This window comes from Thermoleptolyngbya sp. C42_A2020_037 (assembly GCF_015272455.1).
Taxonomy (GTDB): Bacteria; Cyanobacteriota; Cyanobacteriia; order Elainellales; family Elainellaceae; genus Thermoleptolyngbya.
The window spans coordinates 1-57,671 of the sequence record NZ_JACYLP010000056.1 but is presented as its reverse complement, the minus strand read 5'-3'; the positions used below and the strand labels follow the sequence as shown (position 1 = coordinate 57,671).

Sequence of the window (57,671 nt, the reverse complement as noted above, 5' to 3'; positions counted from 1 at the left end):
CCCGCCGACACCCTCGGCATCGAGCGTGAAATTGTGCTGAATGGCGGCCTGTTTGAAGAACTGACGCTGACCAACTACAGCACAATGCCCGTGCGCTTTGAAATGAGCCTCAGCTTTGATGCCGATTTTCTGGATTTGTTTGAAATTCGAGGCTTTCGGCGGGGCGAGCGGGGGCAACTGCTACGCCAGGTGATGTCGCCGACCGGGTTTGGTGATGCTGACAGCAGCGGCCAACCCCGCTTTGCCCTGAGCTCCATTCCTGACCCAACGGAACTGACACTAGCCTATCAGGGGCGAGACGGCGTGTTGACCGAATCGCACATCCAGTTTTTGCATCAGCGCCCCAGTTTCCTCAAAGGCTACACTGCTGTCTGGTACGTGGAACTGGCCTCTCACCAAACGATGAAGGTGGGCTATCGCCTGGAGATGCGGATGAATGGGCGCTTGGTGTCTACGGTCAGCCCGCCCACAACGCTGGTGCAGGCAAAGGCGGCTGAGCAGATGGAAGAAACCGAATGGCACACCGCCACCACTCGCATCCGCACCGACAACAAAGACATCAACCAGATTTTGGAGCGAGCGGAGCAAGACATTTACTTGCTGCGGCAGACCTTTGAGCAAGGCAAGGCGCTGTCGGCGGGCGTGCCCTGGTTTTCCACGCTATTTGGGCGTGATTCTATCATTGCAGCCATGCAAACGCTCATCCTCGACCCGGCGATCGCCCGCGAAACCCTGACCGTGTTGGCACATTATCAGGGCAAAGCCGATGACGGCTGGCGCGACGAAGCCCCTGGCAAAATTCTCCACGAGCTACGCTTTGGCGAGCTGGCTCGCTGCCAGGAAATTCCCCACACGCCCTACTACGGCACAGTAGACGCGACCCCGCTATGGCTGTTGCTCTACGCCGACTACTACGCCTGGACGCACGACCGCGACACGCTGGATCGCCTCTGGCCCAATGCCCTCGCTGCAATGGAGTGGATCGACCAGTCCTGCCGCGAAACGGGCTATCTCAGCTACAATCGGCGATCGCGCAAAGGCTTGCCCAATCAGGGCTGGAAAGACTCCGACACCTGCATCGTCGATCGGCACGGCCAAATGGCACAAGGGGCGATCGCCCTGTGCGAGGTGCAAGCCTATGTGTATGCTGCCAAGCTCCGCCTTAGCGACATCGCTCGGCTTTACAAACGGTTTGACCTGGCGGACCGCTGGCAGACCGAAGCGCAGAATCTCAAAACCCGGTTTAACCGCGATTTTTGGGTAGAAGATTTGGACTTTTGTGCCCTGGCATTAGACGGCGACGGCAAGCCTGTAGACAGCATCACGTCCAACCCTGGTCACTGCCTGGGGCTGGGGATCTTTGAACCAGACAAAGCCCGCAGCGTGGCGGAACGGCTGCAAGCGCCCGACCTGTTCAACGGTTGGGGCATCCGCACCCTCAGCAGCCTATCGCCCGCCTATAACCCGATGGGTTACCATGTTGGCTCGGTCTGGCCCCACGACAACGGACTGATTGCCCTGGGACTGCGATCGCTAGGATTGACTGACGCTGCCCTGGAAATTGCCCAAGGACTGCTCGACATGACGCTACAACAGCCCTACTGTCGCCCGCCGGAACTGTTCTGCGGCTATGAGCGCACCCCTGGCGCAGCCCCCGTGCAATATCCTGTGGCCTGTTCGCCCCAGGCCTGGGCCACGGGCACCGTGTTTCATCTCGTGCAACTGATGATCAACCCCGTGCCCAATGCCCCCGCCAACCACCTGCGAATTCTCGACCCGGTGCTGCCCGACTCGATCCGCCACCTGTCCCTGCAAAACCTGCGTGTGGGCAGCACCCTGCTCGACCTGGAGTTTGAGCGCGTCGGCAACACAACGGGCTGCCGCGTCGTGAAAAAACGCGGGAATTTGCGCGTAGTGATTGAGGCGTAGGGTTCACGCCTGAACCACTGCCAGATACACGGCTTCCAAAAACTCATCCGAGGTTAGCCCGTCGGGAAGGGTTTCTAGCTGGATGCGCGATCGCACCTGGCGGGCAAGCGTCAGGCTGAGATTATGGCGGGCTTTGCGGGTCAGGTCCTTGCGGCGGTCGAGATATTCACGAATCACGGCGATGTCGTCGGGGCGCAGGTTCCGCAGGTTAGCCAGCGTGGGTAAGGTAGCAACCAACTGCTGGGTGCGGTCAGAAGGGGCCATGCTGGGCTTGGCGCGGCGGCCCGTTTCCTGCACCACGATGGTTCCAGCGACCCAATCGCCGATGCGCTTTTCTCGTTTGCTAAACAGGATGAACAGCGCCCCGATGAAGAAAAAGTCGTCGATGGGGCGCAAGAGCGATCGCAGCGCGGCTTGAGTGATGCCAATCGGGCGGCCGTCGTCGCGGATAACGCGAATTTTGGCGAAGCGCTTACCCGGTGTCTGCCCCTGGCGATAGACCTCGAAGCCGATGAAATAGCCCGCATAAATGACAAAAGTCCCCAGCACAAAGACGGCCAATAGCCACGGCGGCACCGCGCTAAAGTCGCCCTCCCATTGGAGCAAATAGCTCATTAACTGGGTGGATAGGAAAATCCAGATAACGGAAAATCCCAGCAGCGACAGCGCCACGATGTGATAGTCAATCAGCAGCGCCAGCGCCCGGTTGCCGATGCCCGCCAGCGAAAACTCTAGCTCCACGCTTTCGGGCGTATGCAGATTGACCCGGTTAAAAAAGCGCATAGAGCCTCATCGAGGGGGGGCGGAGTCCTGAATATCGGCAGAGCCAAAGTCCCCGTCGTCGAGTTCGGGATTGCTCAGTTGCAGCCCCAGCCCCTCTCGGCGACGGCGCAAATCGTAGTAAATGGTGGCTTTGATCGACTGCCAGAGCGGTAGGGTAAAAATGCCCAGCAGCAGGCTAATCAGGAAACTGCTGCCAAACGTGAGCACGCCATAGAGGGGAGAATTTTCGGGATAGATGCGGACGATCGCCTCTTGGGCAATGCCTAGCACAATCTGAATCACAAATTGCAGCGGGATTGTGGCGATCCACGTCACCAGCAAAATCAGGAAAATTCGCCCGACGTTTTTATGGGTCAATTCCCAACTGCGCCCTAGCGACTGTGTTGCTGTGAGTCCTGGCTCTACTGCCAGCGGCAAATCGGGCACCGAGAAGCGGATGCTAAACCAGGTCAGCATCCAAACCAGCAATCCCACAATTCCCAAAAAGACCAGAAACGCCAGGAGGATCAGTCCTGGGTTAACTAGCGCTGCCGACTGGGGATTTAGCAAAAAGTCTGTGCCGCCGACAAACACAAGCATAATGACCACCACCACGGCTGCCACAATGTAAAACAGCAGCGTTACTGCGACTCCCAGCAAAAACAGCAGCACATAGACCCATACAAATCCCCACTGCCGGGCGCGGGTGTAGCGACAGGCCGATTCAATGCTCTCTGGCTGTTGGGTCAGTTCGCCAAAGCCCAGACGGGCGATCGCCGCCGAGAGCGAGTAGGATCGGGCTGAGCAAAACACCATCAGCACCACCCACGCCGGAATCACCAGCCCCAGCGTGGTGAAGTAACGCTGTGTCGTAGCATAAAAAAAGCCCAGGGCGATCGCCAGCATGATGGGCAGCAAAATCCACAGCGTGGATCGGGTGGCCAGCCATAAATAGGGCTTGAGCTTGGCTCCATACAGCCGAAAGCCAACGTTTACCGCGTTGCCGATGGTAAGCGGCTGGGTTAGGTCAGGAGAGTTTGGGCCGGAGCTAGGGCTGAGGGTCATAAAATCGAACGAGGCTGGCAAGCAGCCCACCAGAGCGCAAAGGACTGATGCTATCGTAGTCTACGCATCGGCAGAGTTTCACCCTTTTGCAATCTCCTGAAATCTAAGATGCGTTCTCCAACGGACGTTTTGCCCGCTCCGGCTCCCTCCACTTGCTGACCCCAACATGGACCTTCGCCGCTGGACTGCCCGCCGAGAATCAAGCTGGAACGACCTCGACCGTCTGCTGCAACAGGCGGAACGGCGCGGGCTAAAGTCGCTGACGGCGGCGGAAATTCATCAGCTTGCCAGCCTTTATCGAGCCGTGTCGGGCGATCTGGCCCGCGCCCAGCAGATCAGCCCGCGCCTGACCCAAGAGCTACAATCGCTGACCACACGCGGCTATGCCCAGGTCTATCAAGGGCTGCGGCGGCAGGAGTGGGAGGCGGTGCGCCAGTTTTACCAATCGGGGTTTCCGGCGGTGGTGCAGCAGTGCGCGGGGTACATCGTGCTGGCAACGGCCTTGTTTGTGCTGGCGGCCCTGGTCGCCTGGTGGTATTCCTGGCGCGATCCGAGCTTTATTGAACTGATGGTGCCTAGCTCCATCATTCGCCAAGTGCGCGATCGCCAGGAGCTTTGGATGGGGTCGATCGTCGGCGTGGAACCCTACGCCGCCAGCAATATCATGGTGAACAATCTGAAGGTATCCTTTGCGGCAGCGGCGGGCGGCATCACGGCAGGATTGGCGACGGTCTACATTCTGCTGCTAAACGGGATCAATATCGGGGCGATCGCCGCGCTGGTGGGGCAAAACAATCTCGCTTTCCCCTTTTGGGCCTTTGTCTTTCCCCACGGAGCGCTAGAACTGCCCGCTATTTTTCTGGCAGGGGGCGCAGGGCTGCTGCTGGCCCGGGCCCTCCTCTTTCCGGGGCCGCTGCGCCGCGTCGATGCGCTCAAGCGCTATGGCACTCAGGCCGCCCAGTTGATGTACGGCGTGGTTCCGCTGCTGGTCATCGCGGGTATTATCGAAGGCTTCTTTTCTCCCAACCCCGCTGTGCCCGACCTGCTCAAGTATGTCGCTGGCATGGGGCTATTTGCCGCACTGGTTGGATATTGCAGCCAAGGGCGTGCGAACGTGATGGGGCGTGGAAGCCAGCGTTCCTAATCCTTCCAGCCTCCCAATCATGCCAGCCTGCCGCCGCGTTTCCCTCTCCTACCAGGCCGCCTCGTCCAGCAGCATCTCCAAAGCCTGTTCCACGTCGCTCCAGGCATCGTCGAGCGAGTCCGACAAGTCTGGATTGAGCGATCGCAGCTCATCCGCTAGCCCCAGCAGGTCTTCGCCAATTTGCGTCAGGCGACCTTCGGCGATCGCCCGGGCCTGCTGCTGGCGTTTCAGACTGCGGACGCGGCGGGCTGACTTAGGCTTCTGCGGCTGCGGGATGTACAGGCTGTCCGATAGCTCCTCCGACTCAGCAGCAATCCCTGCGGCAGACGACGGAGGTGGGCAAGACTGAGGGGCGATCGCCCCGCCAATCTCATTGGGAGAAATGCTGCTTCGATGGGTCGGTTTCATAGGGTGTGATTGTTTAAGCCAAGAGCAAATAAGTCAAGAGCAAACGGTACAAGCGCCAACCGTGAACCAGTCCAGCAGTTAACGAATCCAGTCAGCCGCTAGACAAGAGACACGCAAGAAAGGCAAGCCTAGTGGCGTAAAAAGTATTATTAGATACAGTTTAACCTGCCTAGAGTGCCCCCAGAGGCTCCGGAAAACCGTCATTTGTAGCCAATTCCTAACAATTCTTAGGGATTTTGCAACAATCCAGACTGCTGAAGGAATTCCCCTGGCTGTCCGTGCCTTGCGTCCATGCCATGATGGATTTGGAGCAGCCTAACTGGAGCAGCCTATCTATCGTGTTGCCAGCCATCGTGTTGCCGCTCGTCGCCTGCCCCAGCCTCAAGCCATCCCACTGCCCCAGAACGCTTAAAATGCCGCCCAAATCTCGCGAAACCCTGCCCCAGCCCATTCGCTCCTGCAACTGGGCGATCGCCCAACTCCCCGGCCTCAGCGCCGAAAACCTGGACTTGCTCCATCGGGCAGGCTTCAAAACCACCCTGGATTTTTGGCAACGCACCCAAACCCCCGCCCAGCGGCACAACCTGGCAGCGCACCTCCAGCTTCATCCCAAACACGTCAACAAATGGGCCGCCCTATGCGACCTGGCCCGCATTCCCGCCGTCGGCTGTACCTATTGCGGGCTGCTGCTCCACACAGGAATCATTTCCGTCCAGCAGCTTGCAGACACCCCACTCCCCAAGCTCCACCGCCAGCTCATGCGATTGCAAATTGCCACGATGCAGCGCCAAGATCTCTGCCCACCTCTAGGCGACGTATCACTCTGGGTAGAACAGGCGCGTCAGCTTGTCCCAACCCGCCGCTAGAGTTGCGCCTGCTCCTTAAAGCCATCCCTACAGTGCTAATCTTCCTGTGTCTTTTCTCAAGACATATCAAGGCTTAATTCTTCAAGGCTTAATCAGGATACCAGAACATTCCCTTAATCCCTTCCGGGTCAGACATAAAGCCCAGATGCCGATAAAACTCCACCACATGCGGATCGGCGAACAGGGTGATATTGCTAATGTCTTCGCTGCGGAGTTTTTTGATCACCTGCTTCATTAGCGCCTTACCCAGCCCCTTGCCCTGAAAATCAGGATGCACCACCACGTCCCAGATGGTGGCGTTAAAGGCATGGTCGGACGTAGCGCGAGAAAAGCCAATCAGTCGTCGCTGAGCGCCTCGCTGCTCCCACATTGACACCACCAAAAAGCTGTGCTGAATCGCCTTTTTGACCTTACGCAGCGGTCGCCGCGACCAGCCCACTGCATCGCACAGCTCTTCTAGCTCATAAAGGTCAATCTCGCGATCGGTGCTAAAAAAAATTCGAGACCCGCTCGTAGTCGTCATTACGGGTGCCACCTGTCCCTCAGGTTGGGCCGGTCTGGACGCAGCGGCAGCATCAGAAGCAGTGAATAAGCTTTTCCAGAAGCCCATGCGAGTGCGTAGCCTAGACAAAGATTGGGACAGCAGTATTAGCATAGTATAGCGTTCCTCTCTTGTTCCCAAAAAGGCTGCTGCATTTTGACAACACATTTTGATGCCCCTGGTCGCAAATTCACCGAAAGTAGGGGTGCAATTTGTGAGAGATTGACCTACAGTTAGGGTTTTCTAAGATAGAAGCGCATTACTGCGTCGCCTACTGGCGAAATTGCGATCATCCTGACCCTCAGGCGGCTGAATGCTCCGTCAGCAGTTCTATCGAGCCTCAGGAATCGACTCAAAATCCATCATGTGGGCACACAAGGGCTTTCCCCAGATATGGCTCCGGGCTTAAAACCAACGACGCTGGAACTCTTGAAACGCTTTAACCGGGCGTTTCCACAGTTTTATGAGCAATTTGTCAGCAGCGAGATTCAGCTTCAAAACCTGCGCCTGGCCTATCAGCTCTACAAAAGTCGCCAGGCGGTTATTGAAATCAAGCCAGAAGGCAATAAGAGCGCCTTGCACTTTGCCTACCGCAACCAGTCGTTTTTGCTCAGTGACATTTTCGGCGTGCTGGCAGCCTACGGGCTGACGATTCACGGTCTGAGTCTCTACGGTCAGATCTATCCACCGATGCTGGTTTTTATCAAGCTGGTGGTGGCGCGGAGCGGCAAGGCGCTGAGCGAAAAGACGGCAGAGAATGTCTGTCGGGCCATTCGAGAGGCGCTGGGCGGCCGCTTTGAAGTAGAAGAGATGCTGGCGGTCGAGTTTAACCTGGATGCGGGACTAGAGCAGGTGGAAACCGAATTTTATGTAGACCCAGTGTTTCACCTGCCTGCACTGCTGATCGAGGCAGACAACCAGCCGGGGCTGTTCTATAAGGTGATGTACGCGATCTGGCAGGAAGACCTGCTGGTGGTTAACGCAAACCTGCTGGTGTGGCGCGGACGGACGCGGCTCATCCTGTATCTGCTGGGGCCCAATGAGAACCTGATTCCAGAGTATCTGGGGCAGAAAATTGCGGACGGCGTGCGACAGCGGCTTTTGGGACGAAGGTTCTAGAGTGGATTTTGGATTGGGGATTTTGGATTTTGGGTTGCCAGTCTTGCAGTCTTGTACGGATTCCTGAACGTGTAACGCTCTGGGAGTCACGTCTGGGAAAGCCTGGATTACGAACCGTCTGATCCATCCGGCAGAGTCGCGCCTTTGAGAATTGCACCAGCCAGATCGGTGCTGCTGAGTTCTGCCCGCACCAGGTTTGCATTGCTGAGATTGGCGTTGACCAGGCTGGCTCTGGCCAGGTAGGCATCGGTGAGTTGGGCATGCTGCAAGTCTGCCCCTTGGAGGTTGGCGCGGCTGAGGTCGGCACGGCTGAGTTGGGCAAAGGCGAGAATTGTGTCCTGTAGCTCGGCGCGAGACATTTGGGCATCGGGCAGGATGGCGCTTCGCAAGACCGCATTCTGGAGGTCGGCTTCGGTGAGGATGGCACGTTCTAGCTTGGCATTAGTCAGGTCGGCAGAGCGCAGGTAGGCCTGGGACAGATCCGCCTCGGTGAGGAAGGCTCCGCGCAGGTTCGCGCCGCTGAGGTCGGCCCCGCTGAGGGTGGCGCTGCGGAGGGTGGCTTCGCTGAGGTCGGCTTCGCGCAGGTCTACCCGTGCCAGGTCTGCACCTGTCAGGTTTGCGCCGCGCAGGTCAGCTTTGCGGAGGGTTGCGCCGCGGAGGTTGGCTGTGTAGCGGCGGTTTTCTTCGCGCAGGTTGGCCCCACGCAGGCAAGCACCCGTTAGATTTGCGCCACTCAGGTCGGTATTTCGCAAATCTGCATCGCTGAGGTTGGCATCGAGCAGATCTGCCAAGGTCAGGGCTGCGCTGCGGAGATCGGCCCCGGTCAGGATTGCGCCGTGCAAATCAGCATCATTGAGGCTGGCTCCCGTGAGGGTGGCTTGACTGAGGTTGATGCCACTGAGGGTCGCGTGATCGAGCGTGGCTTTGCTGAGGTTTGCCCGGTTGAGGTAGGCGAGGGCGAGGTTGGCGTGGCGCAAATCGGCGCGGCTGAGGTCGATCCCGATCAGATCGGCATGGCTAAGACAGGCTCCGGCCAGGTTCTCGCCGCTAAAGTGGATTTCGCGTTGAGCATAGCGCTGGAGCAGTTCTTGGGGGGTCATGAAGGGAGGATGAAGGTTAAAACGTGATGGGATGTAGGCTGTTTTAGCCAAGTTCGGGATGGCCGATAATGCCCGTGGGGTCGTCGCTGGAGGGAGCAGGGCAGGCGGAGCGATCGCCCGCTCCATTCTCCGGCAAGGCGGCTGGTAAATCGGTTTGGGTGAAATCTGAACTGGGATAAAACGGCTGAAACGCCCGCAGGAGGGCACTGGCAACGGGCTGGTAGGGGTTGGCACGGGACTCGCCAGGGCGATCGCCACTAGGCTCCAGATCGGCCAGCAAATCAGCGGCTTTTCCCAACTCCGCGCTGAGCGCGTCAAACGAGGAATACTGTTGCCATACCTGCTTGAGCAGCGTGTCCAGATCGTAGCCTTTCAGGTGCGTCCAGGCTTGCAGACCCGGCGGCAGGGGTTCGTATAGCACCGTGTATAGCAGCAGCTTTGCCCGCAGGGGATTGCTGAATTTCATTAGCGTTAGCCGCAGATCGACCCACGGGGCCGGGTCGTCCAGTGTGAGTCGTGGCTGAGAGGAGGTTATAGACGGGCAGACTTCAACCGGTGGAAACGAGAGATTTGCAGCAGGAGATTCGCGAGGCTGCTCAGCAGGAGCGTCTAAAGGAATAGAATATGCAGCACTGGAAGACAGCGCAACCGAGTTGTGAATGCGCGTTTCATCGGCAGTCGAGGAGGGAGGGACTGCCAGATTGGCCTGGGTGACCTCTAGCATGTCGCCATAGAGCGGCGCAAAGGCGTGGATAATCGTCTGGGCAACGCGAGTGTATTCGGCTTGGCGATTGAGCGTGCGGACGATGCTGGTGAGGATGGCATCGAGGGTTTGAGGCGTAGCGGTCAATCGGTGGAGCCGCTGCACCAATTCGACCAGGGAGTGCTGGCTCAACACCTGGGGGTCATTTTCCCAGGTCTGAGTGCAGGCGGCAAAGAGCAGCTTTTTAATGCGGGAACTGTTGGTATCTTGCTGAAACTGGGCAGCGACCTGCTGATAGTCTTGGGGACTAGCGGCGATCGCCAAAGACTCATTTGCTGGATAGAGCGGCTCCAGATGACTCAGCGCTGCATTGGCCACCAGGGTATACTCTGTCACTTTGCTGAGCGTATTGACGAGAGCAGTCAGGTGCGCTTCTAGAATTTGGCGCGTGGGATATTGAGCCCGCAGGTCTTGCACCAGCGGATACAGGTCTGCCTGCTGAATTTTGATCGGATCTCGCTCCCAAGTCTGCTGGCTGGCGTATATCAGCAACTTCTTGATGCGAAGCAGGTTGGGATCTTGCGAGAGGTTTTGTACTACCTCATCCAAGGGCGATCGCACCGTTTATCATCCTCATGCGCGGCTCACTTCCTATTAAATAACGACTTTGCAAAACTGTCACAGTCAACCTGCACAGTAAGTCAGGCAATGCCCAAATTTAATAAGACTTACGCTGCTGGCCGAGGATTGCTCAGCCCTTCCTGGACTCGCCACAGGCTGGCGTAGATGCCGTTTTGAGCCAGCAGCGCTTCGTGGGTTCCCTGCTCCACAAGTTTGCCGTATTCCATCACGTAGATGCGGTCGGCGTTGCGGATGGTGGAGAGGCGATGGGCGATCGCCACAGTGGTTCGATTTTGGGTAATCTTTTCGAGCGATCGCTGGATGGCGGCTTCGGTTTCGTTATCGACCGCCGAGGTGGCTTCGTCCAGGATCAGAATGGGCGGATTTTTTAGCACGGCGCGGGCGATCGCCAATCGCTGGCGCTGCCCGCCAGAGAGCTTCTGTCCGCGTTCACCCACAATCGTCTCGTAGCCCTGCGGCAACTGCTCAATAAACTCGTGGGCTTCGGCAATTTTGGCGGCAGCAATTACCTCGGCGGGCGCGGCGTGGGGCGTGCCGTAGGTGATGTTATCCCAGACGCTGCCATGAAACAGAAACACGTCCTGGCTCACCAGCCCGATGGATTGCCGCAAGTCTTGAAGCCGGATCTCGCGCAGGTCGATGCCATCGAGGGTGATGCTGCCCGCCTGAATTTCATAGAGCCGCAGCAGCAGTTTGACCAGCGTGCTTTTGCCGGAACCCGTGGAACCTACAATCGCAATCGTTTTGCCAGCGGGAATTTCCAGCGACAGATGCTCGACCACGGGTGGGCGATCGCGATAGGCAAAGGTCACATCCCGCAGCACAATCTCGCCGCGCACCCGGCTCGTAGGTAGGGCCCGATAGCCAGGGGGACTGGCCACAGGCGTATCCAGCAGATCCATCACGCGATTTGTCGAAGCCATCGCCCGCTGATATTGATCCAGCGTTTCGCCCAGGCGCGTCAGCGGCCACAGCAATCGCTGAATCAGGTAGACCAGCACGCTGTAGCTGCCCACCGACAGCGTGCCCCCCGCCACCGCCAGTCCACCAAAAAACAGCGTCGCGCTAAACCCAATCAAGATCAAAATCCGAATCAGCGGCACAAAGGCAGAACTGAGGGCGATCGCCCGCTCATTGCTCTGGCGATAGGCTTCGCTTTCTTGGCAAATACGATCCAGTTCGTAATCTTCGGTGGTAAAGCTTTTGATGGTCAAAATGCCGCTGAAGTTATTCGACAAGAGGCTATTCAGCAAACTGGCCTTTTCGCGCACTTCGGCGTAGCGCGGAGCCAGCAATTTTTGAAACGCGATCGACCCCCAGAGAATAAACGGCATCGGCAGCATTGCCAGCCACGCCACCCCCGGAGCCAGGATAAAATACGCCCCGCCAATCAGCACGACGGTCGCCGCTACTTGCAACACCTCGTTCGCACCATAGTCCAAAAACCGCTCTAGCTGATTGATGTCGTCGTTCACAATCGACATCAGCCGCCCGGTGCTGTTGCTTTCAAAATATTCCATCTCTAGTGATTGCAAATGACCGTAGACATCCAGCCGCAGGTCGTGCTGAATCTTTTGCGCCAGGTTGCGCCAGAGCCGTGCATAGGCGTATTCAAAAATCGACTCAAACGCCCAGATTACGGCGCTAATCGCAGTCAGCAGCCCCAACTGTCCGGCCACGCTGGTCACGCCAAACCGCGCCAACACCGAGTCTTGCTGCTGCACCACTACATCTACCGCGATGCCAATCAGAGCGGGTGGGGCCAGGTCACAAAGCTTGTTCAACAGTGAACACAGCGTCGCCGCCCAAATCTGTCGGCGATAGCCCCTGGCATAGTCCAAGAGTCGCTGGAGCGGGTGACGCGGAGGAACAGAGCCGGAAGAGGCTGGGACAGTTCGACGGAGGGCAGAGCGGCGATGAGGAGGCACAATGCAAACCTGAAGAAAGATCAAACGAGCTTCCATCGTGACGACTTCGCCAAATTTCCACATCCTCCGACCGGATGTAGTTTGTAGAGTTTTGTTTATTAAAGAGATTGGGAACTCTATGGGGAAATTGTTCTGGCTAGAAATCCTGGCCAGAACTTCTGACAAAAACTCTGACGAAAAATTGGGGCTGAGTCACTCCATTTGGATGCTTCAGCGTGCCTGGACTCAATCAATGGTTGAAACTCCCAGCGATTGGGCGATGTGTCTGTTTCGTGTCTATACAGCGTTTTCGATGCTAATGAGTGTTCTGGTGGGTGCGCCGTCTCTGTCTTTTCAGAGCAGCCTGTTCAGGGCAGCGCGACTTCATCCCACCCAAAAATGCTGTAGCGTTCACCGAGTCAGTTTATTGAACCTTCATTGAACCCATGTCTCCAGACGAGGCTCTCTCTTCCCAAGTGCTGTCTGATCCATCGTCAGATAAATCATCCGCTCAACCATCGTTGTCTGACCGGCCCTCCACGGGCGATCGCCCTGCTAACCCGGCTGACTCGATCGATCCGCTCACCGTAGCAGCAGCCCTGGGCAGCGCCCAGGGATTTTTGAGCGCGGTGCTGGAGGGCATCACCGACCCCATTTTTGTCAAAGACGATCGGCATCGCTACTTATACTTCAACGACGCATTTTGCCAGCTTACGGGGCTAACGCGAGAGCAAATGCTGGGCAAATCCGATCAGGATCTGTTCTTGCCCCATGAGGCAGCGGAGTTCCAAGCCGCCGATCGGCTGGTACTGCAAAGCGGGGAGGCGCAGATTCATGAAGAGTCGATGACCGATGCCTCCGGCGCAAACAAAATCGTGCTGGCCAAGAAAACGCGAATTCAGGACGCGCTGGGCAACTGCTATTTGGTTTGCACGATTCAAGACATTACTGCGCTGAAGTGGCGAGAGGCCGAGCTAGAAGCGGCGATCGCCCGGTTTGACCTGGCCAACCAGGCCACCAACGAAGGGCTGTGGGAAGTTGGGCTGATCAACGGCGACTTGAACCATCCCGACAACCCCGTCTGGTGGTCGCCCAAGTTTCGAGAGTTGTTGGGCTTTCGGACGGTCGCAGAGTTTCCTAACCGGGTAGACAGTTGGAGCGATCGCATCCATCCCGACGATGCCGAGTGGGTCACCGCTGCCCTGCTGGCCCATATTCAAGACGCGACGGGGCAAACGCCCTACGACGTGGAATATCGCATGTTTACTCGCACCGGCGAATGCCGCTGGTATCGCGATATCGGGGTCACCATCCACGACGAAAACGGCATCCCGCTCAAAGCCGTCGGCACCTTCCGCGATATCACCGATCGCAGGCAGGCCGAAGAAGAACTGCGCCGCCAAAAACACCTGTTCAAATCGGTACTGGACAACATTCCCCACCGCATCTGGCTAAAGGATCGCCAGGGACGGCATGTGGTGGTGAACCAGGCCTTTGCCGAGTCGGTAGGGATTGCCCCGGAAGCCCTGATTGGCAAAACCGATTTTGATCTCTGGCCGACCGACAAGGCCCAAATGTTCCAGGATGAAGACCAGGCTGTGATGAACACGGGTCAGGCTTTCTCGCTAGAAGAGCAGCTTCCCATGCCAGACGGCACAATCCGCTGGTTCAACACGACCAAAACGCCGATGTATGACGAGGCAGGGCAGGTCATCGGCACGACGGGCATCTCGATGGAGGTGAGCGATCGCCGCCACGCCGAAGAAGCCCTGCGCCAGGCCAAGGAAGAGTTGGAGTTTCGCGTGGAGGAGCGCACCGCCGAACTCCAGGAAACCGTCGATGAACTGCAACGGGCCGTGTTTGTTCGCGAGCGGGCCGAGCATTCCCTGCTGAAAACGCTGAAGGAACTTCAGTTTCGCCAGTTCGCAATGGATCAGGCTGCCATTCTTGCAGTTACCGATCCCCAAGGCATAATCACCTATGTCAATGATAAGTTTTGTGAGCTTTCAGGCTATGGTGAGGCAGAACTCATCGGCAAAACCCACCGGATTGTTAACTCTGGCTATCATCCACCAGAGTTTTTCCGGGACATGTGGGCGACGATTCGTAGCGGCAAGGTGTGGCGCGGCGAGGTGAAAAATCGCGCCAAGGCGGGTCATTTTTATTGGGTATCTACCACCATCGTGCCTGCGCTCGACCAGAACGGGCGCGTGCAAAAGTATCTGGCCATTCGCTTTGACATCAGCGATCGCAAATTTGCCGAAGAAGCCCTCCAACAGTCCGAAGCCCAACTCCGTCAGCAGACCCACGAATTGCAAACCGCCCTCTGGGAACTCCAGCGCACCCAGTCGCAGCTTATCCAAAGCGAAAAGATGTCGTCGCTGGGGCAACTGGTGGCTGGCGTAGCGCACGAAATCAACAATCCGGTGAACTTTATCTACGGCAACCTCAGCTACGCCAACGAATATGCCGAAAACTTGCTGCAAATTGTGCGCCTCTATCAGCAGCACTATCCCCAACCCCTACCAGAAATTCAGGACGTGTTGGGCGATGTGGATCTGGACTTCTTGCTAGACGATATGCCCAAGCTGCTGAAGTCGATGCGCGTTGGGGCAGAGCGCATTCAGAAAATCGTTGTGTCGCTCCGCAACTTCTCGCGCATGGATGAGGCGGAATTCAAAGCCGTCGATTTGCATGAGGGCATCGACAACACGCTGATGATTTTGCAGAACCGGCTCAAGGGCAAGCCAGGTCAGCCCGCCATCGAAGTGGTGCGGGAGTATGGCTCGCTGCCCAAAGTGGAGTGCTACGCCAGCTCGCTGAATCAGGTTTTTATGAACATCCTCAGCAACGCCATCGACGCGCTTGACGAGGCGCTGGAAAAAGGGGATTGGGACAATTCGCAGAGCAATTCCTGCGGAAATCACTCCAATTCCCCCCGCATCACCATCCGCACGGAATACATCGTGCCCGATCGCGTTGCCATTCACCTGATCGACAACGGCCCTGGCATCCCCGAATCGGTTCAGAAGCGCCTATTCGACCCCTTCTTTACCACCAAGCCCGTCGGCAAAGGCACGGGACTGGGCATGTCCATCAGCTACCAGATCGTCACCGAGCGTCACGGCGGCACGCTAGAGTGCATTTCCGAACCCGGCCAGGGCGCGATGTTTCGGATTGAAATCCCGGTTCGGCAGGGAGTGGGGGGAGATTGAGGGGGAAGGGGGAAGAGGGAAGAGGGAAGAGGGAAGAAGGAAGAAGGAAGAGGGAAGAACGAAGAGGGAAGAACGAAGAGGGAAGAAGGAAGAGGGAAGAACGAAGAGGGAAGAACGAAGAGGGAAGAGGGTGGTGGACACAGTGTTTTTGGAGCGTCATCAGTAGAAATCCTGAATTTTGAGAAAAGCAGGCCCGATTCTGGGATTCTGAGCTATAAGTTTCGTGAAAAGATTGCGCTCTCAGCATCTCCAGAGTTTTGTTATGCGATCGCCCTCCTCTCGCTCTGCTGGTAAACGTCCGCCCGCCCGCCCCGGAAAATCGCCCGTCCCCAAACCACCTCAGCCGCCTCACTCGTCGCCGGGTCGTCGTTCTGCCCCCCGCCCGGTGGCAAGTTCCCCGCCAAAGCGGTTACCATCGCTCAAGACTCCGCTAAACAAGACAGCGCGGAAACAGCCCCCTGCCAACACCCCTAAAGCGATTCTCCGCAAGATGAAACGGAAGCGAACTGCAAACGTCCTATGGCTATCCATCGGAACGGGATTGACCGTGCTGCTGCTGGGTGCTGCCGCGACGCGACTTTGGCCCCAGGCATCCTCCAATTCGGCCCAGAATCCGACTGGGGAAGAAACGCTGGTAGTTCCTGAAACGCCGCAATCGGCTGTGTTTTCCCTGGCGACGCAGCCGCCCCAGCAGCGAGCCGCCCAACTGCAACTGCTGGCACAGGGCAAGCGATCTGACGATCAAAAGCGGGCGCGATTTCTGCTGGCCAGCGACCTGATTCAGCAGGGACAGGCCGCTGCTGCGGTTCCCTTTTTAGAAAGGCTGGATAAGGATTACTCGACGCTGGCGGCCTACGCCCTCAAGCGGCAGGCCCAAGCCCATGCTGCCGCTGGGGAAACCGACCAGGCGACGGAAGCCTGGCGCGCGCTGGCAGACCGCTTTGCCAAGAAGCCTGCCTCGGTGGAGGCACTGTATGAACTGGGCAAAGCTGACCCGCAATATTGGCAAAGGGCGATCGCCCGCTTTCCGGCACATCCGCGATCGCTCGAAATTGCCCAAACGCTGCTCAAGCAAGACCCCAAGCAGCCCGAGTTGCTGCTACAAATTGCCCGGTATGGCCACTATTTGCCAGAGGTCGGTGAATATCTCGACCGTCTGACCAAAGACCATGCCGACACGCTAAAGCCAGAAGACTGGGAGGCGATCGCCTTTCTGAACTGGGAAAAGCAGCGCTATGGCGAAGCGGGCAAAGCCTATGCCAAAGCACCCCGCACGCCGCTCAACGCCTACCGAGAAGGACGGGGCGCACAGCTAGCGGGCCGCCGCGACACCGCAATCACCGCCTACAACAAAGTCGTTGCCGAGTTTCCCGACTCGCCCGAAGCCCCCACCTCGCTACTGCGTCTGGCCCAGTTGGGGCGCGATCGCGCAGCAAAGCTCACCTATCTCGACCAGGTGATCAGCCAGTATCCCGACCGGGCAGGCGACGCGCTGCTAGAGAAATACAAACTGGTCAAGCCCGACGCAGCCCAGGCAACGCTGACGGCCCAGGTTGCCCAAATGCTCCTGGAAAGCCACAGCCAGACCGATGCCGCCGCCGAACTGCGCTGGATGCTGGCCGAAGAGAAGGCTGCCCAAGGCGATATCCAGGGCGCGTGGACTCTGGCGCGACAGGTGGCTCAGGAAAATCCCGACAGCCCTCTCGCCGCCGAAGCCGCCTTCTGGGTAGGCAAGTGGGCGCAACGGCTAGGACAGACCCAGGAAGCCTCCCAGGCCTACGAATATGTCCTCAGCCGCTATCCAGAGTCTTATTACGCCTGGCGATCGGCGACGATGCTGGGTTGGGACGTGGGCGACTTTACCACCGTGCGACAAAAGCTGCCGCCTGTCGCACTGCCCGCGACGCATCCGATGCCGCTGGCTGGCTCTGACACCCTAAAGGAACTGTACCAACTGGGACAATTTCAAGATGCCTGGGCGCTGTGGCAAACGGAATTTACCAATCGCCAGTCCCCGACGGTGGAAGAACAGTTTACCGACGGGCTGATCCGGCTGGGGGTAGGCGACAACCTGGAGGGCATTTTCCAGATCTCCAGCTTGGTGCGCCGCACCGAGCCAGAGGTGCAGCCCCAGATCCAGGCGCTACGGCAGCAGGGCGACTATTGGCGATCGCTCTTCCCGTTCCAGTTTGCCGAGCCGATTCAGCAGTGGTCGCAAACCATGCGGCTGAATCCGCTCTTGGTGACGGCGCTGATCCGCCAAGAGTCCCGCTTTGAGCGCAAGATCGTGTCCTCCGCCGGAGCCAAGGGGCTGATGCAACTGATGCCAGGAACCGCAAGCTGGGTGGCCAGCAAGCTGAACCAGCCGCAATATGACCTGGAAAACCCCGACGACAATATCAAGCTGGGCACCTGGTATCTCAACTACACCCACGAAACCTACAGCGACAACTCGCTGTTTGCTGTGGCCAGCTATAACGCCGGGCCAGGGGCGATCGCCCAGTGGATTGAGCGGTTTGGCTACAGCGACCCCGACCTATTCGTTGAGCAAATTCCCTACCCCGAAACCAAGGGCTACGTCGAAGCCGTCTTTTCCAACTACTGGAACTATCTGCGGCTCTACAATCCCGACGTATCCGCAAAGCTGGCCCGGCTTTCTAGCAGCCACCGCGCCGTCGCCGAGTCGCTGCCGTAGATCCCAAATTCTAGCAAACGGCTCTCCTGCCGCCATCCTGCTAATGCCCCTGGCGATCGCACCATCGCAGGGGCATTCCGCATTTTGGCGGATGCTGTTTTGGGCGATCGCCGATAGCAATACAGCCAAGTTTATGCATGTGGGTAAAAATGAGAGCAATCCAATCAGACGTTAGAGATGTTTTCAAGCCTTTACGCCTTGTCCGGTGTATTTAAAGTGCCTTTACCTGTTTTAGCGTTTGTGCCGCACGGTCACTGCTATCTGTGGGACCCGCGTCTGGTATGGCTGCATAGTCTGTCGGATGGACTGACGGCGCTGGCCTATTTCTCGATTCCAGTCGCGCTGGTCTACTTTGTGCAGCAGCGGCGAGATTTGCCCTATCCCTGGATGTTTCAGCTTTTTGGCGCGTTTATCGTGTTTTGCGGGCTGACGCATGTCATGGAGATCTGGACGCTCTGGCATCCCGACTATTGGGTATCGGGCGGGGTCAAGTCAGCAACAGCGATTGTTTCGCTGACCACTGCTGCCACCCTGATTCCCGTGATTCCCAGGGCGATCGCCCTGCCCAGCGCAGATGAGCTAAAACTCGCCAAGGCTAACCTGGAAGACCTGGTGCGCGATCGCACCCAATTACTTGAAGAATCACGCCAGCAATTCCAAAACCTGGTTGAAAACTCCCCCGATATCATCGAACGATTTGACCTAAACCTACGGCATCTCTACGTCAGCCCCTCTTTAACCCGCCTCACTGGCCTTTCCGCTGAGGCGTTTCTAGGCAAAAGCTGCCGCGATCTGGGGCTGGATGAAACCATGGTGAACACCTGGGAAGCCGCCACAAATCGCCTGCTGGCAACCGGAGAAAAGCAGATTATCGAGTTCTCGACTCCAACGCTAAAAGGAATCCGCACCTTTGAAATGGTCATTGCGCCAGAATGGGCCGAGTCGCGGGTGGGAGAACCGGGGGCAAAGATCGCCTCCGTCCTTTGCATCTCCAGAGACATCACCGAACGCAAACAAACCGAGCAGCAGCTACGCGACCTGTCCGATCGGCTCAGCCTCGCGTTGCAATCGGCCAAACTGGGCGTATGGGAATGGGACCCAACGAGTAATCAGGTCGTCTGGGATGATTGGATTTGCGAGCTTTACGGCGTTTCACCATCTAACCACCCCCGCCCCTTTTCCGAATGGGAACCCCTGGTGCATCCTGATGATTTTCCCCACTGCCAAGCCGAAGCGTGGCAGGCCCTACAAGATCCTACAGTGAACACTGGCGGGATCGAATTTCGCATTGTGCGACCCGACGGGTCTGTATGCTACATCGAGTCGTACTTCCTGGTGCAGCGGGAGGAAACGGGGCAGCCCAAACGCCTGGTCGGTGTCAACCTCGATATTACCGAGCGCAAGCGGGCCGAGGAAGCCCTCGCCGCCAGCGAACAGCAACTTTCGACGCTGATTAGCAATCTGCCGGGCTATGTCTACCGCGTGCAAAATGACCCCGACTATACGCCCCTCTTCATCAGCGCTGGTGTAGAAGCGGTGACGGGCTATCGCCAAGACGAGTATCTGGTTGAGCGCTCGATTTCCTGCGGTCAAGAGGTTCATCCCGACGACGCGGAATGGGTGTGGGCGCTGGTGCAACAAGCGGTGGGCGATCGCACGCCCTACGAATGCGAATATCGTATCCGGACTAAAACCGGTGAGGAACGCTGGGTCTGGGAGCGCGGCCGGGGAATTTATAACGACGCTGGAAACCTGGAATGGCTAGAAGGGTTTGTAACCAATATCAGCGATCGCAAAATCGCTGAAGCCGAGCTACGGGCCCAGAAAGAACTGTTGCAAATTACCCTCGACCATCTCCCGGTTATGGTCAGCGTGCATTCAGACACGGGCAACATTTTGCTGGTCAACCAGACTATTGAGCAGACCGTCGGCTGGACCCAAGCAGAACACTGGACCCGCGACGTACTGCGAGAGTGCTACCCCGATCCCGCAGACTATGACCGGGTGACTCGCCACATTGCAGCCGCCGACTCCACCTGGCAAGAGTTTCGGCTCCGAACCCGCGACGGCCGCATGATCGACACCGCCTGGACTCAAATTCCCCTGCCGGACGGTTGCAGCATCGGCATTGGGCAAGACATCACCGAACGCAAGCAAGCCGAAGCAGCCCGACTGCAAGCCGAAACCCTCCAGACCGAGCTAAAGCTACTGGAAACCGTCCTCGACTCCGTGCTAGCGGGCTATTGGGACTATAACCTCCGCAAGGGCACAAACTACTGGAGTCCAGGCCTAAAGCGGATGCTGGGCTACGCCGAAGACGAAATCCCTCACACGCTCGACAACTGGGAGCGGCAGATTTTGCCAGAAGACTTGCAAAAGGCAAAGGACTGCCTGGAGCGGCATGTCCGAAGTCGTGGGGCAGAGCCGTATTACAACGAAGTCCGCTATCGCCATAAGGATGGGTCAAGCGTCTGGGTCATCTGCGCGGGACAGGGCATCGAGTGGAGCGAGTCGGGCGAGTTGCTGCGGATGGTGGGCTGCCATGTCGATATCACCCAGCTCAAACACATCGAGGCCCAATTGCGAATCAGCGAGGGGCATTTGCAAGAAGCCCAGCGCATTGGCAACATCGGCAGTTGGGAGTTTGACGTTCAAACGGAACAAATCACCTGGTCAGAGCAGATATTTCACATCTTTCGGCGTGATCTGGCACTGGGAACGCCTGAGGATTTTGCAGCGTTCCAGCAGTTGGTTTACCCCAGCGACCGCGAGTTTTATGCCCAGACCGTGCAAACGCTAATCGCAACACACCAGCCCTATGACATTGAGCTTCGCATCTGCCGGGGGGACGGCTCGATTGGGTACGTTCAGGCGAGGGGCGAAGCGATGCTGAATGCGGCTGGCTGCTTGCGAAAGCTGAGGGGCACAGTGCTTGATATTACTGAGCGCAAGCTCGCTGAGGAAGAGCGTCGTCTATTGACCGATCGTCTGACGCTGGCGCTGAAAGCAGGGGAAATCGGCACTTGGGACTGGAATACGAACCATGAAATCACCTGGGATGACCGGATGTATGAAATCTATGGACTGCAACGGTTGCAGGCGTTGGGGCGGCCAGTGCAGTATCGAGAGTGGTGCGATCGCCTCCATCTTGACGATTTGGTTTCTACCGAAACTGCTTTGCAAGCCGCCCTGCTTGGCGAAGGCGACTATGACGTGGAGTTTCGCATTTGGCGCACTGACGGCGAATTGCGCTGGATCAAGGCCAACGGGATAGTGCAGCGCGATGCTCATGGAAACCCCATCAGCATGACAGGCATTAACTACGACATCACCAAACGCAAACGAGCCGAAGCTGAGATTTTGCAAAAGTCGATACAGCTTGAAGCCTCCAACCGAGAGCTAGAAGCCTTTGCCTATTCGGTGTCGCATGATCTGCGATCGCCCCTCCGCGCGATTGACGGCTTTAGCAGGGCGCTGCTGGAGGATTACGGTCATCAGTTTGACGACGAGGGCAGGGATTATTTCAACCGGATTCGGCACAATGTGCAGCGCATGGGAATGCTGATCGACGACCTGCTCAGCCTGTCGCGGGTGTCTCGCGCCGAGATGCGCCATGTCGCGGTCAACCTGAGTGCGATCGCCCAAGAGCTTCTGCAAGAGCTACAAACCGCCGAACCCGAACGTCAGATCGAGTGCATCATTGCCCCTGATGTCATCGTCTGGGCCGACCCCAGCCTGATGCGCGTCGTCCTCAGCAACCTGCTGCAAAATGCCTGGAAATTCACCAGCCACCATCCAACCGCGCGGATTGAATTTGGGATAATTAAACAAGACGAGCAGCCGACCTATTTCGTGCAAGACGATGGGGCTGGCTTTGACATGGCCTACTCATCCATGCTGTTTGGCGTGTTTCAGCGTCTTCACAACATGACTGAGTTTCCTGGCACGGGCATTGGACTGGCGACTGTCCAGCGCATTATCCATCGCCACGGTGGTCAGGTCTGGGCAGAGGCCGCAGTTGAGCAAGGAGCCACCTTTTATTTCACGCTTCCCACTCCCGTGCTTGAGGCGAGATTTGACCCATGACTTCTTTGCGCCCTATCCTCCTCGTCGAAGACAATCCAGATGACGAACGCCTGACGCTCCGAGCGTTGCGACGGGGCAATCTAGGCAATGAAATCTTGATTGCTCGGAACGGGGAAGAGGCCTTGAACCTGCTGTTTGGACTGGAAGTGCTGCCTTGTGTAGTGCTGCTCGACCTAAAGCTGCCCAAAATTGACGGCTTGGAGGTGCTGCGCCGCATTCGGACTGACGAGCGCACTCGCCTTCTGCCGGTCGTGATCTTGACCTCTTCTAGCGAAGATCGCGACATTATTGAAAGCTACAGCCTGGGAGCCAATAGCTACGTGCGAAAGCCCGTTGAGTTTGAGCAATTTACAGAAGCGGTACGCCAGTTGGGTTTATATTGGGCGCTCATTAATGAGCCACCCCCAGAAAGTTTGCCTGGGAGTTTGCCTGGGAGTTCGCGGGCATGAGTGAGCCACTGATTGTGCTGATGGTCGAAGATTCTGAAGACGATGCGCTGTTGGTGCTGCGGGCGCTGCGGCAAGACGGCTTTAGTGTGGTCTGGGAGCGCGTGCAAACGGCCGATCAGTTTCGGGCAGCGCTAGAGTCTCGCAGTTGGGACGTAGTAATTTCAGACTATCGGTTGCCAGGGTTTGACGCACCCGCAGCGCTGAGTATTCTTCAGCAAAGCGGGATGGATTTGCCGTTTATCGTGGTATCGGGCACTGTTGGTGAACTGACGGCAGTGGCCATGATGAAAGCCGGGGCGCACGACTATCTCATGAAAGAGAACCTGACCCGATTGCCAGAGGCCGTGCGGCGCGAGGTACGAGAAGCACAAATTCGGGCGGAGCGGCGGCAGGCAGAAATTCAACTGCGACAAACGGCAGAGCGAGAACAGGTGATACGGACGGTGACGGAGCGCATTCGGCGATCGCTCGATTTGGACGAAATTTTGTCTGCGACTGTTACCGAGGTGCGCCAACTGCTACAAACCGATCGCGTGGTTTTGTTTCAAATAGATGCTGACAAACAGGGTCATGTGGTGCAGGAGTCAGTCGCTCCTGGCTGGCAAGCACTTTTGGGGCAAGATATCCACGACCCCTGCTTTTATGAAAACTACATCCAGCGCTATTCTCAGGGACGCACTTGGGCGATCGCCGATATAGACGACGGCACGATTCAGCCTTGCCATGCTGAGTTTTTGCGCCAGTTTCAAGTGCAAGCCAGTTTGATTGTGCCGATTCTCCAGCCAGACGATCTTTGGGGTCTGCTGATCGCGCATCACTGCGCCAAGCCTAGACACTGGAAACCGGACGAAATTCAGCTTTTGAAGCATCTTGCCGACCAAGTGGCGATCGCCATCCAGCAGGCCGACCTCTATCGCCAGACCCAGCTAGAACTGGCAGAACGGCAGCGAGCCGAAGCCGCCCTGCAACAGCTAAATCAAGAGCTAGAGCAGCGCGTGCAAGAGCGCACCCAGGCCTTGCAACAGCAGGCTGAGCAAGAGCGGTTGCTGCGGCTGATTGTGCAAAATATTCACCGATCGCTCAACTTGGACGAGATTTTGGCAACCGTGCTAGACGAAACCCGACACACGCTTCAGGTCGATCGAGTAACGGTTTACCAGTTTGCACCCGACTGGAGCGGTCGGTTTGTGGCAGAGGCGGTGGGGGAGGAATGGTCACCCCTAGTCGCAGAGGGCGTGCAGACTGTATGGGAAGATACCCACTTGCAGGAAACCGAGGGCGGACGCTACCGCAACGGCGAAACCTTTGCTGTCAGCGATATTTATCAGGCTGGGCACACGGATTGTCATGTCGAGATCCTGGCCCAGTTTCAGGTGCGGGCCTATGCGATCGCCCCCATTTTCCTGGACGAACAGCTTTGGGGACTGCTGGCGATTTATCAGAACACGGGGCCCCGCGACTGGCAAGCCTGGGAACTGCGGCTGCTGCAACAAATTAGCCTACAAACGGCGATCGCCCTGCGTCAATCCAACCTGTACCAAACCGCCCAAGCCCAGGTCGCCGAACTCGAAAAGCTACATCAAATCAAAGACGACTTTCTCAGCACCGTGTCTCACGAACTGCGATCGCCCATGACCAATATCAAAATGGCGATCCAAATGGTCGAAGTGCTGTTAGAACAACACCAAATTCACGACGAACGCCTGACACGCTATCTCCAAATCCTGGAAGAGGAATGCTCCCAGGAACTAAACCTGATTAACGATTTACTCGATTTGCAGCGCCTAGAAGCAGGCGTGCAATCCATCGAGATGGAAAGCGTCGATCTCAACTATTGGCTGCCGTCGATCATTGAACCCTTCGAGGCGCGAATTCAAGAGCAGCACCAAAGCTTGAAAATCAACCTACCGCAAAATCTACCGTCTATCACTACCGATCTAAACGGGTTTAAGCGCATTGTGATGGAACTGTTGCACAACGCCTGCAAGTACACACCACCGAATGAACAAATCACGCTAACGGCCCACATTTTGGATGGAATGTTGAGTATCCAGGTGAGCAATTCAGGAATTGATTTGCCCGCCGAAGAACTACCGCGCCTGTTTGAAAAGTTCTATCGTGTGTCCAGAGTCGATCGCTGGAATCGCGGCGGCACTGGGCTAGGACTGGCACTGGTCAAGCGCTTGGTAGAGTATCTGCAGGGTTCGATTCAGGTAGAAAGCGCCAACGCCCTCACCAGCTTCACGATTCGGCTACCGATCCAGCCTAAATCTGAAATTGCTGATTTCCCCAATCCTTGACTAGCAAGTCAAAATCCAAAATCGATATCACAGCAGATGCAGGATATAGGCCTGTCGCAGCCGCCGCACGATTTCTCGCCGCACTTCATTCGTCACTCGGTTGCCGCGAAACCAGTGTTCTAGCTTGATATTATCCACGTAGAATCGAATAGTAAACTGCATCGCATTGCCCTGAATATCCGTCATGCGAACCTGGGGTTCTTTCCAGATGGTTTGCGATTCCTTAAAGTTGTCTCGTAGCCAGGTCAAAAAGCTATAGGTATAGTTGTCTAATCGAGTTTCGTCCTGACCAGAAGACATTAGCTTTTGATGCAATCGCCCCAGTTTCAGCTTCAGGACTTCAATTTTTTGCTCCCATTCTTGCGGCAAGAGTTGTTCATCCTCCGGTGTAAGATCGGGATCTTTTAGCCACGCTTGATACAGCGCTCGAATCAGTCCAATCGTGGTATTCGTGAGCAGGGTTTCGGGTTCTTCTTGGAGATGCGATCGCCCTTTTTTCTCAGGGCGATCGCCCACCAACCGCAGACCAAACAGACTTAAAATCGTCTGAAAATCGCCCGCCAAATTTCTCAACTCCTCTTTCCGCAGTCCCCCTTTTTCTAAGAGGCGGATGTTGGCAACCAGTGCTTCCAGCTTTGATTCCACAAGCTGAAGCTGATCATTCAGCTTTTTATAGGCCAGCAAGCGCAACCGACCTGCCTCTACTTTAGAAATTTCACCGTCTTCTGCCTGCTTTAACCCAAAAAAGGAATCCAGACACCGCAGTTTCTCATCTAAATCTCCCAGAATATCGGGATGTCCATTCACAATTTCTGACAGGATGTTGGTTGTTGCTACGGGGTCAGCATCGACCCGCACAGACACGTTCAGCGAATAGGCATAGTGCGGCGTAGGGCGGCTCAGGTTAACAATGTCTCGCTTTTCTAGCTCAGCGTTTGGAATATACACTTCGCAGTAATTATCAATCACATAGAGATGCGTCACGCGCAGCCCTACTTTCTTGATTACAGCCGTAGAACCATCCGGCAAGCGCACCATGTCGCCAAATTGAAACGGCGTATCGATGAGCAGCACCAGTCCGCTAAAAAAGTTAGCCAGAATATCTTTGAGCGCAAAGCCCAGGACAAAGGTAATACCGCCAAAGGCAACCCAAAGCCCCGTTAAATCAATCCCCAAACTTTGCAGGAAAAAGAACGCCCCAAACACATAAATTAGGGGCGGAATGATGGTTTCTAAAATTGGAATAAGGACATCATCCCAGGCGGCTTCGGTTTTTTCGGCAAAGCCTTTCAGGTAATAGACCGCTGCCTGAGTGAACAACTGCCCCACCAAAAAGGTGAAGGCGGCGACCAGCAGGGCCGCGCAGAATCTCCCCAGCCACAGCAGCGCCGTGCTGGGTGCCAGAAAATTCAGCGCCAGCCGCAGACTGCCAAAGACCAGAATGATCAGGGTCGGAACTCGTGCCAAGTTGAGAATGGCAATGCCCAGTTCAAATTCGAGGCGGCGAAAAAACGACCGCAGCACGACAAACACTAGCCCATAGAGAGCCGCAGCCAGTCCCGCCAGCAGTGCCAGCGTCCCCAGGAAGGCGATCGCCTGTTCGGGGGTGGGCGGCACAAACGGCGGCAAAACTGGCGTAGGGCTGGGGACGGATGGCGCAGACGCTTGGGCAAAAAGTGGGGCAGATAGCCAGGGCACGGCGCAAAACACAGGGGGCGATCGCAATAGCGTCTCTGAGACGGCTCGAAGGATTATTCCTCAGGGTACAGCCTTTTTGAAGCGAGTGAGCAGCGCAGTTGGTCAAGAAACCCTGGTCGCTTCGGGGCAGCGCACCTCAACCCCACACGGAGATGTCGCAACTCGGGAGCGCACGAGTTCAAACCCCATGTCTGCCAGTCATGCGGCCGTCAGCATAGACTGCGACAAAATTTCTTGATAGAAACCCTGTAACTGTCGCGTGGCTGCGGCCCAACCCCAGCGCTCGGCCTCCTGACGAGCGTTTTGACGGAGCTGATCCCGCTCGGCGGCGTTGCTCAAAAGGCGTTCTGTAGCGGCGATCGCCCCCCGGTCATCCGCCGGGTCAAACAGATAGCCGTTCACGCCATCGGTCACGATATCGGGAATGCCGCCCGCATTCGCCGCAATCACCGGGCAGCCCGCCGCCATCGCCTCCAGCAGCACCAGACCCAGCGTCTCCGTCCGCGACGGGAAAATAAACGCATCCGCAGAGGCAAATGCAGCTCCCAGCGTTTTGCCCGTCATATAGCCTGCAAAGAAAGTCGGCGTACCTTCAAAAATTTTCTCCAGGTCGGCGCGATAGGGCCCGTCGCCCACGAGCGCCAGCCGCGCATTGGGAATTGCCTCCAGCACGGGTTTAATGCGGTCGATTTCCTTCTCCGCCGAAAGGCGACCCACATACAGCAGCAGCGGCGCGTCGGGGTGGTCCTGGGTCAAGTGCGATCGCATTTCGGCACTGGCCAGCGACGGGTCAAATAGCTCCACATCTACGCCCTTTTGCCAGACGTGAACCCGCTCTACACCGTGGCTCTCCAGCGCCTCCTGCATGGCCGTCGAAGTCACCAGGTTAATCACCGCCTGATTGTGCATCAGCTTCAGCAGCTCCCACAGCACGCCCTCAAGCATCCCCAGCCCATAATGCTCCAGATACTTCGGCAAGTGCGTATGATACGACGCTACCAGCGGAATCCCCAGCGACTTGGCGTAATACAGCCCGCCCACGCCCAGCACTGCCGGATTCACAATGTGGATCAGATCTGGCTTGAATAGCTCCAGCTCTCGCCGAATTGACGGGCGGGGCAGCGCCAGCTTTAGCTCCGGATACAGCGGCAGCGGAAACCCCGGAATCCCGTTAATTCGTGCCCCCTTATACTCACTCAGCCCGCCCTCCGGCGAAAACACCAGCACCTGATCGCCCATCCGCTGGAGATGATCCACCGTGTGGCTCAGGCGCGTCACAATGCCATCAACTTTGGGCAAAAACGTTTCGGTAAAGAGGGCAATACGCATAGGGTGGGGGACGTAGAGAGCAATGGAAAGTACTGACTTGAGGAGGTTTCAGAAGCCAGGAATCAGGGGTTACTGAATAGCTAACGCCTGATTCCTGATCCTCAAACCTATCCTTTCCACTTCACCTTTGGCAGGATCTCCTTCTCATCGACGCGGTGCTTATACTTCATGGCAAAGTTCAGCAGCGAGTCGAGCAGCGAGTCAGACAGATAGTGCGGTTGCAGACCCAAATCCAGCAGCTTGGTGTTCTTGGCGTTGAAGTAGTGTTCTTCCTTTTCAACGCGAGGATTTTCCAAGTGGTCTACCTGAACCTTCAACCCCAGTGCTGTGCCCGCCTTTTGCACCATGTTGGCCAAGTCGCCGACGCTAAATAGCTCGGTGAACTGGTTGAACACGCGAAACTCGCCCGGTTCTGCCGGATTGTTGCAGGCGATCTCGATACAGCGCACCGTATCGCGAATGTCGAGCAGCCCGCGGGTTTGTCCACCCTTGCCATAGACCGTCAGCGGATGCCCGATTGCCGCCTGGATGCAGAAGCGGTTGAGCGCGGTGCCAAACACGCCGTCATAGTCGAGGCGGTTAATCAGCAGTTCGTCCATGCCCGTTTCTTCGGTTAGCACGCCATAAACGATGCCCTGGTTCAGGTCGGTGGCGCGTAGTCCCCAAATCTTGCAGGCAAAGTGGATGTTGTGCGAATCATGCACTTTGCTGAGGTGATAGAAGGAACCGGGCTGCTTGGGATAGGGCAGCGTGTCTTTGCGGCCGTTGTGTTCGATGGTGATGTAGCCCTCTTCGATGTCGATGTTGGGCGTGCCATATTCACCCATCGTGCCCAGCTTGACGAGATGGGCATCGGGGAAATGCTCGCGCATCACGTAGAGCAGATTGAGCGTGCCCACGACGTTGTTCACCTGGGTCAGCACGGCGTGTTCCCGGTCGATCATCGAGAAGGGAGCCGATCGCTGTTCGCCAAAGTGAACAATCGAGTCGGGCTGGAACTGGAGCATCGAATTTTTCAGAAATTCGTAGTTGCACAGGTCGCCCACAAACAGGTCGATTGCTTTGCCTGTCAGGTCTTTCCAGCGCTTCAGCCGGGTTTGGATGGGCGCGATCGGGGTGAGGGTGTCGATGCAAAGCTCGTTGTCCCAATGCCGCCGAACGAGGCTGTCCAGAATGGCCACCTCATGTCCCCGATTCGAGAGGTGGAGCGCTGTTGCCCACCCACAATATCCATCGCCACCAATGACTAAAACTCTCATTGCTCAAATTCCGCTTGCCGATACTCCGGTAATTTACCAGTTTTGGGGGCACACTAAAACATTTAGCCGCATTTCAGTTTTCAGAAGCCGCTGTTTACATTCAATCTACTCATGGTTAAGATGAGCCTCCTTTTTTGTATCTCTCAATACCATTCATTACACTGGATCTATAGACCAGTGAATCGAGTGAATCACTCAGGAGGGCTGAGACGATGAGAAAGCTAAACGGCTCGTCTTGGACAACCCAGCGGTTTGTGCAGTTGAGTCAAGACCTTGGTAAAGCCTTTGGGCTGGGTCTGGACTCCGCAGAAGTGAATAGCCACAACGATGAATGGACCCCAGAGAAGCTGACTGAGTTCAGCAAGAGCCTGTCTCGCGCTTTCTTGCCTTAGCAGCCTGCTGAAAAAGCGCTGCTAGAGAAGCGAGGGTGGGCTTTGCAAGAGCGAAAGCTGGCTTTCGGGCGGCGTATAGCCCAGGTGCCGCCAGGCCGTAGGGGTAGCAACGCGGCCGCGGGGGGTGCGATTGAGGTAGCCGATCTGCATCAGGTAGGGTTCGTAAACTTCTTCAATGGTCTGGGCATCTTCGCCTGTGGCGGCGGCCAGTGTTTCGAGTCCGACAGGGCCGCCGCCATAGTTTTCGATGATCACCGTCAGCATCCGGCGATCGGTCCAGTCCAGTCCGCAAGGGTCTACGTTGAAGAGTTCCAGCGCTTCGGCGGCGATCGCCCCATGCACGGCCGCGCCGCCGGCCTTCACCTCAACGTAATCGCGCACTCGGCGCAGCAGGCGATTGGCAATGCGGGGTGTACCGCGCGATCGCCGGGCAATTTCCGCTGCGCCATCGGGCGTAATCGGCGTGTTGAGAATCTCCGCCGCCCGCAGAACGATTTGCTGAAGCTCGTCCACTTCGTAAAATCGCAAGCGCTGCACCAGCCCAAAGCGATCGCGCAGCGGTGAGGTCAGCGCTCCGACTCGCGTCGTCGCGCCGACCAGCGTAAATTTTTGCAACGGCAGGCTGCGGGTGCGGGCGCTCTGTCCCTTGCCGATGGTGATGTCGATGCGGGCATCTTCCATCGCCGGATAGAGGATTTCCTCGGTAACGCGGGGCAAGCGGTGAATTTCGTCGATAAACAGAATGTCCCCTGGCTTCAGGTTTATCAATAGCCCCACGATGTCTCGCGGCCGCTCTAGCGCGGGGGCAGTGGTAATTTTGCAGTCTACGCCCATTTCTGCCGCCAAAATCAGCGACATCGTGGTTTTGCCCAGCCCCGGCGGCCCATAGAGCAACAGGTGATCGAGCGACTCGTTTCGCGCCTTGGCGGCCTGAATGGCGATCGCCAGCACTTCCTTCAAATCTTTTTGCCCAATGTATTCTGCCAATCGCTGGGGGCGAATCCGCTCCTCTGGCTTGCCTGTGTCTTCTGGCTGGCGATCGGGCGTGAGCAGCTTTTCGTCCGCAGCAGGCGATTTGGGCGATCGCCCTACCAAAGGCAGCCCATCCCGACCCGATTCAGAATCCTCAGGCTCCAGAGGGGGCTGTTTTGAGGAAATAATCGCCATTGCCCAACCTGCTCCTAACCTGTTTACAGCGGCTACAATCGTTTGATCTGATGCCTCTGTACTAGATGCTTCTGTACTATAGTTAAACTTTAGTTGAACTTTGCGCGAGTCGTGCAACTTTTGCAAAACCTCAAGGTGATTTCCGGCGGGCAAACAGGGGTCGATCGGGCGGCCCTGGATGGGGCGATCGCCCACGGGTTAGCCTACGGCGGCTGGTGTCCCCAGGGCGGCTGGGCCGAAGATTTTCCCACACCGCCGGGACTGCTGGCCCACTATCCCCACCTGCAAGAAACACCCAGCCCCGACCCCGCCCAGCGCACCAAATGGAACGTGCGAGACAGCACTGCAACGCTGATTTTGGTGCGTGGCGAAGACGGGCAACGCTCCGCCGGAACCCAACTGACGCAGGCGATCGCCACCCACCTGGGAAAGCCCCTGCGAATCATCCAGTTAAACGAGGCGATCGCCCTCGCCTCTCTCCGCGCATGGCTGCAAACCCTGACCCAAAACGCCATCCTAAACATCGCCGGCCCCAGAGAAAGCGAATCCCCCGGCATCTACGCGATCGCCCACAAAACCCTGACCCAGGCATGGAGCAGAAGCCTAACAAAATAAAAAGCCCCTCTTCGTTCTTCTTTTTTCCCTCTTCGTTCTTCTTTTTTCCCCCTCACTCCTCCACCCGATACCCCAACTCCGACAACCGACTACGCGACTGTCGCCACTTGGGCTGCACTTTCACAAACAGTTCCAGGTACACCTTGCCCAGGATCAGTTTTTGGATTTGTTCGCGGGCCGCAGTGCCGATCGCCCGAATCATGCTGCCGTCCTTGCCAATCAGAATGCCTTTTTGCGAGTTGCGCTCAACGTGAATCGTGGCAAGAATGCGGGTGATGTCGGGGTCTTCGTCTACGCGGTCAATGGCGATCGCCACCGAATGGGGCACTTCATCGCGGGTCAGCGCCAAAACCTGCTCGCGAATTAGCTCGCCCATGATGAAGCGTTCGGGCTGGTCGGTCACTAAATCCGGCGGATAGTAGTAGGGGCCGGGGTCGAGCCGCTGGATTAGCTGGGCTTGCAGCGCCTCCAATCCCTCGCCTGTCAGGGCGGAAAACTTGGCCAGTTCCCAGTTTTGAGATTCGGCCAGGGCGCGATAGCTGTCGTCAATGTCGGGGCGATCGCTCGGCTGGCGGTCTGCCTTGTTGATGCCCAGCAGCACGGGCGTTTCGGCGCGTTCCAGCAGCTCAGCAATAAAGCGATCGCCCCCGCCCAGTTCCGCCGAGGCATCCACCACAAACAGCACCAAATCGACCGAGCTAATAGCCATCCGCGCATTCTGCACCAGCACGCGGCCCAGTTCGTGATGCGGCTTGTGGATACCGGGCGTGTCTACAAAAATGATTTGCGCGTCGGGCGTGGTGAGGATACCCCGCAGCCGATTGCGCGTGGTCTGAGCAACCGGTGAGGTGATGGCAATTTTTTGCCCCACCAGCTGATTCATCAGGGTCGATTTGCCTACGTTGGGGCGGCCCACAATGCCCACAAAGCCGGATCGGAAGCCGTCGGGCGCAGCCGGAATCAGAGACTCGCTGCGACTATCGGGTAAGAAATCGTCGGATGAGGAATCGTCAGACCGGTCGGACATTTCTCTCTCTGGGTGCAGTAAACAGGTTGCTCGTGGTCACCCCTGCATTATCTTGCACGATGGCGATCAAATCACTGCCCAGGAAGATCGCCGTATCTCGACTGGAGCCGCCGATCAGGTTGCGGCTATTGTCCAGCCGGTAGCTGGCGGGGTTGCCCCGCACCTGGATTTTGTCGCCCTGTGCCTGCGAAAAGTCGCCAATAATCGCGTAGCCAGAACCCAGGTAAAACACCCCTTCTCGGCGTGTACCTAGCACGAAGGTATCGGCTCCTGCCCCACCAAACAGGCGATCGCGCTCGGTACTCACGCCGCCATAGCCAATCAGCACATCGTTGCCGTCTTCGCCAGAGAGCAAGTCATTGCCGCGATCGCCCCACAGCCGATCGTTGCCCTGCTGCCCATATAGCTCGTCGTCACCGTCGCCGCCCGATAGTTGGTCGTTGCCCGTGGCTCCAAACAGGCGATCGTTGCCGCCTCTGCCCAGCAGTGTGTCATTGCCCGCCAGCCCCGACAGCACGTTGCCGCGCCCGTTGCCCTCGATCCGGTTATTCAGCCGATTGCCCGTGCCAAACTGGGCGCTGCCGTACAGCGTCAGGTTTTCAAACAGCAGCGACTTTAGCTCATAATCGAGCGGAATAACAATCGTGTCGATGCCACCGCCTCTGGGTGGTTCGACAATTTTGAAGCGGTAGCTGCTGACTAAATAGGTATCGTTACCGCGCCCGCCATATAGCTGGTCATAGCCTGGGCCGCCCACCAGCAGGTCGTTTCCGTCTGCGCCAAAGAGGCGATCGTTGCCGCTGCCGCCATATAGCTTGTCGTCGCCTCCAAACCCTTCTAAAACGTCGTTTCCTTCGTACCCAAAGAGTTCATTGGCCAGTGCATTGCCCTGGATCAAGTTGTTTTCGCTGTTCCCTTCACCGCGTATCCCTGCAATCAGTTGCAGGTTCTCAACGTAATCCGTCAGGCGGTAATCTACGTATGCAAAAACAATATCAGTGCCTTCGTTTGGCAATTCAAAAACGATATCACCGTCGCGGATGATATAGGTGTCGTTTCCCTGTCCTCCAACGAGGGTGTCAAAGCCCGCGCCCCCGTCTATCAAGTCGTTTCCAGGAGTGCCGATGAGCAGGTCATCGGTATCAGTGCCAAGGATAGGGATGATCATTATTTACGGAGTCCCAATAGCAATCTCTCCCAAATTTATCAACCGGTTTTGGGCGAATGTGTTAGGAAACCGTAAATTCTCGGAGGATTCGTGTTTGTTTTGTCCTAATTTTTCCTTTTTCAATCGGGATGAGACGGGGCGGAGCCGTCCTGCATTGCTCCCAGCGCCTTGCTAAGAGTCAAGCCTCTATGGTGAAATCAAGCCTCTGTGGTGGTCTGCGCCCGCTGTTGCCCGTGCAGATGAGCTTCCAGCTTGCCGCCTGCCAGATAGATGGCACGGATGTCGTCTGGTAGTGCGGTTTCCAGGCGTTCGTACCCGGCTTGCAGTTGCGCCTTTACGCCCGCAGCGGTGATGTGTTCGCCTTCTGCCTGGAGGTAGGCGGCGATGCGTGGTTCGCTCCAGCGGAAGGTCTGCGCCATCACGATCATCAGCCGTTGGGATGGAGAAACCTGGTCGAGCGATCGCTCGACATAGCATTGCAGCGGCGGCGGCGATGCTTCCAGCGAATAGTGAATGTCTTCGGCAGGGGGCAGTTCTGCCTGATTAATGCACAGAGCCGTGACGTTGATAATCCAGGATTGCAGCGTTACACCGGGGGTGCTGAGATCCAACCCCAGCAGTTCGTGAAACAGGTGTCGCCAGGTGATGGAGAAGAGATAGTCGGCTTGCACGGGCGATCGTGCAGAGTGGCGAATCAGTGTGTACACCAGCGGGCTATAGCGACAATAAAGCGCAGTAAAGTATTGCCCAGCATCGGGATGCCGCTGGAGCAGCGTCAACAACTCCTGATCGCTATAGTGCGAAAGGGACTTAACTAAAGGATGATTGGCTTCCGGCAGAGAAGGCGTTTGCATAGGCGTTTCTTTTCGGCTTTCTGGTGGTTGTCTTTGGAGGCTTGTTTAGTAGCTCCCAATCATAACCACTGCACCCTGGGATGGAAGCCCCTGACAACAAAAATCTAAGAAAAACTTCAAAAATCTGGCGCAATAATTTGGCTTCCCTATCACCACACCAGAAATTTGTCATAGCTTGTCATGGGCTAGAGGGGGCTTGGAAATGAACCTGTACCGTATACTAAACGCAGGTGTTAAGGATCATTACCTTGGTACTGTTGTTTGAAAGACCAATCGCCCTTTAGTGAAGTCGCAGGACGTATGAGTTCGGGAATTGACCTGCAAGGCAGCTTTATTCAAGCGTTGATGGACTTGGGCTTGTCGCCCGGTGTCGCCAAGACCATTTGGATTCCCTTGCCAATGGTGCTGATTGTCGGCGCAGTGACGGTGTTGGCGCTCGTGGCTACTTGGCTGGAGCGGAAGGTGTCGGCGGCAGCTCAGCAGCGGATTGGCCCAGAGTATGCTGGCCCGCTGGGGATGCTGATTCCGGCGGCAGACGTAGTTAAGCTGCTCTTTAAAGAAGACATTCTGCCTGCCAAGACTGACCCCTGGCTGTTTGCGATCGCCCCGCTGCTGGTCTTTATCCCGGTGTTCCTGTCCTACCTGATCGTCCCCTTTGGTCAAAACCTGCTGATCAGTGACTTGGGTATTGGTATCTTTTTGTGGATTGCGCTGTCGAGCATTGCCCCCATTGGGCTGCTGATGGCGGGCTATGCGTCTAACAATAAGTATTCGCTGATTGGCGGGTTGCGGGCTGCGGCACAGTCGATTAGCTATGAGTTGCCGCTGGCGCTGTCGGTATTGGCGATCGCCATGATGTCCAACTCCCTCAGCACGGTAGATATCGTGCAGGGGCAGTCCGATTACGGCATTCTTGGCTGGAACCTCTGGCGGCAGCCCGTGGGCTTCGTCATCTTCTGGATTGCGGCGCTGGCCGAGTGTGAACGGATGCCCTTCGACCTGCCAGAAGCCGAAGAAGAAATCGTCGCAGGTTATCAGACTGAATACAGCGCCGTAAAGTTCATGCTGTTCTACGCGGGTTCCTATGCCAACTTGGTGCTGTCGGCGCTACTGGCTTCGGTGCTGTATCTAGGTGGCTGGGAGTCCCCCGTATCCGTAAGTTGGCTAGCCGGTTTGATCGGGGTCAGCGAGTCTACGCCCTGGCTCCAAGTCATCACCGCCAGTCTCGGCATTGTGATGACGCTGTTCAAGGCTTACCTGTTTATCTTCCTAGCAATCCTCCTGCGCTGGACGGTGCCCCGCGTCCGCATCGACCAACTGCTCGACCTGGGCTGGAAGTTTCTGCTGCCCGTATCGCTGGTTAACCTGCTGCTGACGGCTGGGCTAAAACTGGTGTTTCCAGTGGCCTTCGGCGGCTAAGGTTTAACTCCAAAGACCATTCGTTCTTCAACCTCCCTCCCCCTCCTTCCTATGCTGAAATTTCTCAAGCAAGTCTCTGACTACACCAAGGAAGCAGTTCAGGCAGCCAAATACATCGGCCAGGGCTTGTCGGTCACCTTTGACCACATGCATCGTCGCCCGATTACGGTGCAATATCCCTATGAGAAACTGATTCCTTCGGAGCGCTTCCGCGGCCGCATCCACTTCGAGTTTGACAAGTGCATCGCCTGCGAAGTCTGTGTGCGGGTGTGCCCCATCAACCTGCCCGTGGTGGACTGGGAATTTAACAAGGAAACCAAGAAGAAAAAGCTGAACCACTACAGCATCGACTTCGGTGTGTGTATCTTCTGCGGCAACTGCGTGGAATATTGCCCCACCAACTGTCTGTCGATGACCGAAGAATACGAGCTTGCGACCTACGATCGCCACGAATTGAACTACGACAACGTGGCCCTGGGTCGCCTGCCCTACAAGGTGACGCAAGACCCAATGGTGACCCCGCTGCGGGAGTTGGGCTACCTGCCCAAGGGTGTGATGGAGCCGCACGACCTGCCCGCCGGGTCGCGCCGTGCTGGCAAGCTGCCCGAAGAAATTCTCGACGAAGCCCAGCCTGCGGAAGCTGCACCCGAAGCCTAGTGGATGGTTCCACGGGTGTTCCTAGGCAACCCGCTTGATCCGTACCCTCGACCTTTCCTCTTCTCGTTCAGGAGACCGACTGTGAATCTGGCAGATGGCGTTCAACTGGTTTCTTTGATTGTGCTGGCGGCAATGATGATAGCGGCGGCACTGGGCGTAGTGCTGCTAGACAACATTGTGTACTCAGCCTTTTTGCTGGGTCTGGTGTTTATCAGCATTTCCGGGCTATACATTCTGCTGAATGCCGGATTCGTGGCGGCGGCACAAATCTTGATTTACGTCGGTGCGGTAAACGTGCTGATTCTGTTCGGCATCATGCTCGTGAACAAGCGCCAGGATTTTGCACCCGTGCAGAAGGCGTGGCTAGGGAAAGCGGCGACGGGTGCAGTATGCGCCGGGCTGTTTGGGCTGCTGGCAACGATGATTGTGGCAACGCCCTGGGGACTTTCGGACGCGCCGATTGCCGGAGACGAAGCGCTGGTGACCATCGGGCTGCATTTCTTCAGCGATTTCCTGCTGCCGTTTGAACTGGCATCGGTGCTGCTGCTGATGGCGCTGATTGGGGCGATCGTGATTGCCCGCCGCGAGTTCCTGCCCGAAGAAGCGACAACCGAAGACGGCCCGCGAACCTCGCTGACCCTCCCCGAACGCCCCCGTGAACTCACTGGAACCAGTTCTAGAGAATAGGTCTTCCCCATTTCTACCCGACATCCTAACCCTTGACCTCTGACCCTTGATCCCCGACCTATGCAGCTTCAGTATTTTCTCCTACTCGCCGCCGCTCTGTTTTGCATTGGCATCTATGGCCTGGTCACCAGCCGCAACGCCATTCGTGTGCTGATGTCGATTGAACTGCTGCTCAACTCCGTCAACCTCAACCTGATGGCGTTTTCCAACTCTCTCGACCCCAGCGCGGTCAAGGGGCAAGTGTTTACAGTATTTGTGATTGCGATCGCCGCTGCGGAGGCGGCCGTGGGTCTTGCCATCGTGCTGTCCATTTACCGAAATCGCGATACGGTGGATATGGAGCAATTTAATCTGCTGAAGTGGTAGCAGATTGAGACGGCGATCGGGTGGAGCTAAAGCAAGTCATCATTATTCACAAATCGGGAAATGCCCTGAGCCAAAAGTGGGCTGAGCGCTGTGCAAAGGAACTAGAGGCGCGGGGCTGTCGCGTGTTGATGGGGCCGAGCGGCCCAAGGGACAATCCCTATCCAGTATTTTTGGCTTCTGTTTCTCAGCCGATTGATCTGGCGCTGGTGCTGGGAGGTGACGGCACGGCGCTGGGTGCAGCGCGGCATCTAGCAGACGAAGGCATTCCCATCCTGGCGGTGAACGTGGGTGGACACCTGGGCTTTTTGACTGAGCCGCTGGATTTTTTGAGTGAAGATTCGCAGCAGGTGTGGGAGCGGCTGACGAGCGATCGCTTTGCGGTACAGCGGCGGATGATGCTGCAAGCGACGACCTACGAAGGCAACCGCACCAACCTGGAGCCAATGAGCGATCGCTTCTTTGCGCTCAACGAAATGTGTGTCAAGCCTGCCTCGGCCGACCGCATGGTGACCTCAATCCTGGAAATGGAGATCGATGGCGAGGTGGTGGATCAGTACCAGGGTGACGGGCTGATTGTGGCTACACCGACGGGTTCCACCTGCTACACCCTAGCGGCAAACGGGTCAATTATTCATCCTGGTATGGAGGCGATCGCCGTCACGCCCATCTGCCCCCTCAGCCTCTCCAGTCGCTCCATTGTGCTGCCCGCTGGGTCAGTCGTTAGCATCTGGCCCCTATCTGACCCTGACATGACAACCAAACTCTGGATGGACGGCGTGCTGGCCACTTCCATCTGGCCGGGTCAGCGTGTCGATATTCGCATGGCAGAACGCCCCGCCCAGTTTATTATCCTGCAAGAAAATTATTCCTATTACCAAACCCTGCGCGAAAAGCTCCAGTGGGCCGGAACGCTCGTCCGCTACAGTAATAACCACCGAAATTAGGAGTCAGGAATCAGCCTCAAATCAAAAGGCTTTAATCTTTTAGACATTTGGATTGGCAATCCAAAATCGCCCATCCGAAATCCAAAACTAACTTGCCGCTAAGCAATCAGGGCTTCCAGAAGGCTTGTGCCGACATAGATATAGAAACCAACAAGCACGGCCGCAGCAGGAACCAGCGCCAGGAAAAAGTGGAAGTAGTCGATCTTGGTGAGTCCAATGGCGTAGCTCACGACATCCTGACCCAGCAGCATGATCAGCGCCATATAGAGGACGCTGTGATGTCCTTTTAGGCGGGCCACAAACGCATCCAGTTCGTCAATTTCATCTTTGCCTACCAGACGCACTGCAACCCGGCGACCGTAGCGACGGGAAATCCAGTAGTTGATACTGCATCCAATGAGAGATGCGATAAAGCTCAGCACAAAGGCGCTTTCTTTGCCAAACAGCGCTCCGCCTGCGATAAAGATGGAACTGCCGCTGAGCGGGGCAGCAATCAAGCTCGCCGCACAGACGACCGTGAACAGGAGCGGTGCCCAGGGGCCGGCGCGTTCAACCCAAAGGTGCGCGTTTTCCAACCCGATGAGCTTGAAGGCAAACGCCATGACGGCATAGGCGATCGCCAGCGAAAGCAGCGCCAACAGTAGCTTTTTCAGCCTGGGCGAAAGTTTCATGGATAGAACGGCTCCAGAGGCATAGCGTCTTGAACCTCTTCACCGTACTTAACAATTTCCGCCAGCGTCAACAGGCTTGAGGGAGAACCAGCAATAACGCTGAGTCAGCCCCACTAGTCTCTGGCTCCTTCCAGACGCGATCGCCGATGCGCTGCAATTTTTTCATTCACCGCCTCGATCTCAGCTTCAATCTCGGCCTCCAGTTCCGCCGCCAGCGAGGTCGCGGCCTTTTCCACCGCCGCGGGCTGAAACTTCGCCGCCAGCACCTCACGCTGGTTGATCAGGTAAATACTCACCAGCGTCAGCCCTACACCGACCCACTGCACCGGATTCAGCACTTCGGACAGGAACAGATTGCCAAATAGCAGCGCGAAGACAGGCGTGAGAAACGTCAGGGAACTGAGGCTCGTCAGGTTGCCGCTGGCTGCGAAGTAGAAGAACAGTCCGTAGGCGATCGCACTGCCAAAAATCGTGGAATAGCTCATCGCCATCCAGTCCGTCCAGCCAAGCTGCTGCCACTGGTTCGTTTCCCCCAGTGCCGACAGCGCAAACAGCGGAATGCCACCCAGCACCATGTGCCAGCCCGTCGCCGCCACCGGGTCGGCATAGCGCGACACGTAGCCCATCATCACCGTGCCCACCGCCATCGACAGCGCCGCCATCAGCATTAGCCATTGCCCGTTTTGAAACAGGTCGTGCAGCAGGGTTGCGCCCAGATCTGGCGAAAAATTGCCGTGCAGCGCCGATTGGAGCACGCCTTCTGGCAGCCCCAGCAGGCTAATCCCCACCACGCCAAACAGCAGCCCCAGCCAGCCAAAGCCCCCCACCCGCTCACCAAACAGGAACCGTGCCATCAGCGCTACCGCCAGCGGCTGTGAGTCGATCATCACAGACCCCAGCCCCGCGCCCGTCCGCACCAGTCCTTCTGCCAAAAATCCTTGAAACAGCGCTGCATCCACCAGTCCAAACAGCGCAACCCAGCCCCAGGCCTTCCAGCCCTTCGGCTGCGATCGCCCCATCGCCACTGCCGCCAGCAAAATCAGCAGCCCCGCCGGTAGCACCCGAACTCCCGCCATAAACAGCGGCGTAGTTTGCGGAATCACGCCCTTCATCGCCACCATCGCCGTTCCCCACAGGAAAAACGGCGCAATCAGCAGCAGCGGCGACACAGACGCTCTCGACGGAGTAGAAGCTTGAGTCATGAGGGGCGATCGCAAGAGTTACATTAAATCACATTGGGCTAAACCAATTGTAACCATTATGTACTTCTGTAACGAAACTGAACTGTATCGCGAGAGGCGGTTTTGAAGGGAGCATCTCCTCAACCCCCGTCCACCGCTTCACCCTCTTATTCCTTCAGCCCTCCAACCTACCTTCTCCCTGCCGGACTAGAGCACTGGGCAGATCCCTATGCCTCAAGACTCCCGCCCTGTGAGGGATGGAAGCTTTGGGATAAGCGCCTATTGTGAAAGTGTTCGATTGATTCATGCACTGATTCGCCAAATGAATTGCTTGCTAAACAGCACTGTGATTCGCGGTCAGATGCAGGGTCAAGACGTTAAATCGCACAACGAGGTACGAAAACTATGAGTATCGAAGATCGCGTGAAGGCAACTGCGAAAAACATCGAGGGTAAAGTACAAGAAGCCGTCGGTGAAGTGACGGGCGATCCCAAGGATAAAGTGGAAGGTCGCGCCAAGCAGGCCGAAGCCAAGGCTCGCCACACCACCGAAGACATCAAGGATGAAGTGAAGAAGGCGATTGACTAATAGCGTCCTGTTCCGTGCCCTCTGAAATACCTGGATGCCCAGTCCTAACTCAAGGGCTGGGCGTTCCTTTTGTAAGCGCTGGAGCAGACCATAAAGAACTGGCGATTGGATTTTACCAAGCTGCTACAGCGTTTTCGAAGCTAGTGAGGCACACGGATGGTCAATAAGCCCTTGCCTCGTGAGGGCAGCATGTGCCTCACGAGGCAAGAAAATGCTGTAGCAGTATCGATTCTCGGCTTTGGACTTGCGACCTATTGTGAGCCAGTTGTTTGCAAAGCCTCTATCAACTTCGTTCGTAGCACCACTTAGGAAGACAAAAAGGCCGCGTACTATTCACCAGATTTTTCCGTCAACTGCTTCCACGCAGAATCAATCGCCTGCTTAGTGCGATAACTAGCCCGATACAGGCTCTTTTGCAGGTCTTCCCATTTGTCTTGCAAAAAATCGACTGCCTCTTGCAGGGCGTTCTTGTCGTGTCGCCCTGAGCCAGCAAACTCATCATGGACTTCTCGGATTTTAACCCGTACCACATCGGGGTGATCGTCAGCAGAAACTAAAGACTTTAGGCGATCGCCCAGATGCTTCACCAAATTTTTCACCTGCTGAGACTTTTCGCTCAAAAATCCCTTTAGCCCTTCCAATTCACCTTGTAGGCGACTTTTTGCATCCTCCTTAATGACGACATAATCAGCATCAATGAACTCCACATCCTCTGGGAACAGAACCGCTCGGCCGCCGAAGGGAGCAGCGATCTGTCCACCTAAGATATAGGCTGCAATATCCCCTGTTTCCCAGTCAAATAAAAAATCCTCTATCCAACCCAATACTTCGACTCTAGACGGAATTCGCACACCCATTCCGCACAAGCGGCGGAGGCTCACAGATGGCTCGACAACGAAGTCAGAGTAGGTCAGCACTGCATCCGGCCCGATCAGAGAAATTTGCTCCAACGGCGTGTAACCAGCACTGCTGGCAAGATAGACTACACGCCCCCGGTTGTCCACCCAAACTTCGTCAACACCACCTAGCCGAGTTGCAGTACTACCGTCCATTGCAACCAAGCCAACAATCTGGCTACGACGAACAACGTTAAACATCGCCAGTACCTCCAAAATCTCATCAAGCTGACAATCAATTTAGAGGAATCAATCCTAAGGGGGGCTAATATCGATCAATATCAAATGCTAAGGGATGAATCTAGAGATTTCAGGTAGAGATTTCAGGTAAGTAACAGGGCAAATAACCCACATAGGGCGATCCCATCAAACACACCTGCTCCACCAATACTTAAGACTCCTGCTGTCATTTTTTCTATCTCTCTCAAATGTAGTAAATCGGCACCGATTAATGTTCCTAAAACTCCTCCCGCAAACGCAATGGGCTGAGGAGCAGGAGAAAGCACCGTTGCAGCCAGGGAGGCAGTCAACGGAGCAACTAGAGCATTCATTTGGATGCCAATTCCAGGAACTATCTGAGCCGAGAAGTAGCTAACAGTTGTCACAATTGCCGTAACTAGCATAATCAGAAGCGGATCAGAGCGCGTGAATTCATAAATCGCTAATAGAGATGGAATCAAGCCACCTCCAACATTGAGTGCAACAATTGTCTTTTGCTCAATTCTTCTGAGTGGAATACCCCAAAACCGCGCCGTCCAAAGATCGGCAAAATCTGAAATAACAGGGACGGTTGTGACTCGCTCATATAAGGGAATATTGATTGTGCTACCCACTAGCACAGACATGAATAGCAGGAATGCGACGTTAGGAGAGAAGCCTAACTTTGCTACTGCTAGCTCTACTACGTCGAGGGCGATCGCAAACCAAATGAACGGAAACAGCAATAAGAAGAGCAAGAATAGAGTAAAGGTGACAGGAAGATAAATCATATTTAGTAATGCTTTAGGGCTGCTTGGTTATGGCTCAAGCTTGTTTGCTCAACGAACAGACACTCAACTTATTGACGCAGGGCACGCAGTTGCGCCTTGAGTTGAGCAATTTCAGTTGCCATATCCAACACCATTGCTGCACCCGCTAGATTCAGTCCTAAATCACGGCGCAGTCGCAAGACTCTTACAATTCGCACTAGATCTTGTCGATGCAACATATCGCCTTCAGGCTCGATAATTCCAAGCGCCACGCACTTCTCAATCAGCGGGATTGAAGTTTGTGTAAAGTACGCAGCCTGCTCAAAACTATACAGGCGATCGCCCGTTTCTGACCAAACTAGACGAGATAGACCAAAACTCTGGGTCATAGGCGCACCTCCGCAAGTGCTTTTCGAGGATTAAAGTGGCTCACCTGCCGCAACTTTTCATAGCATTCTTTTTCCTGAGAGCTGAGATCCTTGGGTGAAACGGTCTTCAAGCGAACCAGCAAATCCGTTCGATTGCCTTGCGGATCACGCCACCCTTTGCCCCGCAGCCTGAGTGTTTGACCCGAATCTACACTAGGAGGAATCGTCATCGTCACAGAACCATCTGGAGTAGGCACCTCGACTTGAGCGCCCAACACTGCCTCATCTGGACGAATCGGAATTTCACAGACCAAGTTATTGCCGTCAAACTTGTAGAAAGCATGAGGCAGCAGCTCAATGGTTAGGTACAAGTCCCCCCGCTGTTGACTAAAGGGACTAATTTGCCCCTTCCCTTTAATCCGAATGCGACTGCCAGACTTGGCACCCGGCGGAATTCGCACTGTAACCGTCTCATCTCCAATTTGTAAGCGCTTTTGCGTGCCGTGAAACGCTTCAGACAAAGTGAGGGCGATCGCCGCTTCGGTATCCTGAGCAGGCATCTCAGTAAAGCGGCTAAAGGGATCGTCTCCAAACTCGACATACTCTCGAAATCCCTCAGGCCCCGTTGTGGTGCGGTAAGTATAAACCCGCCGCCCAGTTCCACCGCTTCGCCCAAACCGACCTAGCAATTCATCAATAAAATCATCAAAGCTGCCGTATTGACCAAAGTCCGTTTCTTCAAAACCTGACCCACCCGGCGGCGCACCTGCCATCGCCTGCTTCCAGTACTGTCCAAACTGGTCGTATTTTTGGCGGTTCTCTGGATCAGACAGCACCTCATGAGCTTCATTAATTTCCTTAAAGCGAGCCTCTGCCTCTGGATCGTCTGGATTTAAGTCAGGATGGTACTTACGCGCCAGTTTTCGGTAAGCCTTTTTGATTTCCTCTGGAGTAGCAGTTTTGCTAACTCCGAGAATTTCGTAGTAGTCCTTGAAATCGGCTGTAGCCATTGGCACCTCTGATGAAGGGGATACGATGAGGGGATACAGGTAACAAAATCAACCTAATTTTCTCTGTAACTTAAATTAGGTAATGGTGTCTCAGCCTCATCCCGCTTAATCCCTAGCTCGTTCCTGAGTCTTTCTGATTATTATCGGCTTTGCGCTTTGAAAAAATGCCCTTATCATCCCGCTCGAACAACTGTTTAATCCGCTCCCAAGCTTTCATCAAGGCGTTACTTTTCTCGGAGGACTCGCTAAGCGTTTGATTATAGGTTTCTAAAAAAGTCTGCTGAGCTTCCGTTGACAAATCTGCCCGTATTTCTGGCGAAATTTGGTCTCTTCCCGTCATTTCTCCGTCCGATTCCTGTGGAATTTGCATCTCCGTGATGGCCACTTCTTCACCTCCCGCACTTTGCAAGAGCAAAAAAGTCTCACCAGACTTTTCATCAGGAACTTCTACGACGAGCAAAAATTCGCCCGCTTGCACCCGCGTTTGATAAATTGCAGCTTTATCTTGGGGCATCCCTAGCGACATTAAGGCGGACCCCAAACCGGCTCCCAAGGCTCCATACAACGCGCCACTCGTTGCACCTAGCAGTGCAGCAGCGAGTGGCCCAGCCGCCACCACTGCTCCTAGAAAGGGAATGAACAACACCCCTACACCTGTGAGCAAACTCAAGACAGAACCAAACAGCGAACCGTAGAAGGCTCCACTGGCTAATCCATCCAGAATCACGTCCTTTTTGGTCAGGAATCCAGTAATTCGAGCTTCGGATTGAAAATTACGCCCTACAATTGAAATACGCTCTTTGGGTACACCCCGATTCAGCAAGCGCTGGACAGCATCTTGCAGCTTTACCTGATCTTTAAACGCAGCAGATACACATTTCGCCGGAGGCTTGGCAAAGGCAGATGTCATAAACTTTGTCCTCAAGTACCTCAAGTATGTATTGAGCAGTAGCTAACGCTCTTAGCTTATGTTTGCTCGCCCTTTAGCTGGCTGCTAATTCATATATGCAGTGCTAAATGCAGTGCTAAATAGTTTCAAAAGTTCACATCACTTGTATGGCGGATGCAATCCATATTGATAATATCTCTCACCTGCCTGTCTTGGCTATTAGGTGGTTATCCAGAAAACCAAACCTATAGGGCTTACGCAGTTGGACGACTCCTCGGGAATACCGCCAGAGGAAAAGCATCCAAAATCTAGCAAGTTCATCGCAAGTGCGTAAATCTGGTGCTTTGCTGCCATGTGCAGGCGTACAGCGTCATGCTCGTTCAACTCTATGCTTTCGAGTCAAGCTCGAAAGTGACGCTTAAGCACCTGCTACACGCCACACAATCCGACGCTCAGAAATTTCCTGCTGGAGGCGGGCGTGCTGCTGCTGGCTCTCTTGCAAGATTCGCCGCTGCACCGCCAGTTGGGTTTCCAGTTTAGACTGATATTGCAGTAGCTCTGCTAGCCTCAGCTTGTCGGCCTGCATGGCTTGGTGGATGGGGGCGATCGCCCGCTGTCGAGCGCTGAGCAGGTTCACCTGATGCGCCAGCCCAAAGGCTTGTTCGATCTGCGAGAGCGCGGGTGGCAGTGTTTCCGGGCTTGCAGCTAGTTCTGGAAATTGCGTCAGGAGGAACTGGTTGAGGGCGATCGCCACTTGCTGAGTCATCTGCCCGCTGAGGAGTTGGTGACGCTGATAGAGCGCCTGCAAAGTTTGAGCGTCGGGCTGCGCCTGGGTAAGCGTTGTTGCAATTTGCCCCTCGGTCTGGTGCAGGGCTTGTAGCAAGGCTGGATAGTCTGCCTGCTGCTGCAAAATGCTACGGGCGTTGGCAATAGGAAGCTGAGCCTGAAGCACCTGATATCGCTGCTGCGCCAGCTTTAGCTCTTGCTCGGTCTGCGTCAGGTAGCGGGTAAATTCAGCGGTGCGGCGGGTCAGGGTGTCGGCGCGGTGGCTAAGGTTTTGGGCCTCGGGGCGGGTCTGGAACTGGGCGATCGCCTGCTCCAGCCGCGCCACCTGACCCGTCGCCGCGGTCAGATCTGCCTTTGCCTGCTCCAGCGCGTAGCACGCATCCAGCCGACAGCGATCGCCATAGTCCACATAGGTTTGGGCAAGCTGCCGCGATACCATCTGCGCCACACGCTCACTGCGATGGCGGTATCGCACTTCCAGTCGCCCATCCGCCAGCGGCACAATTTCCAGATTTTGCGCCAGCGCTGCCGGACTCAGATTGATGTTATACGCCCGCAAATCGCGCACCGCAGGCAGCAACACCTGATGACTCCGCAACACCTGAATCAGCGTCGCCTGATCCACCTCCGGCCGAATGTCAGTCGTCGCTGTGGCCGTGCCGCTGGTCTGCGATCGCTGCGCCACGGGAACCAGCTCAAACGTGCTTTTGTATAGCGGCGGCGTATAGCTGTGGTAGAGCGTGGTGCCCACAGCAGCGGCGATCGCCACACCCACTGCCACACCGACTCGATGCGGAACGACAGTGGGAACTGGGGGAGAAAGGAGGGGGCGATCGCCCTCTCTATTGCCATCTACACGCCGCCGCTCCAGAACCTCACTCTCCGGCTGCACCGCACGCCGCAACTGAAGCGCAGGCTCCGGTGGAACAAACACATGCCGACCCGCAACGGGCTGGAGCGTAAGTGTGAGGATAGCTGCTTGGGTCATAGCGTGTTGGTTACAAAGCTGAACAGACGCAGAGGGACGGGGGCGATCGCCGTACTCAATTAATCCGCCCAAAGCTCAACGAATCAGGAAATCTCCGTTTTGAAGATTCAGCTAGGCAGTCGCGTCGTTCTTCCACAATCTCAGCGTTCAGAAGCCCCCACCATTGCATAGATTTCCATCAATTGTCGATAGTTTGCGTCGGCGGTGTACTTCGCCTCAAATTCAGCACGAGCTTCCTGGCGCATCCTTGCTAGCTCGTTAGGATGGGCGATCGCCCATCTCACCTGATTTGCCAAGTCTTCTACATTTCCCGGTTCAAACAGCAAGCCAGTGCGTCCGTGATCGACCAACTCGGCGATCGCCCCAATCTTAGACGCAATCACAGGCGTTCCCTTGGCAAAGGCCTCCACAATCGTTCGCGGCAATCCCTCATACCACTCAGAAGGAAATACCAGAAACGCCGCCTTTCCCATCAATTCATAAACCTCATCCATCGGTATCTTCCCGAGCTGCTCCGCACCTTCAGTCTGTTGGGCAGCCGCCGCAACTTGCGGGGCCAGTGGTCCATCTCCAGCAATTTTCAAAGGAATGTCTGCCCCAAGGTGCTGCCAAGCCGCGAGCAGTGTACCGATCCCCTTTTCGGGTGCCAGACGACCAACAAACAAAGCGTATCCTCCGTCTCCTGCTCCAAAACCTGGATCGGGGTCTACAAAATTAGGCTTTACCACCAGTTTCTCGGGAGCAAAGCCGCCCTCGACAAATTTCTTCTGGGCAAATGAGTTCAGAACAATGTAGCGATCCACCATCCGATTCCAGGTATTTAGGCCTCGATGAATGGCAAGCATAGACGCCACAGCGGCAGAGGCTAATCGATCATGCCGATAGCACCCATACTGCACGCTAGGCAGTGGAATTGCCTTCCCTAAGCAGCGTTCGCAGACCTCCCCCGCGCGAAAAAACTCAGCATTGGGACAGAGTAAGCGATAGTTGTGCAGGGTTTGGATTACTGATAAGCCTTCAGCTTTAGCTGCATAATAGGCAGCTGGTGATATCAGAGGGAATGTGTTGTGAAAGTGAACAACTTGAAAGTTTCTATTACGAATTAAATTTCGCAGGTCTTGATATGATTTTGAATTCCATATCGTTGCTCGCGCCGCGTCGATAGAGCGCATCCCTTCAATGCAATCATTGTGCACTGTGTATTGATACACATCATGCCCCTTAGACTCTAACAGCTTGGCCTCTGCAAGAAAAACACTATCCTCTCCGCCCTTTTGCTGATAATAATTATGAGCGAGTAAGATTTTCATGAGTTACTGGATACTCTCCTGGTGCCCAATGACCTGGTATCAAATTATCTAACCTTAAGGAAATTCAAAAATCATGAACATATAGCAGATTCAACTATGCAAAGTCTTTCGACCCAGAGTGCCTAGGGCTTAAACTCAATTCTGGATGCAGCAAAATCAATCGCCTTGAGATAGACATCAGCCGCGCTTGCCGGATTGTAGCGGGATACAATCTCCGCGCTTCTTTTTCCATGTTTCTCAATCAGAGAAACATCTTCAATATATAGAGCCATAAGATCCGCTAGCCTTGCATGATCCGTCGGCTCAAAAATAAATCCATTTTCACCTTCTCGCACGAGATCGTAAGAATTTCCTGCATACCGAGACAGCAGCACTGGCAATTTCATAGACATCGCTTCGGGCACTACAAGGGGCCAATTATCATGCAGGGTCGGCAAGACAAATACATCACTCTCTGCGTAATACGGCCATACGCAGTCAGGCTGGATGAAGCCTCTGAAGGCTACCTTATTCGCAATTCCAAGCTCCTCTGCTCGATGCTTCAGCGCATCTCGGTCAGATCCATCCCCTAAAATCAGGATAGAAAAATCGCGGGGTAGGTTCTCGCGCTTGTTGAGTAAAGCAACTGCTTGTAGAAGATGCTCTGGCCCTTTACGCTGAACTAGCTGCCCACAGAAGATAAACTTGACGGGTTCCGCAAAGCTTTGGGCATTTCTGCCTCTATTTACGCTAGTGATGACCTGACTTGGTGGAGGTTCAGAGCATAAACCACCCTCAAAGATACACTCTTCTTGAACTCCAAACTTCTCCATTAAATATTTTTTCGATAGATAACCGTTAACTAGAAATGCTTTAGTCTGCTTCGTGATGAGATGTCTAATGAAACTCTTCCACGGCTTAATATTTCTTTCTGTATAGTGGGTTCCTTCCCAATAAATTACTAAAGGATAATTCAATAGAGCTGCTGTAATCGTCCAAGTGCTAAAAGCTTCACTAATTACAAGCCGAGGCCTCAGAGAATTAAGTATAAAAGGCATCTCAGGTGTCAGAAGCACCCTAGCCGAATTTCCCTTTCCAGCCTTAAACTCTTTATCAAAAACAAGTGGTCTTCCGCGAACAATTCTGCGGGGAAAGCTTCCCATGTACAGCGCAACCTGCTCTGGTATGAGCGATCGCTCTCTTAGGGTTATCACTGTAAATCCATCGCCAATTCTCTTGTATATCTCGTCTAAAACAGCCACGCGATACCTAGTGTAGGTAGGCAGCAAATAGGTAACTCTATCTAATTCCATGTCCTTGCTTCCATAAACTCCATCCTTCACCGCCAAAAAGGGATTTTAGGAGATTATAACGATGAGCAAACTTAGAGAGAATATAATGCTGAATGAACTCACATATTAAACCTCGCTAATACTCTAGAAGCCATATAAATTATATCCCCTTGGAGAAGGAGTAATAAAAACTGACGCAGTCTGTAGGGCAACCTTCTGATGGAGTACCCAGGTGCTGCTCGAAGCGCAGCTAATTCTGGAATTTTTAAGGTTTCTGTCCGAGACTGTTCGTAGCTACCGAAAGTTTTACTGAGTTCGTGACAACGGTAGGTTCCAAATATATGCCTTTGAAAACGAAACTTTGCTCTGGCTCGGATGAATTTAATAATCAGTTCAGCATCCATGCCGTAGCGCATATTTTCATTAACCATTCCTACTTCAAAGAAAATATCTCTCCTCCAAAACACGGCACTCTGAGCAGGGATAGGAAGCGTTGCGTAAAGGTATGCAGTTGGATCAAAGGGAACAGAACATATTTGACCGATCTGATTTCCGTTAATATCTGTAATTTTTGCATTACCGTATAGCACGTCCGTATCAGCATGATTTAGGAATAAACTTGCTGCCTTTAAAAGTGCTCCAGGCTCATAAGTATCGTCGCTATTTAGCCAGGCTAGGATATCACCTGTAGATTTTTGAAATCCTTTATTCACCGCATGAGATTGTCCGCGATCAGGCTCACTAACCCAGTACGATATCCAGGGTGCATACTTTTGAATAATCTCTACGCTTCCGTCTGTGCTGCCACCGTCGATGATGATGTATTCTAAGTTAGGGTAGCCTTGGAGCAAAACTGAGCGAATAGTGTCCTCAATGAATTGAGCTTGATTATAAGACGGGGTAACAATGCTTATCTTGGGCCAATCAGCCTTCTCTGAAAAATTAGATGCAGCTATCTGCTTTTCTTCGATCCATGGCCACCCAACTTTTCCTAGAGGAGGAGAAGGTAATTGAGACGCTGTTGCAATCTTCATTATTGGCATTACTCACTCCGTGATCTTCTGTTGCTTCCAGGTCAATTTGGGAATCTTGAATAAATTCACGAGAAGAACCAAGTTTAAGGGGTTAGGTTCTTGTTTTATGGCACATAACCTGTCTATATAAGCTGCAAGACAAGACTGTATTATCCCAAACAAAAATAATTACGTGTATATCTCTTGAGCGCGAGTCTTAACTAACTTTGCCCTCTTAGCTTTATGCTTCCTTACACCCAGTGAAAGCCCGACAAGCACCCCAAGAGGAGTCATGGAAAATACATAAACGATGACATTGTCTGTAAGCATTGCCAGGGCAATTGCTAATAAAGCTAAAAAAGCTGCAAGGTGAACTTGGGCGGCTCTTTCTCCCTTTTCATCAGCTCTCAGCCAGTTCCGGAGAGTTTTAAGCACTAGTCCGAAATATCCAAAGATCCATAGCATAAAGCCAAGAATTCCAAAATCATGAAAAATCCTTAAATAATCATTGTGAGGATGCCCACCTGTAGTTCTATTAACTGACAACACCACTTCAGCAACCGAGCCTGCACCTTTGCCAAAAAGAGGTGACTCCATTGCCGACGTGTAAATAGGCTCCCAAAACTCGGCACGCCCAGACGTGTTTACTTTGATGCCAGCGATTTGGGCACTGTCTCCTTGGCTAGTAAAGCGGTTTCGTATAGGTTCAATATAGGTAAAGGCACCCCAAGCGATAATGCTTATTAGGGCTACCATCCCAAAGATTCGTGCGATATCTTTGGGACTTTTGAAGGAAGCTTGAGAAATAGGAAAAAGCAAGATAGATATTACTGTAGCCATACGAGAAAAACTGAGGGCTAAGACGAGTTCTATGTAGAAAAACCAAAATAGACCACCAGTCATGCGACATCGCCATAAGCTGAGGAACCAGGCAGAACCTAGGATAATAAATAAAGCAAAAGATCTAGGCCCCATAATAAGGGCACTTTGGGGTCCGCCTACCAATATACTGAATCCATACAGTACAGCAGACATCTTAAAGGTAAAACTTAGAGCACCTCCTATCTGCCGAACAGCATCTAAATTTTTGCTACTTTCAGAGGTTGCCAAAATCAAGAAACCTACAAAGGCCATATATACAGAGAGATTTTGAAAGCCAGCAATGAAATTAGCTGTGGTAGATGAACTGAACACTAAATTGATTAGCCCGATCACAATAAATGCAATCAACAATGGTGCAGTAGAGACCAACTTTGAAATACGTCCTTGAGCAAGGATTAAGAACCAGCTTGAAATCGCTGCCAGGATTGTGAGCAATCCCTGAAGACTGATCATTATCGATGGGAATCTTCGAAATGCATCTGCAAATCCGCTCAAGAATATTGCAAGGATAATCAAATTTGTAAATACATTTGTCCTTCTCATGAGTTTTACACGTGAGCAAGATTAACAGAACGAAATCTAAGAAAATAATGTCAGTCGAATAGGTGGTATCTTGATGAGGGAAGACTGGCTAATTCATATGATTCTCATAAATAGAGAGCAGTTTCTTTGCTTGATACAGTTCGGAGAACCTGCTGATTACGCTTTCGCGCGCATTTTTTGATAGAGAACAATATCTTTCCAAGTCTTCCAAAATCCACTCCATTCCGACCGCCAAGTCTCTAACATTAAATGGTTCTGCAAGATAACCATTATGGCGAGAACTGATCATATCTGGCATACCGCCGATTTCAAATGCAACGCAGGGCGTACCGCAAGCGAGGGACTCCAGCACTGTGTTTGGCAGGTTATCTTGCATAGAGGGAGCGACAAAGACATCTGCGGCCGCATAGGCTGTTGCTAAGGAAACGTCGTCATTGAGTCGTCCAACATAATGGGTCTCAAATTCCACGGGCAGAGCTGTAGATTGGGACTCACCGAAGATGACCAGCCCTAGCTCATCTCGCCAGCGCTCTAGGTCGAGCTGTTGCAGTGCTTCAATCAAAAACTGAAATCCCTTGCGAGGGTCACTACTGGTGCTGCCTGCGCCAAATAAAACGAGTTTCTTGTGTGGCGGCAAATTAAATATCTGTCGAGCAATTAGTTTATCAATGGGTTTGTATATAGTGGTATCTAATCCATTGGGAATGACCTTTACCTGACAATGTTCAAACAGAGGACTGCGGCTAACGCACTTTGCCATCCACTGGCTCGGCGTTACGAGCATAATATTCAGTTCTCGCCAAGACTTCAGCTTTCTCTGCCAAACTTTGCTCGATAAATCCTTAGGTTTTTCGCTGTTGATCTGAGGGCAGGTGCCACATCCCGTCGTGTAGCGATCGCACTCCTGAGTATAGTGACATCCCCCGGTAAAGGCCCACATATCATGCAGCGTCCACACTAAAGGCTTTTGAAATTTAGCTAGGGACTCAATTTGTAAAAAGCCATTGTGGGTCCAGTGCAGATGAATAATATCAGGATTAATCTGCTTAACTTTAGATACAATCGTGTCGGGAAACCACTGTACTGAGAACAAACTGCGATCGCGCTTTGGGTAGTGCCGCAGCGGTAATCCATCCACCTTAGAGGCCACTTGGGCCATCAGCGGCTTGTGGGCGATGACCGTTCTGTCGTGGCTCAGTTTTGCCCGCACTAACATTTGAGACTCCACACCAATTTTCAGCAGCCCTTTATGAAGGCGATAGGCAGCTCGGGCGGCGCCGCCATCTAGGTCGGACGTACTAATGTGAAGAACTTTCATGCTAGCTATAAATTAGGGGTATTCGACTCTAGCCAATCTTTGTAAGGGAGCGCCTCAAATCGTCTTCAAGCTGCAAACGCCCTGCGACGAATTCTGGATCAAAGTAGGTATGCACAATCTCTTCACCAAACCCAATATGGCTATCCAAATCGAGCAAGACTTTAATAGATAGGCAGGCGGAGCTAAGAGCAAAAACTCTCAAATCATTGCCCGCGAACCGACAAGGCTCAAGAACTTTAATAAAGAAAATCTCAAAGGGTAGATAAAAGAACTCGGGTTGATTGAGAATGATAACCTGGCGAAAAATATCTGACAGAGCAGCCTCTAACTTTTCCAGCTTTTGGTGGTCATCCCTAGGGTGGGGCTTTACTAAAATCACCGACTTTTCCTCAATGCCTCCTTGACGAAGAAATGCTTTATAAGCCGCAATCTCGCTGTCTTGCGACATCCGCTTGGATTCAGAGAAATTTGATCCGAGGAGAACTGTAACAGAGGAATCTGCAATAGATTTGCGTAGAGACTCTGCATAATCCTGCTCAACCAGTGTGGTCAACTGATTGAGAATGCTCAAAAAATATCGCCTCTCGGATGGAGCAAATCTCATTGAGGGCGTACTGTCTGTGATATGAGGCAATAGGAAGTATCCATAATCAAACGGATCTCTAAATAGGGGTGTTCCTAGTCCTATAAATCTCCTGATGAGGTTAACTGCCAGCCTACCATTTTGACCTAGGCTTTGAGTAATGGTATTTCCTATCGACGATTGGGTATTAAAGTCCTTGGGCTTATCTGCATAGTAAATACCTAAACCATCGCCGTAGCAAATCTTGCAGGAGTGACGATAGGCATTCATGAGTAACTGATTATTGGGCTGCCAGTTTGTGCCCAGATAAAGCTCATCTACAGTATCTACGCCAACAAGCTGATAAATTTTTTGGTAAACCTTGCGAGATGACGACACCCGACGCATTTGGGTAATCTCGTCAATCACCGATACTGGAAGATAGACAATCTTTTTCCAGGTATAGATGGTCTCTGCCATTCGTTGAATGACTTGGGCAAATTCTTCAGCCTGATGACCAGGTGCATAGAGGCTGTAGATTGCTAAATAGTTCTCGTAGCTTAGGTTGTGAGACTTTTGCTCTTCTTCTCGCTGGGCCATGACTGATAAGGCAGTCACCAGTTGGATGCTGCCCTGACAGCCGATTAGTCGTCTAAGAACTTGACCCATGGGTTACCCAATTCCAATTCTAGATCTTAGGATGAACGAAATTAAGACTTGGTTTATCACTTTAACTTCCATAAATTGCCTCGTGGGCTATGTTGATAAACTCTTCTCCAAAAGCTTGAACCCTCTGAGCACTTTTCTCCCTTGCTATAGCCTCTCTCTCTGGGTTAAAACCTGCTTCAAGGTTGGCATCTGCCTTCAGCATTAGCTCTGCAAGCTGTGTATAACTACTCAATTCAAAGAAGTAAGAGTCAGGTGGTGCCTGTTCTACATGTACTGACAGCTTAGTAAGCAGTAAAGACTTACCTAAAGCTTTAGCATCTTCAACAACTGTACTCCAACCCTCAAAACGAGAGGGTTGAATGACTGCTAGGCATTGCCGCATTAGCTGAATCTGGTCTAAGCGAGGAATCAAGCCTAGAATACGGAACTGCTCCTTCAAGTCTAACCGCTCAACTTTTTGCACAAGTTTAGAAAAATACTCGGGATTTCTTGCATCTTGAGTATTACCTGTGCAAGCAACAGTAAAATCTTTTCCTTGCTGCTTTAGTAGATAGAGAGCATCTAAAATGATACCATGGTCTTTATGTTTCCAGAACTGATTGCTGACCAGGAAAAAACGGTTAGGCAAGTTATATTTTTTTTGTATTTCTAAGGGATTAGGTTCAAACCATTCTACAGGGACAGTAGTAGCAAATTGAAGAACTCTAGTTCTTGCCTTTGATGCAGGATAAAAACGCTTGAAATCTTCCTCTGCAGCTTTGCTACTTAAAATCAAAATAGGCGCATTCTTAGCAATCTTCTTATGGCACCTTTTACAGTTTTCGATTTCATTGAGGGAGAAAAACTCTGGAAGGTAATAGGCCTGGAAGTCGGGTATCCATGCACCCCATTTGAAGGAGGCTCTTGGATTTGCGATAGTGGGGTAAAAAAAATCAATTTCGTAGGGATTTAAGAGCTTTTCAGTAATGGAAGAGTACTGCGGCAAGTTCTTGCATATTTTAATGTAGATACTTTCTTTCTCATAAACGTGGTCAACCCACTTTGAAACTGAATCAACCAACTCTTTCTGTGATGAAGAAACTGCTAAGCTCAACTTAATGCATTTCTCTCTGTTGGATGCAAAACTATTGATTGCATGAACCAAGTTCTGGATGTAAATCACACCACCCATCCATTGGGTTCCACCAGTCATATTTAAGCAGATATGCATTTGATTAATATCCTATCAATTCAGCTTGACACCAATTAGCAAAGATTTTTACTCCTCTCTCTAGAGGAACCGAGGGATTGAAGCCAAGATTACTAATTTTTGAGATGTTTGCCTTCCAATTTAGAGGCGTCCCTACAGGAACGACTCCACTAAAAACTGGCTCAGTATCTAGATTCAAGCTATTGATTACTAGGCTTGCCAAGCAATCAATCCGAGTTTCCTCTCCCGAGCCAAGATTGTAAGCTTCACCATTCATAGGAGCTTTGTCAGCTATAACCAGCAATGCTTTTGCAACATCTAGTGCATGAATAAAGTCTCGGCTTTCCCGTCCAGTACCTTGCAAGCATATGAGGGGCTGAGTAAGCGCTTTTTGACAAATATCCCATAAAACCTGACGACGTAAACCAGGCCCATACGCTGAGAAAATTCTGACGCTCGCAGTTCGCAATTCATAAACTTTTGAGAACTCAAGACATAGCTGCTCACACTGAAACTTATGGAAGCCATAAGGTGATAAGGGTGCTATAGGCTGATCCTCGCTAATAGGTAAATGCTGAGGGTTCCTGTATACTGCCGCGCTTGATAAGAATATAAATTTACAGAATGGAGCGTGGAGTCTGAGCGTATTCAAAACTTCAAATGTTAGAGCAGTATTGGTATAGAAGTCTGCATCTGGCTCCTCTACTGAAGCTCCTACAGAGGCTCGCCCAGCACAGTGAATACATAATGTAGGACTGTACTCTTTTAGAACATCGGCAAACCTTGGATCGGGTAACTTTAAGCTCCTGTAAATCTTTAGACTTGTAGTCGGCGCATTCTCAAAAGATGAACTACTTATTCCGACCACAATCCCCCCCTTCTCAAAAAAGAGACGAGCAATATATCGCCCTAAAAATCCAGAGACCCCAGTAATCAAAACAGTTTCCATATGTACATCTGATTGATTAGAGATCTCCAAATCTGCTAGCAGCTGCAACCTTAAAGCTGCTCATACTGAATTTTTTTTGCTTCAAAATCTCCAAATACTCGGCTTCACTCAACAAATCTTTGTCTTTATCTTCAGAATACTCTTCTAGTGAAATCCAGGCTTTACTTTGAAAGTCGAATCGCTTAATAACTCTCGCGGGGCTGCCAACAATCACACTAAAAGGAGGTACGTTCTTTGTAACTAATGCCCCAGCTCCAACAATTGAGCCATATCCTATAGAGACATCCTCTAAAACAGTGACATTGGCACCTAGCCAACAATTCGCACCTATCGTTATAGATCCTTCAGACGTAGTTCCAGCCATGATGTATGGGACAAGGGGAGATGTATAAATATGACCGCTTCCGAGAAACCTACAATCTGAACCTGTTAAACAAAAATCACCAATTCTAATCAGCTTGCCTACTGTGAAGAAGTTTCTTCTCCCAATAAAACAGTTATTGCCTATAGAAACACTAATTTCCCTAGATTCTCGATGGTTGATATTAATCCATGTCCCTTCACTGAGGATAGAATTCTCTCCAATAACTACATTTCTCCAGCCTAATATCTGAACAGATTTATCAAGGTAAGTATTTTTGCCTACCTTTTTTGACTTAATAAATGGCAGAGAAATCTTGCTCTTTATACTCCTCCCTGCATCTAGAATGTGTTGAACCGGCTGTAAATCCCCTAGCTCTATCATTCCTTTTGCAAAAACATTAGTTGTAAGTTTCTCAAACTTCATAACTTTATGCCCGATACCAACAGATAAATGATTGCTTTTCGGGTGCAGAAAATTTAGTTATCTCTTAGCAGAAGTGTTGAACGCAAGGTTGACATAGCGAATTTATAGCCGAATCTAGTACACGAGGTCGACGTTAAGGGACAAAAAGTTTTTATAGACTAGATTTAGATAGACTGGCTCTTGCTGTTGCATAGCAGATAGCTTGTCACAAGATGAGTATTGCCTTATCAGCAGATGATTTGCTAACGATATGAGTTATAGCTGTATCAGAAGTGTTGAATTGAGACATAAAACTTTACATTTGACCCTATGAAGCTCCT

At 53.8% G+C, this 57,671-nt stretch carries 49 protein-coding genes (1 of these 49 running past the window's edge); 17 read left to right on the top strand and 32 right to left on the bottom strand.

Annotation, left to right across the window (positions count from 1 at the left end; translation table 11 throughout):
* Positions 1-1,929: the 3' portion of an amylo-alpha-1,6-glucosidase gene (locus IGS16_RS19980; protein ID WP_297088486.1), read on the top strand. It extends 336 nt beyond the left edge of the window; 1,929 of the gene's 2,265 nt are visible here — the last part of the coding sequence; its start codon lies off the left edge, out of view; the stop codon is at positions 1,927-1,929.
* Positions 1,930-1,932: 3 nt separating this feature from the next.
* On the opposite strand, the gene IGS16_RS19975 is transcribed toward IGS16_RS19980, so the two are convergent.
* Positions 1,933-2,712: an RDD family protein gene (locus IGS16_RS19975; protein WP_297088484.1), complete on the bottom strand. Its 780-nt coding sequence runs from the start codon at positions 2,710-2,712 to the stop codon at positions 1,933-1,935.
* A 6-nt stretch (positions 2,713-2,718) separates the two neighbouring features.
* Positions 2,719-3,777, bottom strand: a complete 1,059-nt coding sequence (locus IGS16_RS19970) for a hypothetical protein (protein ID WP_297088482.1) — start codon at positions 3,775-3,777, stop codon at positions 2,719-2,721.
* Between the two features lie 145 nt (positions 3,778-3,922).
* On the opposite strand from IGS16_RS19970, the gene IGS16_RS19965 reads away from it, so the two are divergent.
* The gene (locus IGS16_RS19965; RefSeq protein ID WP_297088480.1) at positions 3,923-4,900 is read left to right on the top strand and encodes a stage II sporulation protein M; all 978 of its coding nucleotides are present in this window, start codon (positions 3,923-3,925) and stop codon (positions 4,898-4,900) included.
* Between the two features lie 48 nt (positions 4,901-4,948).
* Here the strand turns inward: IGS16_RS19965 and IGS16_RS19960 are convergent, their stop codons facing one another.
* Positions 4,949-5,308 carry a hypothetical protein gene (locus IGS16_RS19960; protein ID WP_297088478.1) on the bottom strand — a complete coding sequence of 120 codons (360 nt, stop codon included), beginning with the start codon at positions 5,306-5,308 and terminating at the stop codon, positions 4,949-4,951.
* 236 nt (positions 5,309-5,544) lie between these two features.
* On the opposite strand from IGS16_RS19960, the gene IGS16_RS19955 reads away from it, so the two are divergent.
* The gene (locus IGS16_RS19955) at positions 5,545-6,174 is read left to right on the top strand and encodes a DUF4332 domain-containing protein (RefSeq protein WP_297088475.1); all 630 of its coding nucleotides are present in this window, start codon (positions 5,545-5,547) and stop codon (positions 6,172-6,174) included.
* An 88-nt stretch (positions 6,175-6,262) separates the two neighbouring features.
* Here the strand turns inward: IGS16_RS19955 and IGS16_RS19950 are convergent, their stop codons facing one another.
* Positions 6,263-6,784 carry a GNAT family N-acetyltransferase gene (locus IGS16_RS19950; RefSeq protein ID WP_068513512.1) on the bottom strand — a complete coding sequence of 174 codons (522 nt, stop codon included), beginning with the start codon at positions 6,782-6,784 and terminating at the stop codon, positions 6,263-6,265.
* 324 nt (positions 6,785-7,108) lie between these two features.
* Between IGS16_RS19950 and IGS16_RS19945 the strand changes: the two genes are divergently transcribed.
* On the top strand, positions 7,109-7,834 hold the full coding sequence (locus IGS16_RS19945) for a hypothetical protein (RefSeq protein WP_068513509.1): 726 nt from the start codon (positions 7,109-7,111) through the stop codon (positions 7,832-7,834).
* Positions 7,835-7,941: 107 nt separating this feature from the next.
* Here the strand turns inward: IGS16_RS19945 and IGS16_RS19940 are convergent, their stop codons facing one another.
* From IGS16_RS19940 to IGS16_RS19930, 3 genes are all read right to left on the bottom strand, one after another.
* Entirely contained in the window at positions 7,942-8,934 is a 993-nt protein-coding gene (locus IGS16_RS19940; protein WP_297088473.1) for a pentapeptide repeat-containing protein, read from the bottom strand.
* Positions 8,935-8,977: 43 nt separating this feature from the next.
* Positions 8,978-10,258, bottom strand: coding sequence for a hypothetical protein (locus IGS16_RS19935; RefSeq protein WP_297088471.1), 1,281 nt, complete (start codon positions 10,256-10,258; stop codon positions 8,978-8,980).
* Positions 10,259-10,365: 107 nt separating this feature from the next.
* Positions 10,366-12,120: an ABC transporter ATP-binding protein gene (locus tag IGS16_RS19930; RefSeq protein WP_297088799.1), complete on the bottom strand. Its 1,755-nt coding sequence runs from the start codon at positions 12,118-12,120 to the stop codon at positions 10,366-10,368.
* Between the two features lie 587 nt (positions 12,121-12,707).
* On the opposite strand from IGS16_RS19930, the gene IGS16_RS19925 reads away from it, so the two are divergent.
* On the top strand, positions 12,708-15,401 hold the full coding sequence (locus tag IGS16_RS19925) for a PAS domain S-box protein (RefSeq protein WP_297088469.1): 2,694 nt from the start codon (positions 12,708-12,710) through the stop codon (positions 15,399-15,401).
* 260 nt (positions 15,402-15,661) lie between these two features.
* Here IGS16_RS19925 and IGS16_RS19920 read toward each other — a convergent pair whose 3' ends face one another.
* The gene (locus tag IGS16_RS19920) at positions 15,662-15,817 is read right to left on the bottom strand and encodes a hypothetical protein (RefSeq protein ID WP_156435447.1); all 156 of its coding nucleotides are present in this window, start codon (positions 15,815-15,817) and stop codon (positions 15,662-15,664) included.
* Between the two features lie 74 nt (positions 15,818-15,891).
* Here IGS16_RS19920 and IGS16_RS19915 point away from each other — a divergent pair, with 74 nt between their 5' ends.
* From IGS16_RS19915 to IGS16_RS19900, 4 genes are all read left to right on the top strand, one after another.
* Positions 15,892-18,096 (top strand): transglycosylase SLT domain-containing protein, encoded by a 2,205-nt coding sequence (locus IGS16_RS19915; RefSeq protein WP_297088466.1) that lies wholly within the window; start codon positions 15,892-15,894, stop codon positions 18,094-18,096.
* Positions 18,097-18,312: 216 nt separating this feature from the next.
* Positions 18,313-22,182 (top strand): PAS domain-containing protein, encoded by a 3,870-nt coding sequence (locus IGS16_RS19910; protein WP_297088464.1) that lies wholly within the window; start codon positions 18,313-18,315, stop codon positions 22,180-22,182.
* Entirely contained in the window at positions 22,179-22,631 is a 453-nt protein-coding gene (locus IGS16_RS19905) for a response regulator (RefSeq protein ID WP_297088462.1), read from the top strand. The genes IGS16_RS19910 and IGS16_RS19905 overlap by 4 nt, the downstream gene beginning before the upstream one ends.
* On the top strand, positions 22,628-24,931 hold the full coding sequence (locus tag IGS16_RS19900; protein WP_297088460.1) for a GAF domain-containing protein: 2,304 nt from the start codon (positions 22,628-22,630) through the stop codon (positions 24,929-24,931). The genes IGS16_RS19905 and IGS16_RS19900 overlap by 4 nt, the downstream gene beginning before the upstream one ends.
* A 27-nt stretch (positions 24,932-24,958) precedes the next feature.
* Here IGS16_RS19900 and IGS16_RS19895 read toward each other — a convergent pair whose 3' ends face one another.
* The 3 genes from IGS16_RS19895 to IGS16_RS19885 all read right to left on the bottom strand — a co-directional run bounded on the left by IGS16_RS19895 (position 24,959) and on the right by IGS16_RS19885 (position 29,217).
* Positions 24,959-26,629 (bottom strand): mechanosensitive ion channel domain-containing protein, encoded by a 1,671-nt coding sequence (locus tag IGS16_RS19895; RefSeq protein ID WP_297088458.1) that lies wholly within the window; start codon positions 26,627-26,629, stop codon positions 24,959-24,961.
* A 198-nt stretch (positions 26,630-26,827) separates the two neighbouring features.
* Positions 26,828-27,958, bottom strand: a complete 1,131-nt coding sequence (locus IGS16_RS19890) for a glycosyltransferase family 1 protein (protein ID WP_297088457.1) — start codon at positions 27,956-27,958, stop codon at positions 26,828-26,830.
* Between the two features lie 107 nt (positions 27,959-28,065).
* A complete protein-coding gene (locus IGS16_RS19885) occupies positions 28,066-29,217 on the bottom strand; it encodes an NAD-dependent epimerase/dehydratase family protein (RefSeq protein WP_297088454.1) in 1,152 nt (383 codons plus the stop codon).
* 212 nt (positions 29,218-29,429) lie between these two features.
* Here IGS16_RS19885 and IGS16_RS19880 point away from each other — a divergent pair, with 212 nt between their 5' ends.
* On the top strand, positions 29,430-29,609 hold the full coding sequence (locus IGS16_RS19880; protein ID WP_297088452.1) for a hypothetical protein: 180 nt from the start codon (positions 29,430-29,432) through the stop codon (positions 29,607-29,609).
* A gap of 21 nt (positions 29,610-29,630) precedes the next feature.
* Here the strand turns inward: IGS16_RS19880 and ruvB are convergent, their stop codons facing one another.
* On the bottom strand, positions 29,631-30,776 hold the full coding sequence (ruvB, locus tag IGS16_RS19875) for a Holliday junction branch migration DNA helicase RuvB (protein WP_297088450.1): 1,146 nt from the start codon (positions 30,774-30,776) through the stop codon (positions 29,631-29,633).
* Positions 30,777-30,887: 111 nt separating this feature from the next.
* On the opposite strand from ruvB, the gene IGS16_RS19870 reads away from it, so the two are divergent.
* Complete coding sequence (locus IGS16_RS19870; protein ID WP_297088448.1) at positions 30,888-31,391, top strand: putative molybdenum carrier protein; 504 nt, start codon at positions 30,888-30,890, stop codon at positions 31,389-31,391.
* Positions 31,392-31,443: 52 nt separating this feature from the next.
* On the opposite strand, the gene era is transcribed toward IGS16_RS19870, so the two are convergent.
* The 3 genes from era to IGS16_RS19855 form a co-directional block, all read right to left on the bottom strand.
* Positions 31,444-32,418, bottom strand: a complete 975-nt coding sequence (gene era, locus IGS16_RS19865; protein WP_297088446.1) for a GTPase Era — start codon at positions 32,416-32,418, stop codon at positions 31,444-31,446.
* Entirely contained in the window at positions 32,402-33,586 is a 1,185-nt protein-coding gene (locus tag IGS16_RS19860; protein WP_297088444.1) for a calcium-binding protein, read from the bottom strand. The genes era and IGS16_RS19860 overlap by 17 nt, the downstream gene beginning before the upstream one ends.
* A 197-nt stretch (positions 33,587-33,783) precedes the next feature.
* The gene (locus IGS16_RS19855) at positions 33,784-34,440 is read right to left on the bottom strand and encodes a sigma-70 family RNA polymerase sigma factor (protein ID WP_297088441.1); all 657 of its coding nucleotides are present in this window, start codon (positions 34,438-34,440) and stop codon (positions 33,784-33,786) included.
* Positions 34,441-34,740: 300 nt separating this feature from the next.
* On the opposite strand from IGS16_RS19855, the gene nuoH reads away from it, so the two are divergent.
* The 5 genes from nuoH to IGS16_RS19830 all read left to right on the top strand — a co-directional run bounded on the left by nuoH (position 34,741) and on the right by IGS16_RS19830 (position 38,513).
* Positions 34,741-35,859: an NADH-quinone oxidoreductase subunit NuoH gene (gene nuoH / locus IGS16_RS19850; RefSeq protein WP_297088439.1), complete on the top strand. Its 1,119-nt coding sequence runs from the start codon at positions 34,741-34,743 to the stop codon at positions 35,857-35,859.
* 51 nt (positions 35,860-35,910) lie between these two features.
* Complete coding sequence (gene ndhI / locus IGS16_RS19845; RefSeq protein WP_172354416.1) at positions 35,911-36,516, top strand: NAD(P)H-quinone oxidoreductase subunit I; 606 nt, start codon at positions 35,911-35,913, stop codon at positions 36,514-36,516.
* An 81-nt stretch (positions 36,517-36,597) separates the two neighbouring features.
* Positions 36,598-37,203, top strand: coding sequence for an NADH-quinone oxidoreductase subunit J (locus IGS16_RS19840; RefSeq protein WP_297088437.1), 606 nt, complete (start codon positions 36,598-36,600; stop codon positions 37,201-37,203).
* Positions 37,204-37,263: 60 nt separating this feature from the next.
* Positions 37,264-37,569: an NADH-quinone oxidoreductase subunit NuoK gene (gene nuoK, locus IGS16_RS19835; RefSeq protein ID WP_068513455.1), complete on the top strand. Its 306-nt coding sequence runs from the start codon at positions 37,264-37,266 to the stop codon at positions 37,567-37,569.
* Positions 37,570-37,589: 20 nt separating this feature from the next.
* On the top strand, positions 37,590-38,513 hold the full coding sequence (locus IGS16_RS19830) for an NAD(+) kinase (RefSeq protein WP_297088436.1): 924 nt from the start codon (positions 37,590-37,592) through the stop codon (positions 38,511-38,513).
* Positions 38,514-38,611: 98 nt separating this feature from the next.
* On the opposite strand, the gene IGS16_RS19825 is transcribed toward IGS16_RS19830, so the two are convergent.
* Positions 38,612-39,184 (bottom strand): TVP38/TMEM64 family protein, encoded by a 573-nt coding sequence (locus tag IGS16_RS19825; RefSeq protein WP_297088434.1) that lies wholly within the window; start codon positions 39,182-39,184, stop codon positions 38,612-38,614.
* A 113-nt stretch (positions 39,185-39,297) separates the two neighbouring features.
* Positions 39,298-40,386: an EamA family transporter gene (locus tag IGS16_RS19820; protein WP_297088432.1), complete on the bottom strand. Its 1,089-nt coding sequence runs from the start codon at positions 40,384-40,386 to the stop codon at positions 39,298-39,300.
* A 384-nt stretch (positions 40,387-40,770) separates the two neighbouring features.
* Here IGS16_RS19820 and IGS16_RS19815 point away from each other — a divergent pair, with 384 nt between their 5' ends.
* Positions 40,771-40,953 carry a CsbD family protein gene (locus tag IGS16_RS19815; protein ID WP_068513441.1) on the top strand — a complete coding sequence of 61 codons (183 nt, stop codon included), beginning with the start codon at positions 40,771-40,773 and terminating at the stop codon, positions 40,951-40,953.
* A 329-nt stretch (positions 40,954-41,282) separates the two neighbouring features.
* Here the strand turns inward: IGS16_RS19815 and IGS16_RS19810 are convergent, their stop codons facing one another.
* The 15 genes from IGS16_RS19810 to IGS16_RS19740 form a co-directional block, all read right to left on the bottom strand.
* Complete coding sequence (locus tag IGS16_RS19810; RefSeq protein ID WP_367185837.1) at positions 41,283-42,050, bottom strand: photosystem reaction center subunit H; 768 nt, start codon at positions 42,048-42,050, stop codon at positions 41,283-41,285.
* Between the two features lie 122 nt (positions 42,051-42,172).
* Positions 42,173-42,838, bottom strand: a complete 666-nt coding sequence (locus IGS16_RS19805) for a DUF1614 domain-containing protein (protein ID WP_297088428.1) — start codon at positions 42,836-42,838, stop codon at positions 42,173-42,175.
* A 68-nt stretch (positions 42,839-42,906) separates the two neighbouring features.
* Positions 42,907-43,206 carry a chaperone modulator CbpM gene (locus IGS16_RS19800; RefSeq protein WP_297088426.1) on the bottom strand — a complete coding sequence of 100 codons (300 nt, stop codon included), beginning with the start codon at positions 43,204-43,206 and terminating at the stop codon, positions 42,907-42,909.
* Complete coding sequence (locus IGS16_RS19795; RefSeq protein WP_297088424.1) at positions 43,203-44,195, bottom strand: DnaJ C-terminal domain-containing protein; 993 nt, start codon at positions 44,193-44,195, stop codon at positions 43,203-43,205. Before IGS16_RS19795 ends, IGS16_RS19800 begins: the two co-directional genes overlap by 4 nt.
* A gap of 112 nt (positions 44,196-44,307) precedes the next feature.
* Positions 44,308-45,105 (bottom strand): ChaB family protein, encoded by a 798-nt coding sequence (locus IGS16_RS19790; protein ID WP_297088422.1) that lies wholly within the window; start codon positions 45,103-45,105, stop codon positions 44,308-44,310.
* Between the two features lie 397 nt (positions 45,106-45,502).
* Positions 45,503-46,858, bottom strand: a complete 1,356-nt coding sequence (locus IGS16_RS19785; protein WP_297088420.1) for a hypothetical protein — start codon at positions 46,856-46,858, stop codon at positions 45,503-45,505.
* 140 nt (positions 46,859-46,998) lie between these two features.
* Entirely contained in the window at positions 46,999-48,168 is a 1,170-nt protein-coding gene (locus tag IGS16_RS19780; RefSeq protein WP_297088418.1) for a glycosyltransferase, read from the bottom strand.
* Between the two features lie 122 nt (positions 48,169-48,290).
* Positions 48,291-49,490 carry a glycosyltransferase family 4 protein gene (locus IGS16_RS19775; RefSeq protein WP_297088797.1) on the bottom strand — a complete coding sequence of 400 codons (1,200 nt, stop codon included), beginning with the start codon at positions 49,488-49,490 and terminating at the stop codon, positions 48,291-48,293.
* A gap of 68 nt (positions 49,491-49,558) precedes the next feature.
* The gene (locus tag IGS16_RS19770; protein ID WP_297088416.1) at positions 49,559-50,473 is read right to left on the bottom strand and encodes a glycosyltransferase family 2 protein; all 915 of its coding nucleotides are present in this window, start codon (positions 50,471-50,473) and stop codon (positions 49,559-49,561) included.
* A 168-nt stretch (positions 50,474-50,641) separates the two neighbouring features.
* Positions 50,642-51,877, bottom strand: coding sequence for an O-antigen ligase (locus IGS16_RS19765; protein WP_297088414.1), 1,236 nt, complete (start codon positions 51,875-51,877; stop codon positions 50,642-50,644).
* An 88-nt stretch (positions 51,878-51,965) separates the two neighbouring features.
* Positions 51,966-53,195 carry a glycosyltransferase family 4 protein gene (locus IGS16_RS19760; protein ID WP_297088412.1) on the bottom strand — a complete coding sequence of 410 codons (1,230 nt, stop codon included), beginning with the start codon at positions 53,193-53,195 and terminating at the stop codon, positions 51,966-51,968.
* Positions 53,196-53,223: 28 nt separating this feature from the next.
* Complete coding sequence (locus IGS16_RS19755) at positions 53,224-54,426, bottom strand: polysialyltransferase family glycosyltransferase (protein ID WP_297088410.1); 1,203 nt, start codon at positions 54,424-54,426, stop codon at positions 53,224-53,226.
* 61 nt (positions 54,427-54,487) lie between these two features.
* Positions 54,488-55,636 carry a glycosyltransferase family 1 protein gene (locus tag IGS16_RS19750; protein WP_297088408.1) on the bottom strand — a complete coding sequence of 383 codons (1,149 nt, stop codon included), beginning with the start codon at positions 55,634-55,636 and terminating at the stop codon, positions 54,488-54,490.
* 4 nt (positions 55,637-55,640) lie between these two features.
* Entirely contained in the window at positions 55,641-56,564 is a 924-nt protein-coding gene (locus IGS16_RS19745; protein WP_297088406.1) for an NAD(P)-dependent oxidoreductase, read from the bottom strand.
* Positions 56,565-56,580: 16 nt separating this feature from the next.
* The gene (locus tag IGS16_RS19740; RefSeq protein ID WP_297088404.1) at positions 56,581-57,351 is read right to left on the bottom strand and encodes an acyltransferase; all 771 of its coding nucleotides are present in this window, start codon (positions 57,349-57,351) and stop codon (positions 56,581-56,583) included.
* Positions 57,352-57,671 lie beyond the last annotated feature (320 nt).

Coding starts and splice junctions, on each gene's coding strand:
- IGS16_RS19975 (WP_297088484.1), bottom strand. CDS start 2,712: ATGCGCTTTTTTAACCGGGTCAATCTGCATACGCCCGAAAGCGTGGAG.
- IGS16_RS19965 (WP_297088480.1), top strand. CDS start 3,923: ATGGACCTTCGCCGCTGGACTGCCCGCCGAGAATCAAGCTGGAACGAC.
- IGS16_RS19960 (WP_297088478.1), bottom strand. CDS start 5,308: ATGAAACCGACCCATCGAAGCAGCATTTCTCCCAATGAGATTGGCGGG.
- IGS16_RS19950 (WP_068513512.1), bottom strand. CDS start 6,784: ATGGGCTTCTGGAAAAGCTTATTCACTGCTTCTGATGCTGCCGCTGCG.
- IGS16_RS19945 (WP_068513509.1), top strand. CDS start 7,109: ATGGCTCCGGGCTTAAAACCAACGACGCTGGAACTCTTGAAACGCTTT.
- IGS16_RS19940 (WP_297088473.1), bottom strand. CDS start 8,934: ATGACCCCCCAAGAACTGCTCCAGCGCTATGCTCAACGCGAAATCCAC.
- IGS16_RS19920 (WP_156435447.1), bottom strand. CDS start 15,817: ATGGTAACCGCTTTGGCGGGGAACTTGCCACCGGGCGGGGGGCAGAAC.
- IGS16_RS19915 (WP_297088466.1), top strand. CDS start 15,892: ATGAAACGGAAGCGAACTGCAAACGTCCTATGGCTATCCATCGGAACG.
- IGS16_RS19905 (WP_297088462.1), top strand. CDS start 22,179: ATGACTTCTTTGCGCCCTATCCTCCTCGTCGAAGACAATCCAGATGAC.
- IGS16_RS19900 (WP_297088460.1), top strand. CDS start 22,628: ATGAGTGAGCCACTGATTGTGCTGATGGTCGAAGATTCTGAAGACGAT.
- IGS16_RS19890 (WP_297088457.1), bottom strand. CDS start 27,958: ATGCGTATTGCCCTCTTTACCGAAACGTTTTTGCCCAAAGTTGATGGC.
- IGS16_RS19885 (WP_297088454.1), bottom strand. CDS start 29,217: ATGAGAGTTTTAGTCATTGGTGGCGATGGATATTGTGGGTGGGCAACA.
- IGS16_RS19880 (WP_297088452.1), top strand. CDS start 29,430: ATGAGAAAGCTAAACGGCTCGTCTTGGACAACCCAGCGGTTTGTGCAG.
- ruvB (WP_297088450.1), bottom strand. CDS start 30,776: ATGGCGATTATTTCCTCAAAACAGCCCCCTCTGGAGCCTGAGGATTCT.
- era (WP_297088446.1), bottom strand. CDS start 32,418: ATGTCCGACCGGTCTGACGATTCCTCATCCGACGATTTCTTACCCGAT.
- IGS16_RS19860 (WP_297088444.1), bottom strand. CDS start 33,586: ATGATCATCCCTATCCTTGGCACTGATACCGATGACCTGCTCATCGGC.
- IGS16_RS19855 (WP_297088441.1), bottom strand. CDS start 34,440: ATGCAAACGCCTTCTCTGCCGGAAGCCAATCATCCTTTAGTTAAGTCC.
- nuoH (WP_297088439.1), top strand. CDS start 34,741: ATGAGTTCGGGAATTGACCTGCAAGGCAGCTTTATTCAAGCGTTGATG.
- ndhI (WP_172354416.1), top strand. CDS start 35,911: ATGCTGAAATTTCTCAAGCAAGTCTCTGACTACACCAAGGAAGCAGTT.
- nuoK (WP_068513455.1), top strand. CDS start 37,264: ATGCAGCTTCAGTATTTTCTCCTACTCGCCGCCGCTCTGTTTTGCATT.
- IGS16_RS19825 (WP_297088434.1), bottom strand. CDS start 39,184: ATGAAACTTTCGCCCAGGCTGAAAAAGCTACTGTTGGCGCTGCTTTCG.
- IGS16_RS19820 (WP_297088432.1), bottom strand. CDS start 40,386: ATGACTCAAGCTTCTACTCCGTCGAGAGCGTCTGTGTCGCCGCTGCTG.
- IGS16_RS19815 (WP_068513441.1), top strand. CDS start 40,771: ATGAGTATCGAAGATCGCGTGAAGGCAACTGCGAAAAACATCGAGGGT.
- IGS16_RS19810 (WP_367185837.1), bottom strand. CDS start 42,050: ATGTTTAACGTTGTTCGTCGTAGCCAGATTGTTGGCTTGGTTGCAATG.
- IGS16_RS19805 (WP_297088428.1), bottom strand. CDS start 42,838: ATGATTTATCTTCCTGTCACCTTTACTCTATTCTTGCTCTTCTTATTG.
- IGS16_RS19800 (WP_297088426.1), bottom strand. CDS start 43,206: ATGACCCAGAGTTTTGGTCTATCTCGTCTAGTTTGGTCAGAAACGGGC.
- IGS16_RS19795 (WP_297088424.1), bottom strand. CDS start 44,195: ATGGCTACAGCCGATTTCAAGGACTACTACGAAATTCTCGGAGTTAGC.
- IGS16_RS19790 (WP_297088422.1), bottom strand. CDS start 45,105: ATGACATCTGCCTTTGCCAAGCCTCCGGCGAAATGTGTATCTGCTGCG.
- IGS16_RS19785 (WP_297088420.1), bottom strand. CDS start 46,858: ATGACCCAAGCAGCTATCCTCACACTTACGCTCCAGCCCGTTGCGGGT.
- IGS16_RS19780 (WP_297088418.1), bottom strand. CDS start 48,168: ATGAAAATCTTACTCGCTCATAATTATTATCAGCAAAAGGGCGGAGAG.
- IGS16_RS19770 (WP_297088416.1), bottom strand. CDS start 50,473: ATGAAGATTGCAACAGCGTCTCAATTACCTTCTCCTCCTCTAGGAAAA.
- IGS16_RS19765 (WP_297088414.1), bottom strand. CDS start 51,877: ATGAGAAGGACAAATGTATTTACAAATTTGATTATCCTTGCAATATTC.
- IGS16_RS19760 (WP_297088412.1), bottom strand. CDS start 53,195: ATGAAAGTTCTTCACATTAGTACGTCCGACCTAGATGGCGGCGCCGCC.
- IGS16_RS19755 (WP_297088410.1), bottom strand. CDS start 54,426: ATGGGTCAAGTTCTTAGACGACTAATCGGCTGTCAGGGCAGCATCCAA.
- IGS16_RS19750 (WP_297088408.1), bottom strand. CDS start 55,636: ATGCATATCTGCTTAAATATGACTGGTGGAACCCAATGGATGGGTGGT.
- IGS16_RS19745 (WP_297088406.1), bottom strand. CDS start 56,564: ATGGAAACTGTTTTGATTACTGGGGTCTCTGGATTTTTAGGGCGATAT.
- IGS16_RS19740 (WP_297088404.1), bottom strand. CDS start 57,351: ATGAAGTTTGAGAAACTTACAACTAATGTTTTTGCAAAAGGAATGATA.